We start from the raw sequence: 57,110 nt of genomic DNA, 5'->3' as shown, positions 1-57,110 counted from the left end.
GCCGGCACAGCCCCTGCGGCAATCGCGTGATGAAGCTCGCCCAGCGCGGCACACTGCGCGCGGCGATCCGCGACATATAGATCAGCGGCTGCGACCAGCGCCGGTTCTATCTCGTTCTTGTGGGGCGAGTCCGACCCCATGGCGGTGATGTGCTGACCGGGCTCAAGCCATGCGGCTTGCAGTATGGGTTGCTCCGCCGGTGTTGTGGTCACCAGTATGTCGGCACCCCGCGCAGCATCGCGCGGGGTGTCTTTAGCCTCTACGGGAATGCCAAGCTCTTTGCTGAGCTCATCGGCCGTGCTGCGTGCCTGCTCGGGCCTTCTGGCCCAGAGGGCTGCTTGCTCAATTGGGCGCACCAGCATCAAGGCTTTCAACTGAAGGCGCGCCTGGACCCCCGCACCGAAGACCGCCGCTTTTTTTGCGTCGTCACGCGCGAGATACTTCGCGGCAACCGCACCTGCAGCGGCGGTTCTAACGTCAGTCAGATAACCATTGTCCAGCAATAGGGCCTCAACGACCCCTGTCTTGGCGCTGAACAGGATCATCAGACCGCCCAGGCTTGGGAGGCCGAGAGCCGGGTTATCGAAAAAACCCGTGCTCATTTTGATGGCAAAGGAGTCGAGACCGGGGACATAAGCGGTTTTGACATCGACCTCGCCATGATGCTCGGGGATGTCCAGCCGCAGGATCGGAGGCATCGATACGGCTTTGGTCGCCAGAGCCTGAAAAGCCTGCTCGACACACGCGACGGCTTCCCGGTCCACAGCCACCGCTTGGCGGAGTTGCGCTTCGTTTAGGAGGCGGATGCTGGTCATGCCTGGTTTCCTTCCGCTGAACTGCCGGGTCGATGATCGGTGATGATTCTATGGTGCAGATCGAGGTCGATATTTGCGCCGCTGAGCAGCAGCACCGTGGGTTCTGTCACGTTGATCTTCCCCGCTAACAGCGCAGCCATCGTCACAGCGCCTGCGCCCTCTACGATCTGGCGTTCTTGCCAATAAGCGTGCGCAATTCCCGTCGCGATCTCGGCCTCGTTGACCAGAACGATCTCGTCAACGAGTTCGCGCACGATTCCAAAAGTATACCGGTTGTCCGAACCAATGCCGCCGCCCAGCGAGTCGGCAAGCGTCTCCAGCTCTTCCACCCGTGTCGGCTTCCCCATTCGTTGGCTCTCGTACATCGCCGCACCGCGCTCCATGGATACGCCGATGATCCGCGCGGCTGAGTTGATCGCCCGCAAAGCCACCGCAATGCCGGAAATCAAGCCACCGCCGGAGAGCTGAATGACGAATGTCCCGGCTTGCGGAAGCTGCTCCATGATCTCCAGGCCAAGCGTCCCTTGTCCGGCGATGATGTCGGGGTGGTCGAAGGGCGGCAACATCGTCATACCTTGCTCGGCCACAAGGCGGTTGACTTCCGCCTGGGCCTCGTCCTGCGAGCGACCGACGATTCGAACATCGGCGCCTTCCTCGCGAATCGCCGCCACCTTGTTGGCGGGCACGAGCGATGACATGCAGATGCTGCAGGCTACCCCCGCCGCGCTGGCCGCATGCGCGAGGCCACGGCCGTGGTTCCCGGTGGAGACGCCAACCACGCCGCGCGCCTTGGCTTCTTCCGGCAGGCAGGCAACCGCGTTGCTGGCTCCGCGCAGCTTGAAACTGCCGGTTCGCTGCTGCTGCTCCAGCTTTAGCCATATCGGTTGGCCGCTCGCCTGGCTTAGGTAACTCGATTGAACGAGGGGCGTCCTGAGCACCTTTGCGCCGATGCGCTTACGGGCTGCCAGGATATCGGCCAGAACTATGGGCGAACGCCAGGTAGATTCTTGCGGTTTGTTCGGCATGTTGCAATCACTCGAACTGCTCACGCGAGAGCAGGACCCTTACGGCTGAATTTCTGCTAATGAAAGACCGTGGCGGCTTTGCACCTGGGCTGTCAATCACTAACCCTCCGGCGTGACAAGGAGCCTCTTTCCAGGCGAGCAAGGTCGAGTATAAGCTGCCCGGCGAACGGAACTTAGAGGGAGCGATCGAGATGCAACTGGCGCCAGTGGCTGGTCACATCGGGGCGGAAGTGCTGGGCATCGATCTTACCCAGGATATTTCGGAGGCGACGGCGACTTTTCTGCGTCAGGCGCTGGATGACCATCTGGTTTTGTTTCTTCGCGATCAGTCCCTGGATTTGCCGACATTGAAGCGCGCAACGACGGTGTTTGGACCCCTACTCCGCGTTCCCTATGTCAAGCCGTCACCGGAAGATGCGGATGTGATAGCGGTTCTCAAGGAAGCCGACGAGGTGCGTATTGGGGTATTCGGCGGTGATTGGCACTCGGATTTCAGCTTCCTTGAAGCCCCGCCCGGTGGGTCGCTGCTCTACGGCGAGGACATCCCGACCTACGGCGGTGATACGCTCTGGTCGAACCAAATTCTAGCATATGAAACTTTACCCGATGATCTGCGGAGCATCGTCGATGGGCGCGGGGCTATCCATACCGGCGGACCCTATGGCACGCAGAACGCACCGGATGCCACCGTGGCAACGAGTCGCTCCATCGGTATTTCGCGGGGTAACAGCGACGCGGACAGGGAGGTGCTGCATCCAGCGGTGCGGCAGCACCCGACCAGCGGGCGAAGAGCTCTCTTCGTCAACCCGATCTACACACGGCGTTTAGAGGGCATGAGCGAGTCGGAAAGTCGCCCGATTCTCGAACGTCTCTACGCCCATGCCACGAGGCCGGAACTGACTTGCCGTTTTCGCTGGACCCCGGGTTCCTTGGCGATATGGGATAATCGTTCGACCATGCACTATGCCATCAACGATTACGACGGACAGCGGCGCTTGCTTTATCGCACCACGTTTGCCGGTGAGCGGCCGGTCTAGGTCACGTCGATTGTCTGAAAGAGAGGCCATGAACATTCTTCTTCTGTCGGTCGATCAGTGGCGCGCCGATTGCTTTGGATTTCTTGGGCATCCGGCGGTCAGAACACCAAATCTGGACCGCCTGGCTGCGGAAAGCGTGGTGTTCCGCAGGCACTTCACCGTTGCGGCACCCTGTGGTCCTGCGCGCACCAGTCTCTTGAGTGGACTCTATCCCTTCAACCATCGCTCGATCACGAACGGCACACCGTTTGACGCGCGCTTCCCGACCCTGCCGGGCGGCCTGAAGTTGGCAGGGTATGATCCGTTGCTCTTCGGCTATACGGATACTTCCGTTGATCCGCGCACTTTAGAGCCCGATGATCCCAGGCTGCTGACCTATGAAGGTGTCATGGAAGGCTTTCGGCAGATCGTGGATGTCAACGGCGACAATCTCGGCGCCTGGCTCGACGTTCTGGAGGCCAAGGGCTATGACCGGCCTGAAAGAGACGGCGACATTTACCTGCATGCCGAACGACCGGCGGAAGCGAAGGGATTTTGGGACGGGCCTGCCCGCTATAAGGCGGAAGATAGCGATATGGCCTTTCTAACCGACTGTGTGTTGGACCGGCTGGCGCAGGAGACGGGAGACCCCTGGCTCTACCACCTGGTCTATCTGCGACCGCACCCGCCTCTGATTGCGCCGGAGCCTTACAATAGGATCATCCCGCGCGACCGCGTTGAAGCACCTTTACCGGTGGGCGACGGCGAAGCGCACCCCTTCTTGAAGGTATGGGCCGAGCAACACCAAAAGGGCGGATACTTCGATCCGGAGATCGATTTCTCGGCCTTGTCGACAAACGACGTGACCGCGATGCGCGCGGTTTACTACGGCTTGATGGCTGAGATGGACTTTCAGATCGGGCGGCTGCTCAAAGCACTGGAGGACACGGGCCAGCTCGACAATACGCTGCTGGTGTTTACCTGCGACCATGGTGAGATGGCAGGCGACCACGGTCTCTGGGGCAAGGGCGGTTGGTATGATGGCGCTTACCGGATACCGCTCATGATTCGCGACCCGAAACGGCGCAAGACGGCGGGGCGGCAAGTCCAGGCTTTGACGGAGAGCGTTGATGTCGCCGCCACGGTCATGGACTGGCTGGGCAAAAAGGCGCCGCAAAGTTGGGACGGAGTCTCCCTTCTGCCGTGGCTCGACGGAGACACGCCGCCTGTCTGGCGCGACCATGTTTTCTGGGAGTTCGATTTTCGTGACATCGAGAGCGGGACCTACGAAGCGGCGCTCGGCCTGACTCCCGACCAATGTACGTTGAACGTCTGGCGCAGCGACAACGTCAAGTACGTACACTTCACAGGCCTGCCGCCGTTGTTGTTTGATCTGGCGAACGATCCGGGCGAGCGGCATAACCTGGCGGGAGATCCCGCTTGGTTGGGCAAGCGTCTTGAGATGGCGGAGGGCTTGCTGGCCCACCGCATGCGCCATGCCGAACGTACGCTGACCAATCACAAACTGACGGCCAAGGGTGTTTTGACCTATGAGGGGCCGCGACGCTTGGGATAACATCCGAGGATATCGCTAGAGGAGAGGTTCCATGCAGGCGACGGCGCCCAACTATTTGAACCCCGGCATCCCGCCCGACCTTCCGCGTCGGGTCATGGAAGTCGTGGAGGCCACGCCGGACTCGCTGAAGGGCTACGGCAAGCTCGTCGCGCGCCCCGAAGAGTGCGATATCGAGATCGTTCGTTGGCCGGCGCAAGGTTGGCGTCCTGTCGATAGCGATAGTGGAGACGAGGGCGGCACCACCGAAGGAGTCTTCGAGGGATCTTGGGTCGGGGATATTCTCTATGGCCGCAACGCGGCGGTCGGTGGGCATTACATTTTGGGCTACGGCGAAGACCCGTCGATAGCCAGTGAATCCGCCAGAAACGATCCTAACCGTATTCTGCTGTGGCACGCTAATTACCACCCTGATGGTGGGCAGCTTTTCTTCCCGCTGGATAAACGCCCCTTTGTCGTTCCCTTGGCTTTGCCGGGGGATGATCTGCGGCCGGAAGACTTCGTTTGTTTTCGCTTCGACGGCAGCCAGGGCCTTTATATCCATCCGGCCATCTGGCACGAGGGCGTTTTCCCGCTGTCGGGCCGCCAACGTTTCTTTGATAAGCAAGGAGCCGTGCACGCGCGGGTCTCAGTAGACTTCGCGCGTGAGTTCGGCGTGCTTCTTGAAGTGCCTCTGACCTAGAGTCTGGCGGTGCGTTACGTGGGCCAGGGCATGGAGAAGGTCTTGATGTTCGTATAGGACTTCATGGCCTCCTGAACGCCTTCCTTATATCCGAGCCCCGAGTCCTTGATCCCGCCGAAAGGCGACATCTCGATACGATAACCGGGAACCTCCCAGATGTTCACGGTCCCGACGTTCAGGCCATTGATGTAGGCCGTCATCCGATCCAGACGATTGGTGCAAACACCGGAGGAAAGACCAAAGGCCGTCGAGTTCGAAATCCGCCGGACCTCCTCGTCATCGGAGGGAACACGGATAATGGGGATAATGGGGCCGAAGGTCTCTTCCAGCACCAGCTCGCTCTCATGCGGCACGTGATCAACCACAATCGGCGGCAGCACTGCGCCCTGCCGACCCGGATCGTAGAGCACCTCCGCGCCCTGCTCGGCGGCGGCATAGACGCGGGCTTCGAAGGTTCGGGCAGCTTTCTCGTGGACGACGGTTCCCAGGTCGGTGTCCGGATTCATGGGATCGCCGAAGCGTATCTTCTTGGCCTTTTCCAGCACCATCGGGACAAAAGCCTCGGCAACCGCTTCTTGAACCAGAATGCGCTTGACGGCCGTGCAGCGCTGGCCCGAGTTCTTCGTCGCACCGGCGACCGCCAGTTCGGCAGCTTTGTCCAATTCCGCCTCACTGAGATCGTCGCAAATGATCAACGGATCATTGCCGCCCAGTTCCAGGACCGTGCGCCTGTAACCGGCTTTCTCGGCGATCATCTTGCCCACTGGTACGCCGCCGGTGAAGGTAATGAGTTCGGCATTGGGATTGGTGATCATCTCGTCGCCGATATCCGCCGGCCAGCCGGTGACGACCGAATACATTTCCGGCGGCAGTCCGGCCTCATACAACAGATCGGCCAACAGGAGCGCCGTCATTGGCGTCAACTCCGTCGGCTTGCAGACCATGCAGTTGTTCGTCGCAACGGCGGGCGCCACCTTGTGGGCGACCATATTCAGCGGATGGTTAAAGGGTGTGATCGCCGAGATCGCCTTCAAAGGTTCGCGGGTGGTGAAAATCTTGCGAGCCTTGCCCTGAGGCGTGACATCGCAGGAGAAGACTTGGCCATCGTCCAGGATGGCAAGCTGTCCGGCAAGGGTCAGGACATCGTAGCAGCGTCCGACCTCGTAGAAGGAATCCTTCTTGGAAATGCCAAGCTCGAGAGTGATGACGTCTGAAATCTCGTTCTTGCGCGCTTCCAGCAACTCGGCAGTGCGGAATAGAATTTTCTGACGGTCGTAGCGGCTGAGTTTGGGCTTATAGTCAGCGGCGATCTGAAACGCCTCGCGGGCGTGCAGTGCGTTGCCTGCCGGAACCGTGCCGATTACTTGGTCAGTGTAGGGGTAACGGACCTCGATGACATCGTCGGCATCCACCTTGCGACCGGCGATGCGCATCGGCTCGTGGCGCGGGCTGGAAAGAGCGTTGGCGAGAGACATGATTGGATTCTCCTTACTCGGCGGCGCTGGCGCGACGCGCCTCGGCGTGATTGAGCGCGATGTCGAAAGCGTCGAAGTTGCGCAGGCTGCGGCCTTCCAGTCCTCGAACTTTGCGATTCACGATCAAGGGGACGCGCTGTTCGGAGACGCCGCCGTGCGAGCGCAACGGCACGGTCAAACCGGATAGATCATGGTTCTCGGGGCTGGTGCCGATGACACGGTGCTTGGTAGAAACGACGACAAGCTCGCCAATGCGGTCGGTCGGCAGTTCAAAGGCCTCGGCGGCTTCTTCCCGGGTCAACACCCGCTCCACGCCTTCAAGGCCTTCGATAAACTCCGCGACTGCGGCGAAGTCCGCGTCCTTGGGCAGATAAACCGTGGCGTAGGAGCCAAGAGCACCGTGATGGACCACGTAAGGGTCGGTAATCGGCAGGATGGTGCGGGCTTTGGCTTTTCCAAGAAAGCCGTCGAGTTCGCTCTGCAAATATAGAACGTCGGGCGTACCGTCTTCTCGATGCTTGGCGTTCATGCCGTGGTCGGCCGTGAGGACAAGAATGGCCCCGGCGGCATCCAATGAAGAAAGGTAGCCGTCCATCATCCGGTAAAAGGCATTGGCGCCTTCGCTGCCGGGGGCGTGCTTATGCTGGATGTAGTCGGTGGTCGAGAGATACATCAGGTCGGGGCGCATGCGTTCCATCAGCTTGACCCCGGCGGCAAAGACGAACTCGGACAACTCGGCGGAGTAAACATCGGGAACCGGCATCCCGACCATCTCGACCGCATCATCGATTCCGTTCTCGGGCAAGGTTGCCTGATCCGCCTTTTCCGAGGAGAAGCAAACAACCTGCTCGGATGCCATGTTCAGGCCGTGGCCTAGAAGGCGACGCAGCTTGTCCTTGGCGGTGACGATGGCGATCTTGGCGCCGGCATCGCGAAATGCCGGAAACAGCGTGGGCGCACGCAGAAGGGCTGGATCGTTCATCATCACCTCAGCATCCCTGGCGGGGTCGTAGAAAAAGTTGCCGCAGATGCCGTGTACCCTGGGGGGTTGCCCGGTGACGATCGACAGGTTGTTTGGGTTGGTGAAGCTAGGCACGACACAGTCGGCCCGCAGATCGGACCCGTGGTTCAGCATTCCGGCGAGCCAGGGCATGTCGCCGGACGCGACTGCTCGTTCCATGTAATCCGGCTCGGAGCCGTCAATGCAAACGATCACGACCGGTGCTTCCGGAAAACGGTAGCTGCGCTGGTTAACGGTAATACTCTTGGTCATCGTGCTACTTCCTTGTGCTGGTTTCAGGCCGCCGCGGCGCAGTTCGTCACGCCCATTTCCGTCAGCGTTCTCTCGATAATCGCCAAGGCGCCTCGCATTTCCTCCGCGCCCAGGCGGCCGATGCAACCGATCCGGAAGGAGGGGGCGACGGTCAACTTTCCTGGGTAGATCACAAAACCCTGCTCGGCCAGGCGATCATAGAACCGCTGAAAGTCGAAGCGAGGATCCTCGGGCATTTTAAACGTGATGATGATCGGCGCTTGCAGCGCATCGGGCAGCAGCGTCTCGAAACCTAGCTTGCGCATGCCCTCGACCAGGATCGTCCGATTGTTGCTGTACCGTCCGCCGCGTCCGGCTTGCCCCCCTTCGGCAAGAAACTCCTCGATGGCCCGGTCGAAGGCCAGGATGACGTGGGTTGGCGGCGTGAAGCGCCACTGCCCGTTCTTCTCCATCGCCTGCCATTGATCGTGCAGGTCCAAGGTCAAGGCATGGGCGTTGCCAGCGGCCGCTTCCAGAATGGTCTGCTTTACCAGGCAAAAACCCATACCCGGTACGCCCTCCAGGCATTTGTTGGAAGACGCGACAACGGCATCGAACGGCACCTTTGCGGCGTCGAGCGGCAGGGCGCCAAAGGCGCTCATGGAATCGATCAGCAAGCTACGCCCGAGGCGCGCCGTAACCTCTGCGACCTCTGCAATCGGATTGAGAATGCCCGAAGTTGTTTCGCAATGAACGACAGCCACATGACTAATGCCTGGGTCGGACTCTAGCCGCTCGGCAAGGGCGGTCGGGTCGACGGGCTCATTCTCGGCCCATTCCATGACCTCGAAATTCCGGCCGATTAGGCCGCAAATGCGCGCCATGCGCTGGCCGTAGGCGCCGTTGATCAGGATAAGCAGCTTGCCGGCCCTGGGAACCAACGTGCCGATCATGGCTTCCACCACGAACGTACCGCTTCCCTGTAACGGCACGCAAACGAACCCCTCGCCGCCGATGATCTCCAGCAATCGCTGGCGCATTCTGGCGTTGACCGCAATGAAGCGGGAATCGCGTGAGCCGAAATCATGAAGCATTGCTTGCTTGACACTGCTTGACGTCGTCAGGGGACCGGGTGTCAGCAGCCAGGGGTCGCCGTCGGGGGAGGCAGCGATGGCGGGATTCGTTTGCGCAGTCATGGGGCCCTACTCCTTGGAGACCATCAATAGAGAAACAACGTGATGCAATCTGTAGCTTGCACTGATATATATCAAATCGATATTTTCGATTTATTACATTGGTGTGACCTATGAATTCACCAATCAACAAGCTACAGCTTCGGTCGTTCCATGCGGTCGCGGAGGAAGGCTCCTTCACCAAAGCCGCAGACCGCCTTGGTGTGAGCCAGCCAACGTTGTCAGAGCAGGTGCGCGCGCTTGAGCAGCGATACGGCGTCCGGTTGTTCGAGCGGGTCGGACGTGGCGTCGATCTAACCGATCTAGGGCGGCGTTTGCGGGATGTAACCCGCCGCATCACGGCAGACGAAGTGGCCGCGGAAGCACTTTTGGCTTCGGCACGGGGTCTACGCAGCGGTCGCTTGCGGGTTATGGCGGATGCGCCGCACCTGTTGCTGCCTATCCTTGGCCTGTTTCACCGCCGCCATCCGGAGATTCAGTTATCGATTGGTTTCGGCAACACCAGCGCTGTCCGCCTAGCCCTCAAGGATCGACGCTGCGACGTCGCTGTATTGCCGGATCTGGAGAATGACCCGGGGGTCGTAAGTCATTTACTACGCCGGGATCGGCTGATTGCCATGGTTGCCCGCGATCAGGTTTGGCGGGAAAGACGCAGTGTGGGTCTCGAGGATTTGCTTCAGCAGACACTTCTTCTGCGCGAGCCGGGTTCGGGTACCCGCGCACGGCTGGAGCGCGCTTTGGCGGAAGCGTGCCTAACACCGACCAACACCTTGGAGGTGGGCAGCCGGGAGGCAATTGCCGAAGCGGCCGCTGCCGGATTAGGGATCGGCGTGGTCTCCGAAAGTGAATTTGGGCACGACAGGCGGTTGCGGAAGCTGGAAATTCGAGGGGCCAACCTGACAACCAGCGAGTATCTGGTCTGTCTGGCCATCAAGAGTGAGGAACCAACCGTCAGGGCGCTTCTGGAGGCGGCGCAGGAACTAGCTGAATGACGCTGTCCGGCCGCGCGCGACCCTAATTAACCCCAGCGCCTAACTCTTCCGGTGTCCAGATGGATAAAATCAGATTTCGGATAGTACCCGACACCGCCCAACTGTAGGTCCCAAGCCTTATCGCGCAGGGCTGCAAGCTGTCGACCGGGCAGGCGGACATCGATGGCCATCCCTTCCATATGCAAGGACCGCTTGGCGACACCTGTACTGACGCGCCGGAGTGCATCGTTGGTCTGCGGGGACCGATAGGCCGATATAATCTCGAAAGGTGAGTTGGTATCCATCCGGCGATGTAAGGCATAGAGGAACTGGTAAAGCCCCTCGTCGATCTTATGCTGTGCGCCGTTGCGCCAGTCGCGCATCAGACGTTCGAGTTTTCCGAGGCCTTGAGGTTGAAACTTGCCATCGGCCCAAAAGGTCGTTGTCAGTGTTTCACCCGTGTGCAAATGGTGGAAGGACAGTTTTCGAACCGAAGGGCCGGAGGCGGCAAGAGCGGGAGAGAGTGGCAGTAGGCTTGTTGCGGCTAGGCTGGCGCCTGCAACAAGCAAACGTCGCCGTGTGAGGTTGTTTGGGGCGTCGTCGGTCACGCTGATCCTCTCCGTTAAATCTATAACTCTGTACTTATCGCTGCGGCCCCCGCGTTGCTGGCGCTGGCCAGTCTTCGCTAAATTCGCCCCAGTCTGGAGTTGAACCCCCTGGTATTGACCCGATGGCAGCCCTGCTGCCGAGTCGAATCATAATGTCTTAAGATAGAAAGATACCTTAAGAAGCGAAAAACGCAACAAACATTCTATTCCAAGGCCCGAGCGAACCGAAGAGCGAGGGTCAATCGGTCGGCAAGGATTCGGCGGTGCTGCGCGGCCCCAATAGGGCGCTGATCAACAAGGCGTCGCGGCCATAGACGTCGCCCCGGAACTGGAGCACCCCTGCGTCGTTGACCCAAGCGGTTTGGTAGTCGATTTGGACCGGTAGCGGCTTGGCGAGGCTGACGACCCGCCGCTCGCCTTTCTCGATTGCCGCGACAACCAGTTCACGATTCCAGGTGGCTTCGTCCTGCAAGACCGCAACTGCAAGATCAATTGGCTTATCGACCCGCACGCAACCATGGCTGAAGCTTCGTTCCGCGCGCGAAAAGAGAGCCTTGGCCGGGGTGTCGTGAAGGTAGATGTTGAACTCGTTGGGTAGCATGAACTTAATGCGGCCGAGGGCGTTGTCGATACCAGGCTTCTGGCGGATCTTGTAGGGAAAGCGTCCGGCTGTAACGGCGCCCCAGTCAACGGTGTGCGGATCGACCAACGTGGCGGAATCGCTCCAGCTCGAGAACAGCTCATAGCCGTTCTCTTCGAGGTAGGCCGGGTTCTTTCGAATCTTGGGCAAAAGTTCTTTGCCGGCAATCGAGGGTGGAACGTTCCAGAAGGGATTGATTTCCAAATAGGTCATGTCACGCCGGAACACCGGTGTTCGATTGTAGGGCGTTCCAATTACGACCTTGGAAGTAAATGCCTCGCGCCCCTCGTCATAGAGGCGGAGGGTAAAGTCGGCAAGATTGACGGCGAGGTGGCGACCGACGGGCTTGCCCGCGACCCAGCGTTCTCGTTCGAGGTTCGCCAAGATCTGTTGGACACGGGCTTCAACGGATGTGTTGAGGTGGGCCAAAGTGTTCTTGCCGACCCGCCCGTCGACACCCAGGCCGTGGTTTGCTTGGAAGCGCTCGACCGCGCGTTGCAGCGTCGCGTCGTAAAGCCGGGGGTCATCGGGAATGCCTTCATCGGCGATGCGCAACTCGCCCGTGGTGCGCAACCGCGTTCGCAGAGCGATCACGCGATCATCCCGTACGCCGGGGTCGAGCGTCGAGCCGTCGCCGATTTTATTCCATCCGCCCATCGCGGCAAGCAATCGGTACCGCGCCAATACCGACTTCAAGGCCCGGTAGCTGTCGTCCTGGGGGGCAAGGCCTGCCAGAATCTCCGAAACGTCGCCACCTCCCGCAACCGCTTGCAGTAAAGCGTAACGGTCGAGGTCACGCGGATAAACGAACAATTCCGGGTCCACCTGACGCGGGACCAGGCGTCCCCCATTCAAATCGGCGCCATAGCGAACCAGGGACTGGGTCAGACGTATTTCCAGGGGCGCCAGCAGGTCGACCTTGGCTGAAGCCAGAAGCGCCTGGATTGCGGGTGAATGGTAATCCGTCGGATCGAGTCCTTCCTCGTCCGCGTTCTTAAGGACCTCGCCCAGCCGGAAGGCGGAGGGTAAGGCACGATCTTCCCCGACCCACAGCGCCTGCCAATCCCGTTCCGTGTAAAAACGGTGAAGCAGGGCCAACTCCGCGATGTCGTCCTCACCGGTGGTCGTGGCGGCGACTTTATCCAGGGCTTCGCGCAACGCTGCTTCGAGCGCGGCGCTCGCAAAAGCCTTCGAAGCCCAAACCTGAGGAGTCAGAAAGAGCAATAGAAATACGGTTGCAAGCCAGATTTGCGAAAGCTTCATGCAAATAGGATAGCATGTCGTTTTGCCCATTCCAGGGCTTTCGGTCGTGGTAGGGATGGGCTAGCCTCGGGCCTAGGCCCATCAAGAGGCAAGGGTGTTGGAAAGTGGTCCGGATCGCCGGGAAAAGTGTCCGGGGCCCATCCAGTTTGCGGTTATGAAGCGGAGGGAAAGTCATGGCCAAACGGGCCGAGCAGCTCAAGGAAGAGCTGGTTGAGAAGGTTGTAGCATTGGTTCGTGAGCGCGTGGCGGCGGATCGCGCGACGGAGACGGAGCGGTTTGTGCGGGCGTTCTACAGCACCGTGCCGGCGATCGACTTGGCCGATGAAACCGCCGACAACCTATACGGTGCGGCCCTGTCCATCTGGAACTTTGCCCGCAAACGCGCTGTTGTCGGACAGCCACAAGTTCGCGTCTATAACCCGCAACAAGAGGAACACGGTTGGAAAAGCTCCCACACGGTTGTCGAGATCATAAACGACGACATGCCGTTCCTGGTGGACTCGGTTACGGCGGAGCTGGCTAGGCATGAGGCAGATGTCGCTCTAGTCATCCACCCGATCCTGCAGGTCTCGCGGGATGCCAAGGGTTGTCTGACAGCCTTCCAGTTGCCGGGAAAATCAGCCGGTAAAGGCGCGAACGAATCCATCATGCATGTTCAGGTTGCTGAGCAGCCTGCCGAAAATCATAAAGTGATCGAGGAGCGGCTGCTTTCTGTGCTGGCCGACGTACGGGCGTCGGTTGTGGACTGGAAGGAGATGCGCCAACGCTTGCGTGACCGCGTGGCGGAACTGAAGAAAATGCCGCCGGACTTGCCCAAGAAAGAGCTGGATGAGGCCTTGGCCTTTCTATCCTGGCTAGACGACGATCATTTCACCTATCTGGGTTATCGCGAATACAGCTTCGAGGGGCAGGGCAAGAAAGCCGTAGCCCGCATCGACGAGAAGAGCTGTCTGGGCGTGTTGCGGGACACCGAGTATTCGGTTTTCGATGGTCTGCGCAATCTAGGGGACCTGCCGCCCGACGTTCAGGATTTCGTACGCCGCCCAACCTTGCTGCGGATTACCAAGGCCAATCGCCGCGCGACCGTGCACCGGGCGGTTCACATGGATACCGTGGTCATCAAGTCTTTTGACGCCAAGGGCAAGGTCAAGGGCGAAAAGCTTTTCCTCGGCCTTTTTACCTCGGCGGCCTATTCACGCAATCCGCGCGAGATCCCTGTGCTGCGCCAGAAGGTGGAAAACGTTATCGCTAAAGCTGGGTTTGCGTCCGGTAGCCACGACGCCAAGGCCTTGCAGCACATACTGGATAGCTATCCGCGCGACGAGTTGTTTCAGATCAGCGAAACCCGCTTGCTGGAGATAGCGCTCGGCATTCTTCACCTGCAGGAGCGCCGTCGCACGGCTTTGTTTGTTCGGCATGACCCTTTCGAACGCTTCGTCTCCTGTTTGGTTTTTACGCCGCGCGATCGTTTCGATACGAACTTGCGGGTTAAGTTCCAGGAAATCCTGGCCGATGCCTACAACGGCGTTGTGAATGCGACCTATACCCAGCTATCGGACGAGGCTCTGGCGCGCGTCCATATCGTTGTCAGGACTCAACAGGGCAAGGTGCCGGCCGTCGATCACGATCTTCTGGAGCAGCATCTCGCGGAAGCAAGTCGCGCCTGGACGGACTTGCTCGAAGAAGCCCTGGTCGAGGAAATGGGCGAAGAGCGCGGTCTTACGACGGCTCGGCGTTACCAACGCGCTTTTCCAGCTAATTACTCTGAGACCAACCTGGCGCGCACGGCGGTGTTCGACATTGCCCGCGTTGGCGACACTTTGAAAACCGGCAAGTTGTCGATGAACCTTTATCGACCATTGGAAAAGGCCGAGGATCACATTCATTTCAAGATTTACCATGGCGCAGAACCGGTTCCGCTTTCGGATGTTTTGCCGATGCTGGAGAACATGGGTCTGAAGGTCATCTCGGAGGTCCCCTTCGAAGTGCGTCCTCAACAGGCGGACAAGTCGGTATGGATTCACGATTTTCATGCGCGCACCCGCGACGGTCACGCGATTGACCTCACAAGAGTAAAGGCCGCCTTTCACGAGACCTTCGCCCGTGTTTGGGCAGGGGAGATGGAAGACGATGGCTTCAATCAGCTCGTGATTCGAGCCGGCTTGGGCGCACGGCAAGTCATCATTCTGCGCGCTTACTGCAAATTCCTACGTCAAGCGGCGATCCCTTTCAGTCAGGATTACATGGAAGAGACACTTTCAGCCAACCCCGAGCTTTCGCGACTGCTGGTTGAGCTGTTCGAGGTGCGTTTCGATCCGGCGCTAGGCGACGAACGGGCGAAGCTGCAGAAGGAGCTGGTAACCCGCATTGAAGAGGGTTTGGAAGGGGTTTCGAACCTGGACCAGGATCGCATCATCCGACGTTTCTTGAATGCAATCCTTTCGACACTGCGGACGAACTTCCACCAGCAAACCAGCGACAACGGCGAAAAGCCCTGCCTGTCCCTAAAGTTTGCCTCCCGCGATCTGGAGGAACTGCCTCAACCCAGACCGTTCCGCGAGATTTTCGTCTACGGGCCGCGGGTCGAGGGCGTGCATCTGCGTTTCGGCAAGGTTGCCCGCGGCGGGTTGCGTTGGTCGGACCGTCGGGAGGATTTCCGCACCGAGGTTCTGGGATTGGTCAAGGCCCAGCAGGTCAAGAACGCGGTGATCGTGCCGGTTGGTTCAAAGGGCGGTTTCGTGCTCAAGAAGTCGCCGCCACCCGAAGCCGGCCGCGAAGCCCTCTTGGAGGAGGGGATAGCCTGCTACCGATTGTTCATAAGAAGCTTGCTGGACGTCACGGACAATCTCGTGAAGGGCGAAATCGTACCGCCGCCCTATGTCGTTCGGCACGATGAGGACGACCCCTACCTGGTTGTGGCCGCCGATAAGGGTACGGCGACCTTCTCCGACATCGCCAATGGTGTTTCGGCTGAGTACGGCTTCTGGTTGGACGACGCTTTTGCGTCCGGTGGATCGGCCGGTTATGATCACAAGAAGATGGCGATCACAGCGCGCGGCGCTTGGGAATCGGTGAAGCGCCACTTCCGGGAACTCGGCAAGAATATTCAGAAGGAACCCTTCACGGTTGTCGGCTGCGGCGACATGTCGGGTGACGTGTTCGGAAACGGCATGTTGCTGTCGCCCTGCATTCGCCTGCAGGCTGCCTTCAACCATCTCCATATTTTCGTGGACCCCAACCCTGACCCGACAAGCAGCCACAAGGAACGCCAACGATTGTTCGATCTGCCGCGGTCCGCCTGGAGTGATTACGACGCCAAGCTGATTTCCAAAGGCGGCGGCGTTTTCGAACGCAAGGCCAAGTCGATCAAGCTCACGCCCGAGATCAAAAAACTCTTCGGCATCAAGGTGGATCAGGTCACCCCGAACGAGCTTATCCAGGCGATCCTACGCTCCGAGGCGGAACTGCTATGGTTTGGCGGCATCGGCACTTACGTCAAATCATCGGAGGAGTCGCATCTTGAGGTCGGAGACCGCGCCAACGACGCGCTCCGGGTCGATGCGCGTGAGCTTCGATGCAAGGTTGTCGGGGAGGGTGCCAATTTGGGCATGACACAACGGGCCCGTACGGAATGCGGCCTGCTGGGCGTGCGCCTGAATACCGATGCCATCGATAACTCGGCGGGCGTCGATTGCTCCGACCACGAGGTCAACATCAAGATCTTGTTGGGAGATGCCGAACAGGCCGGCGACCTGACGCGCAAGCAGCGCGATAAGCTGCTGGTCCAGATGACCGACGAGGTGGCGGATCTGGTGCTGCGGGACAACTACCTACAGACCCAGGCCATTTCGGTCACCCACGGTATGAGCGCTCACTTGCTGGATCGGATCGCTCGGTATATGCGGTCCCTTGAAAAACAAGGGTTGTTGAGTCGCGCGATCGAGTATCTGCCGGACGACGAGGTGATCGACGAGCGCATGAAAAAGCGCCAGGGCCTCTCGCGCGCCGAACTAGCGGTGCTCCTTTCCTACTCCAAGATCGCGCTGTACGACGAACTGTTGGGATCCGATCTGCCGGACGATCCGGATCTGATGGAAGATTTGGTCAACTACTTCCCGACCCCGCTGCGCAAGAAGTACGGGCCGCAGATTGAGAACCACCGCTTGCGGCGGGAAATCGCGGCAACCGTAGTTACAAACTCGATCATCAATCGGGCGGGTATTTCCTTCGTGCATGAGGTTGCCGAGAAAACCGGTTTGCCCTCGGACGACATCGCGCGTGCTTACACGGTCGCGCGTGAGATTTTTGAGTTGCGCGATCGCTGGTCGGACATCGAGGGCCTGGATAACAAAGTGCCAACGAAAGCGCAGTACACCATGATTGCCGAGTGCGGCCGTTTGGTGGAACGCGGCACCGTTTGGTTGTTGCGTCACGTTGCCCAGCCAATGCACATATCCCAGACGGTTAAACGCTACCGGGACGGCACGCGGGCTTTGGCGGCCTGTTTGAAAACCGTTCTGCCACAGGAGGATGTGAAAGTCCTGACAACCGCTGCGGGCCGCTTGACCGCCGAAGGTGTCCCTGAGGAGCTGGCTGAGCGAATTGCGGCCTTCCCCTGGCTGGTGCCCGCTGGCGATATCGTCGACACCGCGCATGCCGCCGGGCTGTCGGTGGAAGACGCCGCACGCACCTACTTCGCCGTCGGGCAGCGATTCGGCTTCGATTGGCTGCGGCGGGCGGCGGCGAAGCTACCGAGCGACAACGCCTGGGACAAATTGGCGGTCACGGCCATCGTGGACGACCTCTATGAACTGCAGAGCGAGATGGAGAACCGCATCCTGGATGGTATTAAAGCTAAACAGAATCCCATGCAGATGCTGGACGCCTGGACGGAGGAACGGCGTATGCTGGTCAGCCGCGCCGAGCAGATGATCGGAGAGCTGCGGGCCGCGGGCCAGCCGGACCTGGCCATGCTGGCTGTCGCCAACAGAAGGTTGAAGTCCCTGGTAGCCCGGTGAGGCGATGAGCGACGACGTTCTGAACAGGTTGGAAAAGGTATACGGCGCCAAGGACCGCGCGGCTCTGGAGCAAGAGTACGCAGGTTGGGCGAAACGCTACGACGGCGATGTGATGGCGCTCGGCTACACCCCTCATGCCCTGGTGGCGGGTATGGCCGCGCGGTATTTGCCTGCCGGGGAAGGCCCGCTGCTCGACTGTGGCGCCGGAACCGGGTTGGTCGCGGTCTTGCTGCATGCGTTTGGGCTGCGTGACCTGGTGGCGTTGGACATGAGTGACGCCATGCTAGCCGTTGCCAAGTCGCGCGGCGTTTATCGGGACTGTGTTCAGGGTGTGCTTGGCGAGCGTCTGCCGTTCGACGACGCCAGCTTCGCCGCTGTGGTTGGAGCCGGGACCTTCACAGCGGGGCATGCGCCGGGCGAATCCTTTCATGAAATGACGCGCGTTCTGCGCCCGGGCGGCGTGATGGTCGTCGGTTTGCGCGGTGATGGCGATCATGCCAAGCGGTACCTCGATTGCTTGACGGTGCTTACCGAGGCCGGAAAGCTTACCCACCTAGCGGACAGCACGCCTTGCCCGGCTTTCTTGCTATCGGCGGAAGAGGCCCATGTTCTCACGGTTGTGAAAGTTTTTCGTCGAACCGGCGCCTAGAGCGCAAGCTTCGGAGTGCGGGAAGCCGACGCGCTTGTCAGGATGAAGATCGATGTTCTTAATCCTGCTTGCCGGAGGTCACGATGACCCGAATACGCTTTACGGCTCTTGCGACAGATGTCGTTGAGACCTATCAGGCCGGTGGCCTGGACGCCAACGACCAAAAACCCGAGGTTCACATCTCGGATGGTGACGGCGTTCCTTGCCGTCACTGCCTGAGCACGGTGGCAGCCGGGCAGCGGTATTTGATCCTGGCGCACCGGCCATTTCCCGATAAGCAACCCTACGCCGAGCTTGGCCCGATTTTCTTGCACGGCGAGTCCTGCCCTCGGCACGAGGAGACGGCCGGGGTGCCGCCCATGCTACGGAGCTATCATCAAGTTTTGGTGCGCGGCTACGGTGCCGACAATCGTATCCGCTATGGCACGGGCCGAATAGTGCCCGGCGGCCAGCTGGCCGAGACGGCCGAAGCAATGCTGGCAGAAGAAGGAGTTGCCTATCTCCACGTCCGCTCGGCCAGCAACAACTGCTTCCTTTGCCGGATAGACCGGGGCTGAAGGCCCAAAGCGCCTGGCACGGGACACCTCGGCTCGGTGATCGGCGTCTTTGGCGCGGCGGTGCGTTGACTTGATGCTGCACTGCGGTCTAAATAAACTCATTGAGATGTGGTGCCTTGGACCAAGGCGCCTTTCGCTGGCGCACCACAATGCCGGCGTTCGCCGGTGGTGTGCAATTAGTCGGGAAATCCTATTGCCTGCGGCCTTCGTGGTCGCTTCTGGCATGCTGTACAAGAGGGAAGAAAGACTGGGCAATGACGAGCAACAGTAAGCGACCACTTTCCCCGCACCTACAGGTTTACCGCCCGCAATTGACCACCATGCTGTCGATTGCCCATCGCCTGACCGGCGTGGCTTTGGCCGTGGGTACCTTGCTGCTGGTTTACTGGTTGGTCTCTGCCGCGGGTGGCCCGGAAAGCTATCACGCAGCTCAGGATTTCATTGGCTCGTTCTTCGGACAGCTGCTGCTGTTCGGCTGGAGCGCGGCGCTTTTCTATCATCTATGCAATGGCATTCGCCATCTGGTCTGGGATGCGGGCTACGGCTATGAGCTCGACGTGGCTTATCTGAGCGGCAAGATCGTGCTCGGTGCGACGGCTGTTCTAACGCTGCTGGCCTGGGTTCTCGGCTATTCGATCGGAGGTTGATACTATGAGCTTGCGCACGCCGCTCGCCCGGGTTCGCGGTCTGGGATCCGCTAAGGACGGCACCGGCCATTGGTGGAGCCAGCGCCTGACGGCGATCGCCTTGGTCCCCTTGTGTCTCTGGTTTGTCGTGTCGGTCATCTCGATGGTTGGCGCGGACTACGGAACCTTCCTGCATTGGCTTTCGTCCCCTTTGTCCGGGGGTCTGATGATCCTGTTGATCATTGCGACCTTTTATCACGCCGCCCTGGGTTTGCAGGTCGTGATTGAGGATTACGTCCACCAGGAAGGCATCAAGATCGCCAGCATCATCGCCGTGAAGTTCGCCTGTATCGTACTGGGTCTGGCGGCCACGCTCTCTGTTCTCAAGATTATGGTTTAAGGGGCCAACAATGGCTGAAGCGAAGGGCAACAAGACCTCAACGGCATCCACCGGCGGAAAGGCCTACGAGATCGTCGATCATACCTACGACGTCGTGGTCGTCGGCGCTGGTGGCGCGGGGCTGCGCGCAACGCTGGGGTTGGCGGAAGCAGGTCTGAAAACGGCCTGTATCACGAAGGTTTTCCCGACCAGAAGCCACACTGTGGCGGCACAGGGCGGCATCTCCGCGGCGCTGGGAAACATGGGCGAGGATGACTGGCGCTGGCACATGTACGATACCGTCAAGGGATCGGATTGGCTGGGCGATCAGGACTGCATCGAATACATGACCCGGGAAGCCATTCCGGCCATCATCGAACTGGAGCACTACGGCGTTCCCTTCAGTCGGACCGACGCGGGCAAAATTTATCAGCGCCCCTTCGGTGGCATGACCACAGAATACGGCAAGGGTACGGCGCAGCGCACCTGCGCCGCCGCCGACCGGACCGGGCATGCCATCTTGCATACGCTTTATCAGCAGTCTTTGCGGCGGAACGCCGAGTTCTTCATCGAGTACTTCGCCCTTGATCTCATGATGGAGGACGGCGAGTGCAGGGGCGTGGTTGCCTGGAATCTGGATGACGGCAAGATTCACCGCTTCCGCTCCAAGATGACCATAATGGCAACAGGCGGTTATGGCCGCGTCTACTTCTCCTGCACCGGCGCGCATACCCAGACCGGCGACGGCAATGCCATGGCCGCTCGCGCGGGCCTGCCCTTGCAGGATATGGAGTTCGTGCAGTTCCACCCGACCGGCATCTATGGCGCGGGCTGTTTGATTACCGAAGGCTCGCGCGGCGAAGGCGGTTATCTCACCAACTCGGAAGGTGAGCGTTTCATGGAGCGCTATGCCCCCTCCGCCAAGGACTTGGCGAGCCGCGATGTCGTCAGCCGCTCCATGACCATGGAAATCCGCGAAGGTCGTGGTGTCGGCGCGAACAAGGATCATATCCATTTGCATCTTGAGCATCTCGATCCCGAGACGCTGCACCAGCGTCTACCGGGTATTTCCGAGACGGCGAAGATTTTCGCCGGCGTCGATGTGACCCGTGAGCCAATCCCGGTACTGCCGACCTGTCACTACAACATGGGCGGTATCCCGACCAACCTGCACGGTGAAGTGCTGGCGGGCGATCCCAAGGACGAGAACCGGACCGTCCCGGGCCTGATGGCCGTGGGCGAGGCCGGTTGCGTCTCGGTGCATGGCGCCAACCGCCTCGGGTCGAACTCGCTGCTTGACCTGGTTGTCTTCGGGCGTGCAGCCGCGCTGCGCTGCGCGGACATACTGAAGCCCGGGGAAAGCCAAAAGCCCCTACTCGCAAATGCGGACGAGCGGGCGCTGGAGCGTCTGGACCGCCTGCGCCACGCCAAAGGCGGCCAGGCAACGTCCGTGTTGCGCGCCAAGATGCAGCGCGCCATGCAGGATCACGCGGCGGTCTTCCGAACCGGCGAAGTGCTGGAGGAAGGCGTCAAGAAGCTTGAGGCCGTCTGGCAGGAGAGTGGTGATTTGGCGGTCAGCGACCGCTCGCTCATTTGGAACTCCGATCTGGTGGAGACCTTGGAGTACGACAATCTGATGTACCAGGCGATGACCACCATGACCACGGCGGCGCGCCGGGAGGAAAGCCGCGGCGCGCATGCCCGCGAGGATTTCCCGGATCGGGACGATGAAAAGTGGATGAAGCACTCGCTGGTGTGGTGCGACGACGAGGGTAAGGTCACCTTCGGCGACCGCCGCGTCAACCTGCAGCCCATGACCAACGAAGTGCAGTCCTTCCCGCCTAAAGCGCGGGTTTACTGAGCGCTGGACCGGTAAAGACGAGACAAGAGAGGCAAGGAAGATATGGCCGAATTTGCGCTGCCAAAGAACGCTCGCGTTCAAGAAGGCAAGACCTGGGGTAATGCTGCTGGCGCCAAAAAGCCCAAGACCTTCAAGGTCTACCGTTGGGACCCCGATGGCGGGCAGAACCCGCGCGTCGACAGCTACACGGTGGATATGGCCGACTGCGGGCCGATGGTTCTGGATGCGCTGATCAAGATTAAAAACGAGATCGATCCGACGCTGACCTTTCGCCGGTCCTGCCGCGAGGGCGTTTGCGGTTCCTGCGCTATGAACATCGATGGCACCAACACGTTGGCCTGCACCAAGTTCGTCGAGGAAGTGAAGGAAGACGTGAAGGTCTATCCCTTGCCGCACATGCCGGTGGTCAAGGACCTGGTGCCCGATCTCAATCAGGTATACGCCCAGTACACCTCGATCGAACCCTGGTTGAAAAGCACGACGCCAGCACCGGAGCGCGAGCGTCTCCAAACCCCGGACGAGCGAGCCAAGCTGGATGGCCTGTGGGAATGCATCCTGTGTTTCTGCTGCTCCACCTCCTGCCCCAGTTACTGGTGGAACGGCGATCGCTATCTGGGTCCGGCTGTGTTGCTGCAGGCCTATCGCTGGATCGCCGACAGCCGTGACGAGTTCACCGGGGAGCGTCTGGATCAGCTTGAGGACCCCTTCCGCCTCTATCGCTGCCACACGATCATGAACTGCACCAAGACCTGCCCCAAGAGCCTCAACCCCGCCAAAGCCATCGGCGAGATCAAGAAGCTGATGGTGGAACGCCGGGTCTGAAGGTTCGAGGCATGTTTTGCTGTTGCGTAACGGTGATCTTTAGCCCTAAATGATTGGCACAGGTCGGATCGCTGAACGATCCGGCTGTGTCATAAGAAGTCGGTGCCTTCCTGGAAGCAGCAACCGACCGGTGACAGTGGGGGCCAGGACGTTCCGGAAAAATGGACGTTCGTTTGGGCTTTGCGCTGATGGGTTTCGGGCGTTTCTTGCCTGTTTCCTTGGCCGGCGAGCTATCGGTATCCGTCCCGGTGTAATCCGGACAGAAGACCGCTTCCTTGAAACACCGACCTAATAGGTCGCAGTTCATCACTGAACTGCTTCGTCCCGGGCCGGTCGACTCTCCCTCTCCCTCTCCCACAGACCGGCCCGGGGCACTTCCACCGGGCCAGCCGCCTTCCTTCCTTGGTATCTTGCAACCACGCCATGTTGGACTCAGGGGTGGTTTGGGCTTGAGATCGTGGCCCGTGGCTGGGAAGCTTCGGGCAGGAGTTTCGATAAGTTAAAAGCGAGAGGGATGGTCGCGATGGCTGATAAACCTTGTCTTCTGGTGACCGGCGGAGGTCGCGGTATCGGCGCTTCCGTGGCGCGGCTTGCCGCTACGCGCGGTTACGCCGTGGCCATCAACTACAGTCGCTCGGCCGCCGAGGCCGAGGCACTGGCCAAGGAGATACAAGCGGCCGGTGGCAGAGCCGTGGCCCTGCCCGGCGATGTCGCGGACGCAACCCAGGTGGAAGCGCTTTTTGACGGGGCGGAATCTGCATTGGGCCCGGTTCGCTATCTGGTGAACAATGCGGGCCTGACGGGCCGCGCCAGCCGTCTTGACGAGGCCGAAACCGCTACAATGGAACGCGTCGTCGCGGTCAATGTCATGGGTGTGATCAACTGCGCGCGCAGCTTCGTGCGCCGCGCCTCTACCCGCCATGGCGGTGCGGGTGGCGCTATCGTCAATATCTCCTCCAGTGCCGCGACCCTGGGCTCTCCGAACGAGTACACCTGGTACGCCGCGACCAAGGGTGCGGTCGACTCCTTTACCCAGGGTCTTGCCAAGGAATTGGGCGATGACGGCATCCGCGTGAACGCGGTCGCGCCGGGCCTGACAGATACCGAGATTCACGAGCGCGAATCCGGCGTCATAGGCCGCGTGGCGAAGATCGCGCCCATGATTCCCCTGGCCCGTCCTGGCAGCCCCGACGAAATCGCCGAGCCGGTCTTGTGGCTGCTCTCGGACGCAGCTTCTTACGTTACAGGCGCTATCTTGAGGGTGGCGGGGGGACGTTAAGCGGCGCGGTTCGCCAGGATAGGTTTGCCAACGCTCCGCGCAGTGCTTGGGCTAGGTCGAGCCGTTCTTCGGCGGTCAGGAACGCCCCGATTGTAAGGCTGCGGCCGTGAGATCGCAGCAGGAGAGGGCTGTCCGGTTCGGGCGGGTCGTCGATCTCGACTTTTAGCCAAGCGGGTTGAAACCACCATTCCCACGCCTGTCCGCTGGGCCCCACGCGCTGCACGTGAAGCTGTTGCGGCGTCAAGGACAACCGCTCGAACATCCGGGCACTGCGGTAGTTGGCGCGAAAGGCCAGATAAACCAACAACACGTCGAGGCCCAGGAATCCGACTACCGGCCAGGCGCCCACGAGGAAAAAGAAAAGCCCCGCCGCCCCGCTGAGGCAGCAGATCGCTGTCATCAGCAACAGGAAACCGAGCGGGCTGAGGCTGCGGTGCGGCTCCAGCAAAGCGTCGAAGACGACTGCTTCATTTCCTTCGGGCAAAGGGTTGCTCTGTGTCATAAGAAGAGAATAAAGCCGAGAGGCGAACGGTGCCAAGAGAGAGGCTGCAGAGGGCCCAAGACTCACAAGGGAAATACGATTCATGAAGAAAGCCGATGTTGTCACCTTTTTTGACCGTTTGGCGGCCTCGATGCCGGAACCGAAGAGCGAGCTGGACTATACCTCACCCTTCACCTTGCTGGTCGCGGTCGTACTTTCGGCCCAGGCGACCGACGCGGGCGTCAACCGGGCAACGCAGAAGCTCTTTCCCGTCGCCGACACGCCGGAAAAAATCCTGGCGCTGGGCGAGGAGGGCTTGAAGGACTATGTCAAAACCATCGGACTCTTTAATTCCAAGGCCAAGAACATCATTGCCTTGTGCCGTATCCTTATAGAGGAACACGGCGGCGCGGTCCCTGCGGACAGGGAAACCCTGGAAAGCTTGCCGGGGGTTGGCCGCAAGACCGCCAATGTCGTGCTCAATGTGGCTTTCGGCCAGCCGACCATGGCCGTGGATACGCACATTTTCCGTATCTCGAACCGCACTGGGCTGGCACCTGGAAAGACGCCGCTGGCGGTTGAGTTGAAGTTGCTGAAAGCCGTGCCGGAGGATCGCATGCTGCATGCGCATCACTGGTTGATCCTGCACGGCCGCTATGTTTGCAAGGCGCGCAAGCCCGAATGCCCGCGCTGCGTCGTCAAGGATCTTTGCAGCTTCAAACAGAAGACCAGCGAACAGGACTTTGTCAGCAAGCCGCCCAAGGCGAGTCGGCGTAAGTCCTGATCGGCCGGCGTCAGTCGGCGTTGGCGGTCAGGTGCCGGGAGGGGTCTGAAAGTTCCGCCAAGCAGGCGCCGGTTTCCAGAGGGCTGGCGTCATCGTTGCTGCGCGCCTCGAGATGCACGAGCCGCTGGGTTCTATCCGGCGCATTGGCATAGAGGAATAGATCAAGCACGCATCCGCGAGCGTGATACTGCCATATCATGGCATCGGCCTCGCGTCGGATCACGGTCGGCCGTCCCAGAAGCGCATCAAGGCCGTTAGCATCGAGCCCGGCTAGATCCGACGGTGTTGCTGCGGGCTTACTTGGCGCCGGAGCCGGGGACTGCGCTGGCAAGGAGGCGCTGGGCGCAAGCGCAGTCTGTTGGCAAGCACTCACGGTCAAGGCAAGCAAAAGAAGCGATGCGAGGCGGGCGGTCGGCAGGTGCATGGGGGTCAGGAGTCCAGTTCGTTCTTGTCGCTCTTGCCGGTCAGGCGGCCGCCGCGTTCGATCTCAAGTTCAGTATACTTCGTGTCGCCCTCGACAAGGCCACCTCGCTTGACGCTTAGGCAGCCGCGAACTGTAAGCTCGCCGATAAAGGAACCGCTGATTTCGGCATTCTCAACCGTGGCCGTACCCTTGACCAAGCCGCCTGCCGCAATCTTCAACCACTTGCAGTCCGTCAGCTTGACCTCGACCTCGCCTTCGACAAACAGGCTCTCGCAGTTGCGAATCTCGCCGGTTAGGCTGATGCCCTTGCCAACGGATAGGCGCTGACCCTCGCCTTCGCTGGAATCCCTGGTGCCGGGAATGCTGGGCGCTGGAGCGACCGGCGCAACTGGTGGCGGCGATGGTTCCGCGGCGCGCGGCGCGCTCGTTGCATAGCGCTCCGTGGGGTCGTAACGCTCAGTGGGGCCGGCGAATTCCTGGCGACTTGGCGGCGTGAGTGGCAACTCGCCGGTTGTACGGCGCAGCGGTCTCGTCTCCTCACGTTCCGTCCCGGCCGGGCGTGGACCCCGTGGGTTTGTATCCCTTGTCCGCGGATCGCTGGGGCTGTTTCCGCCGTCTTTGTTTTTCTTCCCGAACATCCCCTGAAACTCCCTTATGAACCACCGGCCTGCCAGCTTGCGAACGGTCGCCGCCCTCAGGCCTTTGATGGGTTCTGAAAGAGGTGAACCATGAAGGCCGTGGCCACGACGGGCGCTATCAGATTAACCAGCGGAATGGTTAGGAGGAAGGTTATTAACGCACCTGCTACCAGATAACGCCCCTTCCTGGCTTTCCAAGCCGGTTTCAATTCGCTACGCGCCAAGCGTCGGACCGCAACCAGCTCGAAGTACTCCCGTCCCAGCAGATAGCCGTTGAGCAGGTAGAACAGCAGTAGGTTGAGGCCAGGTATGAATAGGAAAATCAGATAAAATGGCAATGCCAGCAAGTTGAGCGCAACCGTCGCACCGACCAGGCGGAGGGCGTCCAGCAGCATTTCAGCCAAACGCTGCGGACGCGCTGGCGGCAAGCCGGGATAATGCCTGTCCTCGACGGCGTCGGCTACCTGATCCAGGTAAAGCGGAATCAGAATGCCGACCACCCCCGGAAAGACCAGGAGCGAGACAATCAGCAGTGCGCCGACAGAGGCGGCGGCAGCCAGCCACTCGACCGAGCGCAGGAGGAATCCCTCCCAGCCCAGCGACTGAAGCCAGGCGGCCAGCGAATCGCCACCCCATGACAGCAGGAAGCCGAAGCCGATCCACAGCAGAATGAAGACGCCGAGCGCCAAGAGAATGCTCCACCAGACCACTTTGCGGACGCGCGGGTCGGAGAGCTGGGCGAAGGATTTGGCAAGGCTTGAGAACATGAGCAGGGGTTTAGCGCGACCCGAGGCCTCGGGGCAAGGCTCTCGCGCATCCCTTCATGATGGCGTTGGACCGAATGCCGTACCGTTGAAGGCCGGATTCCGCCTTCGCCATTGCTCCTCGGGCGGTCAGGCGGTAAAGCTGCGCGCGCAAAGCAGAATTGCGCGAAAGGAAACGACCTCATGACCCAACAGCCTTATGACGTGGTTGGTATCGGCAATGCTATTGTCGATGTCCTGTCACCTGCAGATGACGCCTTCTTGCAGCAAGAGGCATTGGAAAAGGGGGTCATGACCCTGATCGACGCACAGCGTGCCGAGAGCCTGTACAATGCGATGGGACCGGGCCGCGAGGTCTCCGGAGGGTCCGTCGCCAACACGATGGTCGGTTTGGCCCAGTTGGGGAGCCGCGCCGCCTTCATTGGAAAGGTGCGAAACGATCAACTCGGCGGCATCTTTCGCCATGACATTCGCGCGTCCGGCGTTGCATTCGAAACCCCGGCTGCGATGACCGGCGAGCCGACGGCGCGTTGCTTGATTCTGGTAACGCCGGATGCCCAACGGACCATGAACACCTTTCTGGGGGCATCCGTGCAGATAGCGCCGGAGGATGTTGATACCACCACGATTGCGGCGTCGAAGATCACCTATCTAGAGGGGTATCTTTGGGACGCGCCACCAGCGAAGGCAGCGTTCCTGCGCGCCGCCGAAACGGCTCATGATGCCGGCGGCGAGGTTGCGCTCAGCCTTTCGGACCCTTTCTGCGTGGACCGTCATCGCGAGTCCTTTCTGGACCTCGTGGCGGGGCATGTTGATCTATTGTTCGCCAATGAGCAGGAGATTCTCTCGCTCTATCAGGTGACCACCTTCGACGAGGCGCTGGAAAAGGTGCGCGGGCACTGCAAGGTTGCCGCGCTGACCCGCAGCGAGAAGGGCTCAATCATACTTTCTGGCGATGATATGCAGGTAATTGATGCAGAACCGGTACAAAAGGTGGTAGACACCACCGGCGCCGGAGACCTTTACGCTGCAGGTTTCCTCCATGGCTATGCGCAGGGGCTCGATTTGGCGACCTGCGGCCGTCTGGGCGCGATAGCAGCGGCGGAGATAATTTCCCACTACGGCGCGCGGCCGGAGACCAGCTTGAAAGAGCTGGCGAAGACGCGCCTCGGCATTAACTGAGCCACGGACTCTAAAAACCATGAGCGGACGCATCCGCAATCTGGCGATCATCGCCCACGTTGACCATGGAAAGACCACGTTGGTCGATTCCATGCTCCGCCAGTCGGGCACCTTTCGTGAGAATCAGCATATGGCTGAACGCGCGATGGACAGCAACGATCTGGAGCGCGAGCGCGGCATCACCATCCTCGCAAAATGTACCTCGGTTGAGTGGAAGGGCGAGCGTATAAACATCGTCGATACGCCCGGTCACGCCGATTTCGGCGGTGAGGTCGAGCGTATTCTTTCGATGGTCGATGGTGTTTTGCTGCTGGTCGATGCCGCTGAGGGTCCGATGCCGCAAACCAAGTTCGTGACCATGAAGGCCCTGCGCCGCGGATTGCAGCCCATCGTGGTCGTCAACAAGATTGACAAATCCGATGCGCGTCCCTTCTGGGTGCAGGATGCGGTCTTCGATCTCTTTAGCGCGCTAGATGCCGATGAGGAGCAGCTGGACTTCCCCACGCTCTTTGCCTCTGGTCGTGATGGCTGGGCGGTCGATGATCTGGAAAATGATCCGCGCGAGAATCTGGCGCCGCTTTTCGACGCCATTGCCCGGCGCGTGCCTTTGGCCGAGGGCGACCAAAAGAAGCCTTTCAAGCTTCTGGCGACGACCTTGGAGTATGACCCCTACCTGGGGCGCATCCTGACCGGACGCATCGCCGAGGGCGTGGCGCGGGTAAACATGCCGCTGCATGCCATGACCCGCGACGGCAAGGTGATCGAGCAATCCCGCCTGACCAAGCTGCTGGCGTTCCGTGGCCTCAGGCGTGAGGCGGTCGAGGAAGCGCGCGCAGGTGATATCGTGGCCATCGCCGGATTGGAGAAACCGACCGTAGCCGATACCCTTGCCGATCCAAGCGTGTCAGAGGCCATTCCCTCGCAGCCCATTGACCCGCCAACGCTGGCAATGACCTTCTCGATCAACGATTCCCCCTATGCGGGACGCGAGGGGGACAAGGTGACGTCGCGTATGATTCGCGCCCGCTTGCTGCGGGAAGCGGAGGGCAACGTCGCGATCCGTGTCACCGAAACCGGTGAAAAGGATTCCTTCGAGGTCGCCGGACGTGGCGAGTTGCAACTGGGGGTTCTGATCGAAACCATGCGCCGGGAGGGCTACGAGCTCTCCATCAGCCGTCCGCGCGTGCTGTTCCGGAACGATCCGCAGACCGGTGACAGACAGGAGCCCTACGAAGAGGTTCAGGTAGACGTGGACGAAGAGTACAGCGGCGTCGTCGTGGACAAGATCAGCCAGCGCAAGGGTGAGTTGCTGGAAATGAAGCCCTCGGGCGGCGGTAAGCTGCGCCTGGCCTTCCAAGTCCCCGCGCGTGGCCTGATCGGATATCACGGCGAGTTCCTGACCGATACCAGGGGTACCGGCATCATGGCCCGCGTCTTTTCGCACTACGGGCCGTACAAGGGCCAGATCGCGGGGCGCCGGGTCGGCGTTTTGATCTCCAACGGCCAGGGATCGTCCGTAGCCTATGCGCTTTGGAATCTGGAAGAACGGGGCCAGTTGTTCGTCGGTGCCGGTGAGCCGGTTTACGGCGGCATGATCATCGGCGAACACAACCGAGGGAACGATCTTGAGGTCAACCCCCTGAAGGCGAAGAAGTTGACCAACGTGCGTGCCTCCGGCAAGGATGACAACGTGCTGCTGACGCCGCCACGGCGCATGAGCCTGGAACAAGCGCTCAGTTACGTGGAGGAAGACGAACTGGTCGAGGTGACACCAAAATCGATCCGGCTGCGCAAACGCTACCTTGACCCGCATGAGCGTAAGAAGGAAAGCCGCCTGAAAGATGCCGTCTGACGCCAGCAACAGCAATGGACGGTCCGATCGTCGCTCTTGGAGCGAAGCTGTCACCGTCTATCGCCACCCTCGGGTGCTGGCGATGCTGTTTCTGGGGTTCTCCGCCGGTCTTCCCTTTCTGCTGGTCTTCTCGACGCTCTCTGCCTGGCTGACGGAAGCGGGCATTGACCGCGCCGACATCGGTTACCTTTCCTGGCTGGGCATCACTTATTCGATCAAGGTCTTCTGGGCGCCGGTCGTCGATAATCTCAAGCTGCCGGGATTAACCCGTCTGCTCGGCAGGCGGCGTTCCTGGATGCTGGTGGCGCAGGCCGGTATCGCCGCAGGCCTGTTTGGCCTGGCCACGAGTGATCCGGCAATGTCGTTGGCTCCCGTGATTGCCTTCGGGTTCCTGGTGGCCTTTTCCTCGGCAACGCAGGACGTCGCCATCGACGCCTATCGCATCGAGGCGGTCAAGAAGGACCTTCAGGGCGCGATGGCCGCGACCTATCAGCTGGGCTATCGGTTCGGGCTGCTGGCCGCCGGGGCGGGCGCCCTGTACATGGCGGATTTTTTCACCTGGTTTGCCGCCTACACGACCATGGCGCTGCTGGTAGGGGTTGGCATCGTCACTGTTCTGATAATTCATGAGCCGGAAATCAACAAGGATCGTTTGGAAGTCCTGAAGCTACCCGAAGTGGAGGCTTTCCTCGGTGGCCGGCCAGCGCAAGGCGGTCTTGCCGTGGCGGCCTGGCTCTATGGCGCGGCGGTCTGTCCCTTCGTGGATTTCTTCCGCCGCAACGGGCGCATGGCCTTGGTGATTTTGATGTTGGTCGCATTCTACCGCATCTCCGACATCACCATGGGCGTCATGGCCAATCCTTTTTACATCGATCTTGGGTTCACGAAATCCCAGATTGCCAGTGTCAGCAAGCTCTATGGCCTTGTCATGAGTCTGGCCGGCGCTTTTGTTGGCGGTGTTCTCGTCGTGCGCTTCGGACTCCTGCGCCCTTTGTTCCTGGGGGCCTTGCTGGTGGCGGTCACGAATCTGCTGTTCGCCACACTCGCCAGTCTCGGCCCCGACCTCGGTTTCCTGGTGGTGACCATCAGCGCCGACAATTTGGCCGGCGGACTGGCCGGCTCGGTATTCATCGCCTACCTCTCCAGCCTCACGAGCTCCAGTTACACAGCGACGCAGTACGCGCTCTTTTCATCGCTGATGACTCTGCCGGGCAAGTTCATCGGCGGCTTCTCAGGCGAGGTCGTGGAAGCGATGGGTTACCACTCATTCTTTCTTTATGCTGCGGTGCTGGGTATTCCGGCGATGCTTTTGGTCATTTGGGTTGGGCGCCTTGAGGTGCTGAGGTCGGCGCGCTTGGAAAGCACAGCCGAATCAGCGTGAGACCGGAGATAAAGGCGCCCAGCAGATAGCTCTGCCAGACGCCGAACCCGGCAGACCAGACGACGAGCAGGCAAAATCCAAGACCGGTTGCAAGCTGTACACCTTGCGGGTTCATCCAGGACAGCAGTTTGACCCAAGCCAGCGAGAATCCTGTGTAAATCACCAGCATCCCCAGAATGCCGACCTCCATTAGAATCTGCAGGGTGAAGTTGTGTGGATGAAGTATATGGGCCGGCGGGTTGCCCCCGGTACCGGCTTCCAGGATAAAGCGCGACATCCGGAAGCCGTGCCCGAACCAGGGTTCTTCCTGGAACACCCGGAATGCCTGCAACCAGATCATTTGGCGGTCGCCCGCGTTCACTCTGGCAAGTAGCTCGGAAAGCGCCCCAGCGTTTCGATCTCCTTCGACGACGGGGCCGCCCTGTGATTGGAAGTAAATCGCCGCAAGAATAATGATGCTACTGGCCGCCAGCGCAGCCATGGGCACGATCCATTCAGGGCGTCGGAAATGCGCCGCAACAGGCAAAACGAGGGCAGTGAGCGCAAAAGCCAGAGGTCCGACTACGTGCTCGCCACTCAAGAAAATCAGCGCGATCAACCATAGAACCAACCATGACTTCCGTAGGTCGGCTCCTAAGCAAGCCGCCAGAATCCACAAGAGCGGAAAGGCCGTGGCTAGCAGCTTGTAGACGTCCGATAGCAGGGGCACGGCGTTGGGTTGGAAGAGGCTGTCGAAGGCCGCCCCCGCCAGGGTGACGACGGCAACGATCAGAACCAAGGGTCGTAGCCAAGCCGCTCCGGCAAGGCGCGTTGTCCAGGTGGCCAGGATGTGACGCGAGAAATGCGGCGAAACCGCGAGGCTTCCGACCAAAAGGAGAATCAGTAGTTTGCCGGCCGCCAGCAGGCTGAAGCCGGGGTCGTTTGACCAGAAACTCGAAAGGAAAATGTAAGCGAGGGGAAGACCCAAAGCGATCCAAAGCTGCTTCACGCCGGAGCCGGCAATGCTGGAGCGGGAGGGCTCTTGCGCATTGAGAAAGAGCAGAACCAGCGCCAACGAAAGGAATGCCAAGGTAAACACCTTGGACGCAAAGAGAGACGTGAGCAGCGCGGCGGTAACCATCAGGCAAAGGAACGGCGCACTGTCGGCCGTTCCGGGCAGGCGCATTGCGCCGGGAGTGTTGCTTATTGTCTCGCTACTTGTCATGCCAGACATACTGTCCTCAACCCTTGGGTAGCTTTAGCGTTATGATGCCTGTTTGTTTTGGCTCTTGGGAAGAGTCAGCGGATCACTACGGCTTTGTGATCCTCTCGAGGTTTTGCCTGGCAGACTGGGCGGCCGCGCTTTGTGGGGCGACCTGAATCAATCTTTCCCAGTCCGCCTTGGCACCGGCTTCATCCCCGGTCAAACGCCGCAGAATACCTCGCTCCAGCAAGCCTTCGGGCAGGTCCGGCGCCAGCACCAGGGCCCGGTTGGCATCGTCCAAGGCAAGCTCTGGGGTTTCCAAGAACCGATAGGTGGTGGCGCGGTAGACAAGAATGTCGGGTCGGTTGGGTGCCAGATCGCTGGCTTTGTTGAGATCGTCCAAAGCCGCCCAGAAGTCCTTTGTCAGGGCATGGCTGAAGCTGCGATCGATCAACAACTCCACATTGTCGGGATCAAGCGTTAGCCCTTTGGACTGGACCGCCAGAGCCGCTTTGCTGTCGCCGGCCATGGTCCAGGCCTGTCCCGCTTGTCCGTAAGCACCAATCCGGAGTTCAGGGCGCATGCCGGTCATGGCATCGGCCATGGCGGTCAAGCGGCTGGCCCCCTCCTCGAGCCTGCCCATGTTCAGTAAGGCGACGCTCGCGCAGTGCTCGGCCGGCAAGCCGCCGCCCTCCTTGCCCCATGCATTGGCTTCGTTCAACGCCAACTCCGGCGTACCGAACGCCATCTTCATGCAGATGTCGTAGCGCTCGGCGCCGCCGGTGGGTACGCCGTCGCCCTGCCCGGTCGTTTGCGCCCAAAGAGGAATAACGACGGCGAGCATTCCAGCGACGGCCACGGCAAGGAAGGCTGAGGACCTGCGGAAGCGGCGAAAGGGGGAGGTGTGTATCATGGCCGCCATTACGCCGTCACAGCCCGGGCCAGTGCAAGGGGCTTTTCCTGCTTGCTTGACGGCAGCCCAGCAGCCACCCTTAGCGGATGGAGAACGCTGTTTCACGCAACGGCAACGAACGCCGCCTGTTTGTTTTCGGACTGGGCTATGTCGCCCAACGTCTGGCCACGCGTTTGCTTCCCGAGGGCTGGAAGGTGGCGGGGACGACTCGAAGTGCCGAGAAGGCGGCCGCCATGAAGGCACAGGGCATACAGGCTTTTCTGTTTGATCGCGGCCATCATCTGGCCGACCCGAAATTGGCCCTTCGTGGAACGACGCATCTCCTGATTACGCTTCCCCCAGATGCCGAGGGCGATCCGGCTCTCGATCATGAAGATGAGCATATAGCCGATCTTCAGAATTTGGCATGGGTGGGGCTCCTCTCCACGACAGGAGTCTACGGCGATCATCAGGGCGGGTGGGTTGATGAAACCACGCCGCTCAATCCCAGCGGTCCGCGTGGTCTTCGCCGGGTCAAGCAGGAACAGGGTTGGCAAAAGCTTGCCGCGCGCGCCGCATTGCCGCTGCATATCTTTCGGCTGGCGGGCATCTATGGACCAGGGCGCAATGCGCTCGAGGAAGTGGCAAGAGGCACGGCCCGTCGTATCGACAAACCGGGTCAGGTGTTCAGCCGCATACACCTGGATGATATCGTCGGCGCATTGCGGGCTTCCATCGCCAAGCCGGAACCAGGCGCGATTTACAATCTTGCCGACGACCTGCCGGCTTCGGCCGAAGAAGTAACGGATTATGCCTGCGGCCTCTTAGGGCGGCCTTCGCTGCCGTTGATTCCCTTCGAGGAAGCGGCCAAGACCATGACCCCTATGGCGCTGTCCTTCTACGCGGACAGCCGCCGGGTCTCGAACGCAAAGCTCAAGAACGAACTGCGTTACCGCCTACGGTATCCTAACTATCAGGTTGGCCTAAAAGCGCTCAAGTAAACGCTCCAATGTCATCGCCAGGCGATCCAGGTCGGCTGGTTCCGACAGGCGGTGATCGCCGCCCTTGACGAGTGTCACCTCGACATCGCTGCTTTCCAGCGCGGCGCAGAGTTTCAGGGCGTGCTCCCAGGGCACGTCCCGGTCTTCCAGCCCTTGCAGAATGCGCACCGGGCAAGAGAGGGGGATCGGGTCGCGAAGTAATAGGTTCTGGCGGCCATCCTCGATCAGTTTCCGGGTAATGACGTAGGGTTCGTCGCTATAGTCGGACGGCTCCCGGTAGGCACCCGTCTCCATAATCTGGGTGCGCACTTCCGCCGTGAATCCGGCCCACATCAGGTCTTCGGTGAAGTCGGGCGCGGGGGCGATGCCGACGAGCGCCGCGACACGCTCAGGCATGGCCAGCGCAGCCAGCAACATGATCCATCCCCCCATCGACGAACCCACCAGAATTTGCGGGCCCTGGGTCAACGCGGCGATGGCAGCCTTGGCGTCCTCGGCCCAAAGCCCAATCGAGCCGTCCTCGAACCTGCCGCTGGAAGCACCGTGTCCTTGATAATCGAAGCGCAGAAAGGCCTGCCCCCGATCGCGTGCAAAGGCTTCCAGGGCGAGGGCCTTGGTGCCGGTCATATCCGATGCGAACCCACCCAGGAAAACGATTCCAGGGCCCTTCCCCTGCAAGCGATGATAGGCGATCCTGGCATCGTTGGGACGCGCCAGATAGCTGACTTGATTGCTTGCCGGGTTGCTCGATTGCGTCATGCTGTCACCTTCTTCGATCTAGGTCCTTTCGCGGAAGACAAAAACAAGGCATAAGCTCGGCCCTATCATGTCTGAATCGAAGAATAACATCTCCGCGCCTGCTCCTGTCGAGGGGCGCCCGCCCGTCGTGCTGCAGGTCCTGCCGGCATTGGTCGCCGGCGGCGTTGAGCGCGGCGCCGTCGATATCGCGGGCGCACTGGTGCAGGCGGGCTGCGTTTCGCTCGTTGCCTCGGAGGGCGGACCGATGGCCTACGAGCTGCAGCGGGTTCAGGCTGAACACGTTACCCTTCCGCTGGGAACCAAGAATCCTGTTGGCATGTGGCGCAACGTGAAACGGCTGCGCCAGCTCATTCGCGCGCGCAACGTCGATATCATTCATGCCCGCAGCCGCGCGCCGGCCTGGTCGGCTTACTATGCGGCCCGCGCGGAAGGCATTCACTTCATGACGACCTTCCATGGTGCCTATGGCCATGGTTCGGAGATCAAGCGCACCTACAACTCCATCATGGCCCGGGGCGAACGGGTTATCGCGCCGTCGCGTTATATTGCCGACCATCTGGCCTCTGTTTACGGGGTCGGGGCCGATCGCTTGCGCTGCATACCGCGCGGCGTGGACACACGGATATTCGCACCGGAAGCTGTCTCCGCTGAACGGGTGATTCAACTGGCCGAACAATGGCGTTTGCCAGAGACGCTGCCGTTGGTGCTGTTGGCCGGGCGCTTTACCCGGGGTAAGGGGCAGACCGACCTGATCCATGCGTTGGCCCGTATGAAGGATATGGAGTTTGCCTGTGTGATCGCCGGTGCCGACCAGGGCGGCAGCCGTTTTCGTACGGAACTTGAGAAACTGATTGCGTCGGTTGGTTTGGGCGACCGCGTGTGGCTCGTCGATCACTGCAATGACATGGCGGCGGCCTACATGCTGGCCAATGTCGTGGTTTCGGCTTCCAGCCATCCCGAGTCCTTCGGCCGGACGATCGGCGAGGCGCAGGCCATGGGCCGGCCGGTGGTGGCAACCGACCACGGCGGGGCTCCCGAGCAGATTTTGGCGGGCGTGACCGGCAAGCTGGTCAAGCCGGGCGACCAGGAGGCTCTGGCTGAAGGTATCCGCTGGGCGCTTGGTCTCAGTCACCATATGCGTGAGCAGATCGCGGCGGCGGCCATTACAAACATTCGCGGCCATTTCACCAAAGAGCAGATGTGCAACGCGACTCTGGCGGTATACGGGGAACTGCTCGGGTGATTTCGCTTGGCCGGTACCTTGACAGGTCCTCTATTGTTCATAAAGTCTGCCCCAGTCCGGGGTGCAACACAGATAGCCCTTTGGGGCGGTCTCGGGGCTGGCATCATTGATGATCTTCTTGCGGTGATCGTTCCAACCCCACAACGCAATTACTGGAGTTAACAGCGCCATGTCATCGGCAGAGGTCAAGATCACACTTCCGGACGGTTCCGCCCGCAGCTACCAGCGTCCTGCGACCGGTCGGACAGTGGCGGAATCCATTGGCCCTCGCCTTGCCAAGGATGCTCTTGTCGTCAAGGTGAATGGCGCATTGTGGGATCTTGACCGCGAGCTGGAGAGCGACGCGGCGTTGGAAATCGTGACGCGCAGCCACCCGGATGCACTTGAGGTGTTGCGACACGACTGCGCACATGTTCTGGCTCAGGCTGCGCAAGAGCTCTATCCGGAAACGCAGATTACCTTCGGACCCGCCACGGATGACGGCTTCTACTACGATTTTGCCCGGAAGGAGCCCTTCACCCCAGAGGATCTGGAGCGGATCGAGGAACGCATGCACGAGATCGTCGAGCGGGACATCCCGATCAAGCGCGAAGTCTGGGACCGCGCGGCGGCGATCGCACACTTCAACGAGATTGGCGAAAAGTACAAGGCCGAACATATCGCGACCCTGGCCGAGGATGCGGTGATCACCATCTATCGCCAGGGTGACTGGCTTGATCTTTGCCTGGGGCCGCATTTGGCCTCGACAAAGCAGCTTGGCCACGCGTTCAAGCTTTTGCGGTTGTCCGGCGCTTACTGGCGCGGCGACGCCAAGAACGAGCAGTTGCAGCGTGTTTACGGCACCTGCTGGGAAAGCGAGAAGCAGCTCAAGGCCTACTTGCTTCGGCTGGAGGAGGCCGCCAAGCGCGACCATCGCCGCGTGGGTCGTGAGATGGACCTTTTCCATCAGCAGGAAGAAGCCGTTGGCAGTGTGTTCTGGCATCCCAAGGGGTGGACTCTCTACCGTACCGTCGAACGCTACATGAGCAGCCGTTTGGAAGCCGCGGGTTATCAGGAAGTCAAAACGCCGCAGCTCATTGACCGCGCGCTTTGGGAGGCTTCGGGCCACTGGGAGAAGTTCCGCGAGCACATGTTCATTGCCGAGTCAGAGGACCGGACGCTAGCGGTCAAGCCGATGAACTGTCCCGGCCACGTGCAGATTTTCCGCCAGGGCGTAAAATCCTACCGCGACCTGCCGCTGCGCATGGCCGAATTTGGCGCTTGCCACCGCAACGAGCCGTCGGGCGCGCTTCATGGATTGATGCGGGTTCGCGCCTTCACTCAGGACGATGCCCATATATTCTGCACCGAAGAGCAGATCGTCAGCGAGACCAAGATTTTCTGTGATCTGTTGCAGACGGTTTACCGCGATCTGGGGTTTGCGGAGGTGAAGGTGAAGTTCTCCGACCGGCCCGAGGTGCGCGCCGGATCGGATGCGACCTGGGATAAAGCCGAGCAGGCACTGATAGAAGCAACCGAAGCGGCGGGGCTCGCCTACACCTTGAACCCCGGCGAGGGCGCGTTCTATGGGCCGAAGCTGGAGTTCGTCCTGACGGACGCTATCGGCCGTGACTGGCAGTGCGGTACGTTGCAGGTGGACTTCGTGTTGCCCGAGCGCCTGGATGCCAGCTATATCGGACAGGACGGCGAGCGGCACCGCCCCGTTATGTTGCACCGTGCGATTCTCGGGTCCTTCGAGCGGTTCCTGGCAATTTTGATTGAGCAGTACGCTGGCAGGTTCCCGCTTTGGCTGGCGCCGGTGCAAGTGGTTGTCGCAACCATCGTGAATGATGCCGATGCTTACGCGGAAAAGGCCAGTGCAGCGCTGAAAGCTGCCGGTTTGCGTGTTGAAACCGATCTGCGGAACGAGAAGATTAACTACAAGGTTCGTGAACTCAGCCATCGCAAAATTCCGGTGATTGCGGTCGTCGGCCAGCGCGAGGCGGAAGAGGGCACGGTAGCTTTGCGGCGGCTGGGCGGCAAAGAACAAGAGATTCTTGCGCTTGAGGACGCTATAGTTAGACTAAAGGAAGAAGCGGCTCCTCCTGCATGATGCGGAGGACGTGCTGCTTGTGCGTTGCAGACAGGTGTTCTGCAGGCAATTTGCTTTAACGAAGACAGGAGATTATCCATAGCCAGACCACCAATGAACGCCGCGCCCACCCGTGAGGGTCCGCGCGTGAACGACATGATCAACGTTCGCAAGGTGCGTATCATTGACGCCGAAGGTGAAAACCGCGGCGTCGTTACCATTGAAGAAGCTTTAGACCTGGCCGCAGAGTCGGGGCTCGATCTCGTGGAAATTTCCCCGAACGTCGATCCACCGGTCTGCAAGGTCATGGACTATGGCAAGTTCAAGTACGAAGCGCAGAAGAAAAAGAACGAAGCCAAGAAGAAGCAGAAAATCATCGAGATCAAAGAGATCAAGATGCGCCCGAACATCGATCAACATGATTACGATGTGAAAATGCGGGCGATCAACCGGTTCCTGGAAGACGGCGACAAGGTGAAGGTTACTTTGCGCTTCCGCGGTCGCGAAATGGCGCACCAGGATCTCGGCCTGCAGCTTCTCGACAAGGTGCGCAACGATCTTGAAGAAGTGGCCAAAGTCGAGCAGTTACCCAAGCTCGAAGGACGCCAGATGATCATGGTGGTGGCGCCGCGCTAGTGGATTAGCTTGGATCGCCGCGAGATAATGGAAGGGACGGCCGCCGGGCCGTCCTTTTTGCTCGGGCCTGGGGCTAATGCTATCACCCGTCGATCACTGGGTGGGCCGCTCTTGCCAAGGTGGTGGCTAGACGTTATAACCCGGCTCTCCAAAGCAACGGCGGGCTTGAAAAAGGGCATGCCCGGTCGTTTTGCTGTTGGTTCATCAAACGCTCTAAATCTAAAGAGGATGACAAAATGCCCAAGATGAAGACAAACAGCAGCGCCAAAAAGCGCTTCCGTTTGACCGCGACCGGTAAGGTTCGCATGAACGTCGCCTTCAAGCGGCACAATCTTCGCAAGCGTTCGCAGAAAATGAAGCGCCATGCGCGCGGGACGACCATCATGGCCGAGACCGACGCAAAATTCGTGCGCAAGCATTTCCTGCCGAACGGCTAAGCAAGCCAAATAGCTAAGCAAGAAGGAGTGTCGTAATGGCTCGTGTCAAGAGAGGCGTTACCGCCCGCGCCAGTCACAGTAAGGTCCTGAAGGCAGCCAAGGGCTACCGGGGCCGCAATTCAACCGTTTATCGCGTCGCGAAGGAAAAGGTCGAGAAAGGCCTGCAGTATGCCTATCGCGATCGCCGCGTTCGCAAGCGCAATTTCCGCGCCTTGTGGATTCAGCGCATCAATGCCGGTGTGCGTGAGCATGGCATCACCTACTCGCAGTTCATTGACGGCATGAACAAGGCCGGCATTGAACTTGATCGTAAGGTTCTGTCGGACCTCGCGATCCGCGAGCCGGAGGCCTTCAAGGCCCTGGTCGATCAGGCCCAGGCCGCCCGCGCCGCCGCTCAGAAGTAATCGCTGACTGCGGGCTCTGCCGGAACCTTCCCGCCCGGGGTGCGTTCCGGCTGGCCTGCGGTGGCGTTTCACGGAAAGCGAGCGATCATGACCGTTTCAACGATCAGCCGAAAGCTGCTGTTCGCCGGGATTTTGTTTCTGGCGGCCTGTGGCGGTTATTCGAGCGATATCGATGCGGTCAAGCGTGCCCAGAGCCTGACCGGACAAACCAACGAGGAGCTGGTCAAGGAGATCGCAGGCGCGCGCGGGACCTTTGATTGGTCCGCCCGCGATTATGTCGCAGGCAAGGACGAGATCATTCTGGTCGAAGCGCGGATTGAGAAGACCGATAACAAGGGCAGCGATCATGTGATCCAGCTGCAATGGATACACAATCGCCAGACGGGCAAGATTGCGTCCGAGGATGTCATTGTCGATGGTCGGGCCCGCGGTATTCTGCAGGGTGCGCTTGATCTCATGCTTTTGGAGCTGGAGTGACGGTTTGAAGGCTTGCTGATCGGAACGGCGAAGTGGTTGACGAAGGAACTGGGATGAGTGAGCTGGAAAAGCTGAGGGCCGAACTAGGTAAGCGTATCGAAGGCGCTGGCGATCTTCAGTCGCTCGAGCAATTGCGGATTGAGGCCTTGGGTAAGAAGGGCCTGATAACCCAGCAGATGAAAAGCCTGGGCCAACTGGACGCGGAAGAACGTCGTCTGCGCGGCCAACAGCTCAACGCCCTGAAAGACGAGATCGCAGAGGCCCTGGAGGGTCGAAAGGGTGCGCTGGAAGGGGCGGAGCTGGATGCCCGCCTGCAGGCAGAGCGCATCGATGTAACCCTCCCGGCGCGACCGGCCGAACTGGGACGCCTTCACCCGATCAGCCGCACTGTCGATGAACTGGTCGCGATCTTCGGCGAGATGGGGTTCTCGGTGGCGAACGGTCCCCACATCGAGGATGATTTCCACAATTTCACCGCCTTGAACATTCCCGAAGAACATCCGGCCCGGCAGGAGCACGATACCTTTTATCTGCCCGAGCGTGAGGACGGTTCGCGGCTGGTGCTGCGGACCCACACCTCTCCGGTGCAGATTCGCACCATGCAGAAAACCACGCCGCCGCTGCGCATCATCGCACCCGGGCGCACCTTCCGATCGGATTCCGACGCCACCCACAGTCCGATGTTTCATCAGATCGAAGGCTTGGTGATCGACGAGAAGACCCACATGGGTCATCTGAAAGGAACGCTGATCGATTTCTGCAGGACGTTTTTCGACGTGGACGATTTGCCGGTACGTTTCCGGCCCAGCTACTTCCCCTTCACCGAACCCAGCGCCGAGGTCGATATCGGCTGCTCCCGCGAAGGTGGTCAGTTAAAGATCGGCGCGGGTAAGGATTGGCTGGAGATCCTGGGAAGCGGGATGGTGCACCCGAAGGTTCTGGAACACTGCGGCATCGACCCACGCAAGTATCAGGGCTTTGCCTTCGGCATGGGAATCGAGCGGATCGCCATGTTGAAGTATGGCATCCCGGATCTCAGAACCTTCTACGACAGCGATCTGCGTTGGCTGCGGCACTACGGCTTTCTACCGCTTGAGACGCCGTCCATGGTAAGGGGGCTCTGAGCGCCATGAAGTTCACGCTTTCCTGGTTGAAGGATCACCTGGATACCGACGCCACGCTTGAGGATATCGTCAAAACTCTCTCGATGGTCGGCCTGGAGGTCGAGGGGGTCGAGGATCGCAGCGCCGAACTGGCGCCCTTTACGGTCGCGCGGGTGAAGGAAGCTAAACCTCACCCGGATGCCGACCGATTGCGCGTTTGCATCGTGGAAACCATTCAGGGTGAGGTCCAGGTTGTCTGTGGCGCACCCAACGCGCGTACCGGCATGATCGGCGTTTTCGCACCCGCCGGCACGCATGTGCCAGGTACGGGTGTCGATCTCAAGAAGGGCGTGATTCGGGGCGTCGAGTCCAATGGCATGCTCGTTTCCGAACGGGAAATGGGTTTGTCGGACGAGCACAGCGGCATTATCGAGTTGCCCGAGAATGCACCCTTCGGTGCGCCCTTCGCCAAGGTCATGGGTCTCGACGATCCGGTGATCGACATAGCGATCACGCCGAACCGTGGTGATTGTCTGGGGGTGCGCGGTGTGGCGCGCGATCTGGCCGCCGCTGGCCTGGGGACCCTCAAGCCCCTGCAAGCGGCTTCCATCGGCGGCAGCTTCGAAAGCCCCATCAAATGGCGTCGCGATCTTCCAGCGGAGGCCGAGGACGCTTGTCCATACGTCGCAGGGCGCAGCTTCCGTGGCGTCAAGAACGGTTCTAGCCCCGCTTGGATGCAGCGTCGCCTCAAGGCGATTGGATTGCGTCCGATTTCCGCGCTGGTGGATATCACCAACTATGTGACCTTTGACCTTGGCCGCCCCTTGCACGTTTTTGACGCTGGCAAACTCAAGGGTGACCTCACCATGCGCTTGGCGCGCGGCGATGAGGAAATCCTGGCATTGGACGAGCGCAGCTATTGCCCTGATAGCGAGACGGTGGTCATTGCCGACGAGACCGGCGGCACGCTGGAGGGAATCGGCGGTATCATGGGCGGCGAGGCTTCCGGCTGTACGCTGGAAACGAGCGAGGTCTTTCTGGAGGTCGCGCTTTTCGATCCGGTAAGGGTCGCAACCTCCGGGCGGAGGCTGGGAATCCTGTCGGATGCGCGCTATCGCTTCGAGCGCGGTCTGGACCCACAGTCAGCCGACTGGGGTGTCCAGGTGGCGACCAAGTGGATCCTGGAGCTCTGCGGCGGCGAGGCAAGCCATCCGGTGAGTGCCGGGGCAATCCCCGATATTTCCCGGAACATAAGCTTGCGGCCGGAGCGTATTTCGACCCTCGGCGGCTTGGATTTGGCGAAAGCCGAGCAGGCACGCATTTTGGGCGATCTTGGTTTCGAGGTATCCGACGCCGGCGCCACGCTGATGGCGGCCGTGCCCTCGTGGCGGCCGGATATCGAAGGCGAAGCCTGCCTGGTCGAGGAGGTTTTGCGCATCCATGGATTTGACGCCATCCCAGTGGTGTCCCTGGCGCGCGATACGGATTTGCCCGAACCGGCATTGGATCTGCTTGACCGTCGCACGAGCCTGGCCCGGACGGCGCTTGCCTGGCGCGGGCTCAATGAAACGGTGACCTTCTCTTTCATGCCGTCGAAGCTCGCCAAGCTCTTCCGACCGGTGCCGAACAGCTTGATGCTGGTTAATCCGATTTCCAGCGACCTCGACGCTATGCGGCCGACTCTGATCGGCAACCTTGTCGAGGCTGCCGCCCGTAACAGTGACCGCGGCTTGACCGATGTCGCGCTGTTTGAGATCGGCGGGGCCTATCAGGGCGACAGTCCGGAGGATCAGCAAGAAGTCGCTGCCGGTCTGCGGTCCGGCCAGGCTGTCGGTCGCCATTGGAACATGACGTCACGGACTTTGGACGCCTTCGATGCCAAGGGCGATGCCCTTGCAGCGCTGGAAGCCTGCGGCGCGCCAACGGAAAATCTCCAAGTCACGGCCGATGCACCGGGTTGGTACCATCCGGGACGCTCCGGCAGCTTGCGGCTTGGACCGAAGGTTTTAGCGGTCTTTGGCGAGGTGCACCCAAGGATATTGAAGGCTGTCGGGTTGCGTGGTCCAGCCGTGGCGTTTGAGGTTTACCTGCAGGAAATACCGGTGCCAAAGAAGAGCACCAATCTGCGCCCGGCACTTGAGGCATCTGCGTTCCAACCGGTCCGCCGCGACTTCGCCTTCGTGGTCGATGCGGACATTACCGCCGAGAAGCTGTTGCGCGCGGCAAAGGGTGCGGATCGTGCGCTGATCACCGAGGTCAAGCTGTTTGACCACTACGTCGGCAAGGGCGTGCCGGACGGCAGCAAGTCGCTGGCCATCGAGGTGACGCTGCAACCGCGCGACAAGACCTTGACGGATGCGGAAATCGAGGCGGTGTCCGCCAAGATCATCGCACAGGTCGGCAAGGCCACCGGCGGTACGCTGCGGGGATAGGAGCTAAAGTGCGGCCCTTTGCAGGTGCTATACCTGGGTCACCGCGCATTTTCGGGCATAGGCTCTCCGGACGTTGCTTTGCGTTGCGTTCGGCCTTATGTTCCGGGGCGAATTTTCCTCGCATCTTTAAGAGGCTATACGGGCAGCGGGCATGACCGACCTGACGCACATACGCAACTTCGCGATCATCGCGCACATTGATCACGGTAAGTCGACGCTCGCCGACCGTCTGATCCAACGTTGCGAGGCGGTATCGCTGCGCGAGATGAAAGAGCAGTTGCTGGACTCGATGGATATCGAGCGCGAGCGCGGCATCACCATCAAGGCGCAGACGGTTCGTCTCAACTACAAGGCGCGCGACGGCCAGACCTATGTCTTGAACCTGATCGACACGCCGGGTCACGTGGACTTCTCCTATGAAGTCAGCCGCTCGCTGAAAGCCTGTGAGGGATCGATCCTGCTGGTTGACGCCAGCCAGGGCGTCGAGGCGCAAACCCTGGCCAATGTTTATCTGGCGATCGAGCACGACCACGAGATTGTACCGGTTCTCAATAAGATTGACCTGCCGGCCGCCGAGCCTGAGCGCATCAAGGAGCAGATAGAGGAGGTCATTGGGCTGGATACCAGCGAGACCGTGGCCATCTCCGCCAAGACCGGCATGGGGATCGACGATGTTCTGGAATCTCTGGTCAAGCGCCTGCCCTCTCCAAAAGGCGAACGCAATGCGCCGCTAAAGGCGCTGGTCATCGATTCCTGGTATGACAGTTATCTGGGCGTGGTCTCGATCCTGCGGATCATCGACGGGGTTCTAAAGCCCGGCATGAAGGCCAGGTTCATGGGCTCGCGCGCGCTCCACGACGTGCAGGAAGTCGGCGTCTTCGGACCGGCGCGCCGCAAATGTGCTGACCTGGGGCCGGGCGAGATCGGCTATCTCGTCGCCGGGATCAAGGACATCAACGATGCCAAGGTCGGCGACACCGTCACAGACGAACGCAATCCCACGGACAAGCCGCTTTCGGGTTTCAAGCCCAGCGTGCCGGTGGTGTTTTGCGGCCTCTTTCCGGTTGACGCGGGTGAATACGAGAACCTGCGCGATGCGTTGGGTAAATTGGCCTTGAACGACTCATCCTTTGCCTTCGAGCCGGAAAGCTCAACGGCTCTGGGGTTTGGTTTCCGCTGCGGCTTCCTGGGCCTTTTGCACCTGGAGATCGTACAGGAGAGGCTGGAGCGTGAGTTCAATCTGGATCTGATCACAACGGCTCCCAGCGTCGTCTATCGCCTTTCGATGACCGACGGTCGGACGATCGAGCTTCACAATCCGGTGGATATGCCGGAGGTGACCCGGATCAACTCGATCGAGGAGCCTTGGATCCGCGCCACGATCTTGGTTCCCGACAATTACCTTGGTGCCGTCTTGAAGCTATGCGAGGAGCGGCGAGGCGAGCAGGTCGAACTCACCTATGCCGGCAGCCGGGCCATGGTGGTCTACAAGCTACCGCTGAACGAGGTGGTTTACGATTTCTACGACCGGCTTAAATCGGTGTCACGCGGCTACGCATCCTTCGATTACCACATGGAGGAGTACCGCGAGGGCGATCTCGTGAAAGTCACCGTCCTGGTCAATCAAGAGCCGGTGGAGGCGTTATCGATCATCGTCCACCGCGGTCAAGCCGAATCCCGGGGTCGGGCGCTCTGCGTTCGCCTCAAGGATTTGATCCCGCGCCAGCTCTTCAAGATTGCCGTGCAGGCAGCGATCGGCGGCAAGGTCGTCGCCCGCGAAACCATCTCCGCCATGCGCAAGGATGTAACCGCCAAGTGTTACGGCGGCGATATCAGCCGTAAGCGGAAACTGTTGGAAAAGCAGAAAGCGGGCAAGAAGCGTATGCGGCAGTTCGGTAACGTAGAGATTCCGCAATCCGCCTTCCTGGCGGCTTTGAAGATGGATGGCGATTGACCGCCGCTTTTGGGAGGCAGGGTCAACGCCGCCGGTGGCGGCGTCCTTTCCAGGTGACGAGCAGCAGCAGACCTCCTAACCCCAGCAGGGGCAGGAATGCCGGCAACTGAAGGATCGGGAAGATTATCCCCTCCCAAAGTGCCGGGTCTATGTAGCGTTCGACACCAGCCTGCAGACCGTTTAGCGAGCCGGGGTCTATCTGGAACCATAGGTCGCCGCCTGCGCGCAGCTTAACTTCTCCGCCGGTGAGAACCGGCCACAAATCCCGGCCCAACAGAGCCGCGGCCAACAGCACGAACACCCATCCGATGAGCCGTAATACCTTTCGCATTGCCTCTTCCCTTTCTCAGCCTCCTCAAGGTGCAGTTCCCTAATTTGGCGCCTAGCGGCTCATCGTTGCAGTCATAGGGCCGCTTTCGGGCGCTGCGGAGGCGTTTATGGAGCTTCACATATATACGCCTTTCGGCCCGGCCTGACATCCCTCACGCAAAGAGCGGTCCAAGACGCGCTTCTTCGATTGCATTGGCCTCACGCCTCGGTTAGGTTCTGCGCCGTTCCTGGATCGTTGCGATCAGCGGAGAGGTGGCCGAGAGGCTGAAGGCGCACGCTTGGAAAGCGTGTAGGCGGGAAACCGTCTCGTGGGTTCGAATCCCACCCTCTCCGCCACGCAGTCAGCTCAATCAGTGAGTGTATGACGGTGAGCTGTGTAGTGTCCGCAATCTCAATGGCTTGTGGGGATAGTAAGCAGTGAGTTTTGTCGCTGTCTGAGGGCACACCATGCTCTTTCAGGCGGTAAAGAGCCGTCTTTCTCTACGATGTCTTTTGGCGGTGCGCTTTGGCTTTGGGGGGACCCCTGTTCCAGGCGGCGTTCAGGCCGGATTTTCTAAGGGATCAAAGGCCTTACGCTGGGTTGACCAGTCCAGCGGAATGCCCTGCTGGAGCTCCTGCTGCAGGAGGGTCGGTGAGGCGTCGCCGCGGAGAACCGCCTCGACGATGTCGGGGGCGAGGAAAGCCAGGTTCAGGATGCGCCGCAGATAGCGTGGATAGAGGCCTTCGTGACGGGCGATCTGTTCCAGTTCGGTGACCTTTCCCGAGGTGATCATCTCGCGCCAGCAATGCGCGCGGGCGACGGCCTTGAGGAGCGCTGGATCGATTGGCCGGGCTGCGGGTGCTCCCGGCGGTGCGATCACCAAAACCTCCTGGGAGCGAGCGTCCAGCTTGATCGGCTGGGAGATGGTGAGCGTGCGAGGCTTTGCCTGATCGAACAGGGCTGACGGCAGAGTGTCGTAGCTCTTGACCGCGGCGACGAGGGCCGCCTGATCCAAGGTCACCTCTAGGCGGCTGTGCTCTAGCCTCACCGTCGCAACCAAGCCCGGCCAGTCGGTGCCTGAGAGCGTTTCAGCCAAGCCTTCAAAGCCTGACCTCTGCTCTTCGCAGGCATAGCTGTCGAGCCCGAGGCCCAGCCTGTCGTTGATCGCCAGGGGGTCGGATAGGAACGCGAGCAGCGCGGATTTGACCGCCCCTTCGACCTCGGCTGCCGGGAGGCGGAGAGGCTGCGGCCCACGGTTCAAGGGGGAACCCTTGCTGGCAACGTAGTAGCGGTAGCGCCTGCCGCCCTTGCTGGCGTGCGAGGCGGTGAGGGGGAGCCCCTTCGCATCAGAGAGCATACCCTTCAGGAGCGAGGGCTCCTGGGCGCGGGTCCCGGTCTTGTGCCCCCGGTTGCTCTCGGCGAGCTTTGCTTGCACGGCGTCATAGAGGGCCTGGTCGATGATGGCCTCGTGCTGACCGGGGTGGGTTGTACCTTTGTGGGTGATCGCGCCCAGATAGATGCGGCTCTTGAGGATGTGGTAGAGCGCCCCGCGCTCGAAGGCCTTGCCGCCGGAGACCTTGCCGCCTTGCGAGATGCGGCGCTTGCTGACGATACCGGAGCGGGTGAGATCCTGCTTCAAGCTGCGCACGCTGCCCAGTTCCAGATAGCGCCGGTAGATAAGCCGCACCGTCTCGGCCTCGGCCGCGTTGATCACGAGCTTACGTTCCAGGTGATCGTATCCCAGCGGCACGCTGCCACCCATCCACATGCCCCGCTTCTTGGAGGCGGCGATCTTGTCGCGGATGCGCTCGGCCGTCACCTCACGCTCGAACTGGGCAAAGGAGAGCAGCACATTGAGGGTCAGTCTGCCCATGGAGGTGGTGGTGTTGAACTGCTGGGTGACCGAGACGAAGGAGACGCCCTTGCGGTCGAAGACCTCCACAAGCCGGGCGAAGTCCGAGAGGTTGCGGGTCAGGCGGTCTACCTTGTAGACGACGATGATATCGACCCGTCCGGCCTCGACCGCCTCCATTAGCGCCCGCAAAGCCGGCCGCCGTGTCGAGCCACCGGAATAGCCGCCATCGTCGAAACGCTCAGCGACCGCGACCCAGCCCTCCTGCTTCTGGCTGGCGATATAGGCCAGACAAGCCTCGAACTGGGCATCGAGCGAGTTGAAGTCCTGCTCCAGACCTTCCTCCGAGGATTTCCTTGTATAGATGGCGCAGCGCTGGCCTTCGCCACCCTGTTCAGGGTCACGGGGCATCTGTCACCTCGGGGACTCTCGTCCCGCTGACTTTCCGGGGCCGCGCAGCATCAGGTGCTGCAAGCGCGCCTGCGTTGGAAGGGGTAGATACCGTGCCTGGCGGTGCGGCTAGGTCCCGTGCCTTGCGCCGGGAGCGCTGGCCAAAGAAGGCCTGGCCGTTCCAGCGCGTGCCGGTGATCAGGCGGGCGATCTCCGAGAGGCTGCCATGGAGGTCGCCCCGGTAGGCATAGCCCTTGGCCAGGACCGTCACCTCATGGACCTCCCCACCCCAGCGGCGGATGAGCCGCGTGCCCGGTTTGTAGGCTGGAACAGACGCTGGCCGGTAGGCCTTGTTGCGCCCCACCGCCTCGGCGATGCTCCGCAGTTCCTTGCGGGCCTGGGCCGAAAGTCCGCCTAAGCGCTTCTCCTGGAGGCGGTAGGCCACGAAGGCCAGCAGCAGCTCGCGGCGAAAGCGCGGCGGCGCCGGATGGCCAAAGAGCTTGACCCAGAGCGCTTTCAGTTCCTCGCGGGATAGGGTCACGGCCGCTTCGAGGCTGGGCAGGGGCATGACGGGCCTCCTTGCTGATTTCAGGAGCTCCATGCACGCTCTCAATGACGCAGAAGTCCAGTCGGGAGGAACAAGCGCTTGAAAAGCATCCATGCCAATTGAATTGGCGATCATTCCAACGGACCATACATCTTGAGTCCGTTACAACCAGTTGCGATTTTCTAACCCACCCGACCCATATTTTGTGTTGACACGAAAAAGAATGTCGATTAGAGATTTCGTTTAAGTGTGGTGCGTTGCGTCACAACAGAAAGGAGCAGGCGGTCCAGCGGGCCGCCTTTTTCATGTCCACATCCCAGATCGGCCCCTGTTAGAACGCTGATCCCTTACGGGGTTTGGCGCGACTTCCTGCGTCTGCGTGTTACTGCTGACATCAAGCCTCCTTTAATAGCGAACGCTTGTTGCTGATAAAGCCGTAGGGGTACTGAACCCTGCGCGCTTTCGTGCAAGACGTCTGCCCGATTGCTGGGTCATTTCCAGGAGATTTCCCATGAGCAAAAGACTGTCAGGCCACAACGGTGGCCCGCCGCTGCGCGACCTCTCCATCGAAGGAGTCGCCATCAAGGATCTTGCAAAGTTCAAGACCCGGACCCGGCGCCACAGTGCCAAACAACGCCTACAGATGAAGCGCATCCTCCTGACCTATGGACAGGTCCTGCCGATCCCGATTGACCGACAGAACAGAATCATCGACGGCGAGTTGCTCGTCGACGTCGCCCAGGAACTGGGCCTGGCCACCGTGCAAGCGGTCCGAATTGACAACCTCACGGAACTTACGGCCCGAGCCTTACGCCTGGCTCTGAACAAGATTGCTGAAGGGGCGAGCTGGGACGATCAGGCGCTGAGCCTAGAGTTTACGGAGCTGCTGGCGATCGATAGCGACTTTGATCTGACGCTCAATGGCTTCGATACAGGTGAGATCGATCTGCATCTGCAGTCTGCTAACGGGGGCACGGGCCTGGCCGAGGAAGCTCTCCCTGTAAAAGCGCTCGATGGACCGCCTGTGACGCAGCCGGGAGACGTCTGGATGCTGGGTGAGCATCGCCTTTGCTGCGGTAGTGCGCTCGATCAGGTCACCTACGAAGCCTTATTGCAAGGAAACACTGCTGACCTCTTGCTCACGGATCCACCCTACAACGTGCCGATCAAGGGGCACGTCAGCGGCAAGGGTAAGAAAACCCACCGCGAGTTCGCGATGGCCTCAGGCGAAATGGACAGGGGCACCTTCATTGATTTCCTAGGGGCCTCTATTGGCACTGCTATAGGGCATTGCCGCAAAGGGGCTCTTTTCTATGGCTTCATGGACTGGCGCCATCTTGGACAGTTGGAAGCAGCCTGCCAAAAAATTGGCCTCGAAGGACTTAACCTCTGCGTCTGGGTTAAAACCAACCCGGGGATGGGCTCCTTCTATCGCTCGCAGCATGAATTGATCTATCTGGCAAAGAAGCCAGGCGCCGCTCATTGTAACAATATCCAGCTGGGCCGCTACGGCCGCAATCGTTCCAACGTCTGGACCTATCCGGGGGCCAATAGCTTCGGTAATGAGCGAGACGCCATGCTCGCGGCCCACCCGACGGTTAAGCCTGCCGGCTTGCTAGCCGACATCATCCAGGATGCATCCCACCGCGGCGATCTGGTTCTCGACCCCTTCGCCGGCAGTGGCAGCACCCTGATGGCGGCCGAGATGATGGGCCGGAGAGCCGCGCTTATCGAGATCGATCCCTGCTACTGCGATCTCATCCTCCAACGATACCAGCTCTATCGCGGCCGGGCAGCGCAGCTGATCCGAACCGGTGAAACCTTCGCCGCGCGTAAGGTAGCCCTGCTGGCGAGTCATGAAGGAGAAAGCAATGCCTAGAAAACGAAAGAGCGGCGACTACGAGGTTGGCTATGGCAAGCCGCCGAAGCACAGCCGTTTCAAGTCCGGCCAGAGCGGCAACCCCAAGGGTCGCCCAAAAGATACCAAAAACATGAAGACAGTGTTGATCAATGCGCTGAACGAGCCTGTCACCCTCACCGAGAATGGGAGACAGCGGCGCATCACCAAGGCTGAAGCGTCTGTCGCCCGGCTCTTGCATATGGCTATGGGCGGCAACGTCACCGCCCTGCGCCTTTTCCTCAGTCTCTTGCCGCTAGTTGAGGACCAGAGTGAGGAGGGGCCAGGCCAATCCCTCGCATTACCAGATGAGCGGGAGCTGGTCCGAAGGATCGTCTCCCGCTTTGCCAAATGAAAGGAGTACGTGATGAAAAAGTTCAAAAGCCCAGGTGGCGATAAAAGCCTAGCTATAATCAGACAAGATTTTCTCTCGTTCTATGAGCTCTGTGTCGAGATCGTGACACCGGGCGTAGACCTCTTGCTCAACTGGCATCACGGCCTCATTGGGGATCGCTTGGTGCGCTGCAAAGACGGTGAAATAAAACGCCTGATCATCAACATGCCTCCCCGCTATGGTAAGAGTACGCTCGTGACGGTCGCGCTAGTGACCTGGCAACTGGGGCATGATCCAACACGGCGGATCATGTGCGCAAGCTATGGGCAAGAACTCGCCGAAGCCAATGGGCGTATGATTCTTCAAGTTATGAAGGATCCCCGGTATAAGCGAATTTTCCCAAAGACGCGCCTGGTCCGAAGAAACATCGCAGCGCATGACATCCACACCACCGTGGGCGGTGGCTGCTACTCTATCTCCACCGGCGGTTCGGTAACTGGATTTGGCGCGGATCTTTTGATACTGGATGATCTTATGAAACCCAAAGACGCGCTTTCCGGGTCAGCGCGCAAGACTGGCAACGAGTACTTCCAAAACACACTCCTCAGTCGACTTAATGAAAAAGACAAGAGTGCGATCATCATCGTCATGCAGCGACTCCATGAGGACGATCTGGTGGGTTTCGTCCAACAGTTGGACGACTGGCATATCATAAAGCTCCCGGCGATTGCTGAAGAAGACGAATGCTGGGAGTTTGATACCTTTCTGGGGCCACAGACGGTTTGCCGGAAAATGGGTGAAGCCCTCCATCCCGAGCGTGAATCTCTCGATGTTCTCAAAGACACACGAACGCAGCTAGGTGAGTACCATTTTGCAGCTCAATACCAGCAATCGCCGGTCCCTCGGGAAGGAGGCTTGGTCAAAAGAGCCTGGCTGCAGCATTACGCGCCCAAAGACCTTCCCAAGCGTTTCGATAGAATCATCCAATGTTGGGATACAGCATCGAAGGTTTCAGAACTGAACGACTATTCAGTTTGCCTCACAATCGGGGTCGCAAACAACAGCTGGTATCTCCTTGATGTCTACCGTGCGAAGCTTGAATTCCCCGATCTAAAGAAGGAAGCAAAAAGGCTATACGATCAATGGCGGCCCCAGGACGTTCTGATCGAGGATCACAACTCGGGAACGCAACTGGCCCAAGAACTATTGAGGGATGGCGTCTACGCTGTGCTGCCGATCAATCTTACCGGCGATAAGGTGATGCGCCTGGGATCCGTCACCGTGCCGATCGAAAACGGTACTTTCCGCCTCCCGACCCGGGCACCGTGGCTGGAGGCTTACATCCACGAACTGACCATCTTTCCTGGCGGCAGGCATGACGACCAAGTCGATGCTACTTCGCTGGCACTCTGGCGGCTGTCACAACACCAACCTCATGATGGCTTGATCCAGTACTACAAGCGCTGCTTGGAAAACAAAGAGTCTAAAAAGGCCGAGCCGTTATCTAGCGGGTTGACGATGCGAATAGTTAACGACAAGGAGGAAGAAAAGAAGCGGGAGGAAGAACGGAAGAAAGCCAAACTAAACCAGTGGTGGCGGCGATCATCGGACGATGAGGACGGCGATATGTAAGAACTCTACCATGGCTGCAGATTGTCAATCAGGCTCATAACCTGAAGGTCGTAGGTTCAAATCCTACCCCCGCAACCAACAATATCAAGAGCTTAGCCAAACCAGGCTAAGCCCTTTTTCTATGTCTGGAAGCAAAGTGGAAGCAGGGAGAATGAAGATTAAATTCTGGAAGAAAGACCTAGCACCCATCCTGCTCTCCGAGATGGATACTGACCATGGCGAGCTGCGGCTAACCCATAGATCTGGGAAAGTCAGACCGGTAGGAACCCAAACAAACTATCGCCGAACAGCGTACGAAAAGAATGCTAGTCGCCGTCGGTCTTCATGAAGACCTCGTCCAGACACTAAAGGGCCGCCTTGTCCGCTTCAATACGTTTTGCTTTGACAAAGCCCGTTGATTTAGCCGCTGAGAAGTGGACACCTTTCTGTTTCACAACACTTTCTGTCACATCAAGAAAGGAACTCAGCGCTGATCCATCTGTCCGGCGATCACGTCGCCAAGCGGCAACTGTCTCAATCTTCGGGACTCCGCCCTTCAGAGGGCGCACGGCTATGCCTCTGACCGAATGTATCCAATCAGTGTCTACATAAAGTGTGACACCCAGTTCAGCTGCGACGAGGCCTATAATGCCGTCACTATGTACAGCCTCCTGAATCACTTGAGGGGTAAAGCCATAGCTTTGGCAAAAGTTCTTGATGACGCGGCGAAAGAGTTTCCACGAACTCCACTTACCCATGATGAATGGTTGGTCAGCGAGATCGGACAGGCTGAGGCTGCGTTTTTCTGAGAGAGGATGGGAAGCTGGTAAGACACAAACCATTCTCTCGTCCCGCACGACGATGTGATCAAGGGCGGGATGATGATGGGTGTCCATGATAAAGACAGCGTCCAGCTTTCCGTCAAGGACGAAGTCAATCATCTCTGGGGTGGTCGGGTCTACAACGGTTACATTGATTTTCGGATGTGCATTTCGGAAGCGACGCACGATCTCGGGCAGGTGTCCATTGATTGCGAAATCATTATACCCGACGTGCAACTCGCCGGCGGTGCCTTCGTGTACCTGCCGGGCCAAATGCACAGCTTCCTCTAAGCTTTGCATCAAGCCTCTAGTCTTTTTGAGAAATACCTTTCCAGGCTCCGTCAAGTTGACGACCCGGGTTGTGCGCTCGAGCAAACGAACATGCATCATCATTTCTAGATCTTGAATGGTTCGGCTGAGCGCTGGCTGCGCGACATTGAGGCGCTGTGCAGCCTTCCGAAAACTAAGTTCTTCTGCAACTGCGTGGAAGGCACGAAGATGGCGAGTCTCTATCATTATTAATATCCTAAAGGTATCAATTTTTACCGAATTGATATTGGACGGTGATATCACGAGAATGCACATTGTCCTACAAAATTTAGGCAACCTTCTTAGGCATTGTGCTGGAAGCAGGAGGATACCATGAGAGAGCTCGACTACTATGCAAGACAGTTCACACTGGGCCGGATTTCGCGTCGCGAGTTTTTGGGGCGGGCAATTGCGCTAGGCGCCAGCGTGCCTTTGGCCAACTCCTTGCTGACGAGCGCAGGGTATGCCGCAACGGCCAAAAAAGGTGGTGCAATGACTTTTGCCATGGGGTCTGGCTCGACGACCGACGCCTTGGAGCCAGGGACTATGGCGAACGGCTATACTTGGGCGCTTAGCTACGCAGTGCGTGGCAGCTTGACTGAGATCGTTCCAGGCGGTGACTTGGCACCGGGTTTGTTTGAAAAGTGGGAGTCATCGCCCGATGCGACGCAGTGGGTCTTTAACGTCAGGAAGGGAGTCGAATTCCACAACGGTAAGACTGTCACATCGCAAGACATCGCTGCTTCCATCAATTTCCATCGCGCAAATGAATCGAAATCCGCTCTCAGAACCTCTTTTGACCAGATTGAGAGCCTCAAGGTTGATGGCGACACGGTCCTGATCACTCTTTCGGCTGGCAACGCCGACTTCCCCTTCGTTTTTGCGGGCGCCGACATGGCAGTCTGTCCCTCGGACGGCAACGGTACTATTGATTGGCGATCAGGCATTGGTGCGGGTGGATATCAACTCAAGCGTTTCGAGCCCGGCGTCAGCGCGCAGATGGAGCGTAACCCGAACTTCTGGAACCCGGATCGCGCCCACGCCGATAATGTTGAGCTCCTTGCCATCATCGACCCAACAGCGCAGGTGAACGCGCTCCTGACCGGCGAGGTCGATGCGATCGACGGGGTCGACCCAAAGGTCGTTGATCTTATGAGTAGGAAAGAGGGAATTTTTGTCGACGAGGTTGCGGGCTCAAAGCATTACACCTTCCCGATGCGCACAGACACACCGCCCTTCACCGATGTTCATGTTCGTCTAGCGATCAAACATGCCGTTGATCGTGAAGAGATGTTGTCGAAGATCCTGGGAGGGCATGGCACAATCGGAAACGATACACCGATTGGGCCAACCTTCCGCTACCGTGCGGTGGATCTGGAGCCCTTCCCTTACGACCCTGACAAAGCGCGCTGGCATCTAAAGCAGGCGGGTATGGATAGTTTGGCAGTTGAACTCTCCGCCGCCGATGCGGCCTTTGCAGGCGCGGTTGATGCATCGGTGCTCTACCAGGAGCGGGCACGCAAAGCGGGGATCGATATCAAGGTGGTGCGTGAACCCAACGATGGCTATTGGTCGAATATCTGGATGCAGAAGCCATGGTCAGCCTGTTATTGGGGAAGCTGGCCGACAGAAGACGAGATGTTCACCCTTGCCTACTCTTCAGGCGCCAGTTGGAATGACACCTATTGGGAGAACGAGAGGTTCAACGAGCTCCTGGTTCTGGCTCGCTCGGAAACCGGGATCGACAAGCGTCGGCAGATGTATGTGGAGATGCAGCACATCCTTCGTGATCAGGGGGGTGTCGTCGCACCGATGTTTGCCAACTTCCTGATGGGGCGTAGCGAACGCGTCACCCATGGCGAGTTGGGCAGTGACCGCGGCTTTGATGGCTATCGCATGATCGAGCGCTGGTGGGTCGCCTGAAACGTCGCATGAGGCTTGGCGCAGAAGGGGTGAACCGTTTGAGTATGCTCATCTCGATCACGCGATGACGAGTGTATAATCAATTAAATGGAGGTTTGACGTGGCAGAGACGATTGCCGAAAGAGCGGCGCGCGTCCATCACGATGCAATTATCTGGGATTGCCATGCGGGGGTTCAGTGCCGGGCCGATCTGGATCTCAGTTTCTTGGATCGCTGGCGCAAAGGGGGGGGGACGTACCTAGGGCTTAATATTGGGTGGGATGCCATGCCCTGGGAACACACTCTGCGTTGTGCAGCTCATTATCGCCGCTGGATCGAGATGAATCCCGACAAATTTATGATGGCCGGAAGTGTGCAGGATATCCATCATGCTAAGGCGACAGGAAAGCTCGCTGTTGCCTTTGATTTGGAGGGAGCGAATGCTCTCAACGAGAACATCGAGATGATTTCGATGTACTACCGCCTTGGCGTCCGGCACATGAATTTTGCCTACAACGTCAACAACGCCTTCGGGGGCGGCGCGCACGACGTTGACATGCATCTGACCGAGCTTGGCCGACAAGCGGTCGCGGAGATGAACCGTATTGGCATGATGGTTGACTGCAGTCATACCGGTTACATGACCTCGATGGACATCTTCGAGTTGTCAGAAGCACCTGTGATCTTCTCTCACTCGAATCCCCGAGCTGTCTATGACCATGGCAGGAATATCCGGGACGATCAGATCAAGGCCTGTGCTGCTACCGGCGGTGTGGTAGGCATTAACGGCATCAGCACCTTTCTTAACGGCAGGGATGCCAAAATGGAGACGGTGTTCGCTCACATCGACTATGTGGTCAATCTCGTGGGCATCGAGCATGTCGGGATTGGTGTAGATATCGTCCTCGACAAGGCTGAAGGCCTCGAGATGAACGACAACTACTCGAAGATGTTCCCGGGCTACTCGGCCGCCGATTGGGCCGACATGCACAACTACATGCCAGAGCAGTTTTCCGAACTGACGGAGACGCTCGTGAAGAAGGGTTATTCAGATGAGCATGTACGTTTGATTCTGGGCGAAAATTTCCTTCGGGTTGCCGCTAAGGTCTGGAAGTAAGAGCGCTGAACGAAAGGTCGTAGTGTTCGACCGACGAGACAGGGCGACGGTTTCAGACGAATTCGAACTAGTCTGAGCATACTCCATCAAAGCCCAACGTTAGGCAGCAAGAAGGCTGTGGGAGGTGTCATGTGTGGACGTATATGGACCCCGCCCGATTGCAACGGGATGGCTGGATCAGGATCAAGGGCCACAACTGCTGACGTATATCCGGCTTC

The 57,110-nt window shown here is 59.7% G+C and carries 49 protein-coding genes and 1 tRNA gene (1 of these 50 running past the window's edge); 32 read left to right on the top strand and 18 right to left on the bottom strand.

Features of this window, described 5'->3' with window-relative positions; genetic code table 11:
- On the bottom strand, window positions 1-815 hold the 5' portion of the coding sequence (locus tag ABIE63_RS03890; protein WP_354502979.1) for a cyclodeaminase. The gene continues 178 nt to the left of window position 1, outside the view; only the first 815 of its 993 coding nucleotides appear in the window; it begins with the start codon at window positions 813-815; the stop codon falls past the left edge of the window.
- Window positions 812-1,840, bottom strand: a complete 1,029-nt coding sequence (eutB, locus tag ABIE63_RS03885) for a hydroxyectoine utilization dehydratase EutB (protein ID WP_354502977.1) — start codon at window positions 1,838-1,840, stop codon at window positions 812-814. Before eutB ends, ABIE63_RS03890 begins: the two co-directional genes overlap by 4 nt.
- A gap of 191 nt (window positions 1,841-2,031) precedes the next feature.
- Here eutB and ABIE63_RS03880 point away from each other — a divergent pair, with 191 nt between their 5' ends.
- The 3 genes from ABIE63_RS03880 to ABIE63_RS03870 are packed head-to-tail and all read left to right on the top strand — an operon-like array spanning window position 2,032 to window position 5,111.
- Window positions 2,032-2,877: a TauD/TfdA family dioxygenase gene (locus ABIE63_RS03880; protein WP_354502975.1), complete on the top strand. Its 846-nt coding sequence runs from the start codon at window positions 2,032-2,034 to the stop codon at window positions 2,875-2,877.
- Between the two features lie 28 nt (window positions 2,878-2,905).
- The gene (locus tag ABIE63_RS03875) at window positions 2,906-4,432 is read left to right on the top strand and encodes an alkaline phosphatase family protein (RefSeq protein ID WP_354502973.1); all 1,527 of its coding nucleotides are present in this window, start codon (window positions 2,906-2,908) and stop codon (window positions 4,430-4,432) included.
- A 31-nt stretch (window positions 4,433-4,463) separates the two neighbouring features.
- Window positions 4,464-5,111 carry an ureidoglycolate lyase gene (locus ABIE63_RS03870; protein WP_354502971.1) on the top strand — a complete coding sequence of 216 codons (648 nt, stop codon included), beginning with the start codon at window positions 4,464-4,466 and terminating at the stop codon, window positions 5,109-5,111.
- A 14-nt stretch (window positions 5,112-5,125) separates the two neighbouring features.
- On the opposite strand, the gene phnY is transcribed toward ABIE63_RS03870, so the two are convergent.
- The 3 genes from phnY to ABIE63_RS03855 are packed head-to-tail and all read right to left on the bottom strand — an operon-like array spanning window position 5,126 to window position 9,034.
- Window positions 5,126-6,586 (bottom strand): phosphonoacetaldehyde dehydrogenase, encoded by a 1,461-nt coding sequence (phnY, locus tag ABIE63_RS03865; protein ID WP_354502969.1) that lies wholly within the window; start codon window positions 6,584-6,586, stop codon window positions 5,126-5,128.
- 13 nt (window positions 6,587-6,599) lie between these two features.
- Window positions 6,600-7,859, bottom strand: a complete 1,260-nt coding sequence (gene phnA, locus ABIE63_RS03860) for a phosphonoacetate hydrolase (RefSeq protein WP_354502967.1) — start codon at window positions 7,857-7,859, stop codon at window positions 6,600-6,602.
- Between the two features lie 23 nt (window positions 7,860-7,882).
- Window positions 7,883-9,034: a 2-aminoethylphosphonate--pyruvate transaminase gene (locus tag ABIE63_RS03855; RefSeq protein ID WP_354502965.1), complete on the bottom strand. Its 1,152-nt coding sequence runs from the start codon at window positions 9,032-9,034 to the stop codon at window positions 7,883-7,885.
- A 110-nt stretch (window positions 9,035-9,144) separates the two neighbouring features.
- Between ABIE63_RS03855 and ABIE63_RS03850 the strand changes: the two genes are divergently transcribed.
- Window positions 9,145-10,023 carry a LysR substrate-binding domain-containing protein gene (locus ABIE63_RS03850; RefSeq protein WP_354502963.1) on the top strand — a complete coding sequence of 293 codons (879 nt, stop codon included), beginning with the start codon at window positions 9,145-9,147 and terminating at the stop codon, window positions 10,021-10,023.
- Window positions 10,024-10,049: 26 nt separating this feature from the next.
- Here ABIE63_RS03850 and ABIE63_RS03845 read toward each other — a convergent pair whose 3' ends face one another.
- Window positions 10,050-10,610 carry a DUF882 domain-containing protein gene (locus ABIE63_RS03845; protein WP_221205655.1) on the bottom strand — a complete coding sequence of 187 codons (561 nt, stop codon included), beginning with the start codon at window positions 10,608-10,610 and terminating at the stop codon, window positions 10,050-10,052.
- A gap of 238 nt (window positions 10,611-10,848) precedes the next feature.
- The gene (locus ABIE63_RS03840) at window positions 10,849-12,513 is read right to left on the bottom strand and encodes a L,D-transpeptidase family protein (RefSeq protein ID WP_354502961.1); all 1,665 of its coding nucleotides are present in this window, start codon (window positions 12,511-12,513) and stop codon (window positions 10,849-10,851) included.
- A 173-nt stretch (window positions 12,514-12,686) separates the two neighbouring features.
- Between ABIE63_RS03840 and ABIE63_RS03835 the strand changes: the two genes are divergently transcribed.
- The 8 genes from ABIE63_RS03835 to ABIE63_RS03800 all read left to right on the top strand — a co-directional run bounded on the left by ABIE63_RS03835 (window position 12,687) and on the right by ABIE63_RS03800 (window position 23,704).
- Complete coding sequence (locus ABIE63_RS03835) at window positions 12,687-17,531, top strand: NAD-glutamate dehydrogenase domain-containing protein (RefSeq protein ID WP_354502959.1); 4,845 nt, start codon at window positions 12,687-12,689, stop codon at window positions 17,529-17,531.
- 4 nt (window positions 17,532-17,535) lie between these two features.
- On the top strand, window positions 17,536-18,180 hold the full coding sequence (locus tag ABIE63_RS03830) for a methyltransferase domain-containing protein (RefSeq protein ID WP_354502957.1): 645 nt from the start codon (window positions 17,536-17,538) through the stop codon (window positions 18,178-18,180).
- Between the two features lie 83 nt (window positions 18,181-18,263).
- Window positions 18,264-18,737 (top strand): DUF1203 domain-containing protein, encoded by a 474-nt coding sequence (locus ABIE63_RS03825; protein ID WP_354502955.1) that lies wholly within the window; start codon window positions 18,264-18,266, stop codon window positions 18,735-18,737.
- 254 nt (window positions 18,738-18,991) lie between these two features.
- Window positions 18,992-19,384: a succinate dehydrogenase, cytochrome b556 subunit gene (sdhC, locus tag ABIE63_RS03820; RefSeq protein WP_354502953.1), complete on the top strand. Its 393-nt coding sequence runs from the start codon at window positions 18,992-18,994 to the stop codon at window positions 19,382-19,384.
- 4 nt (window positions 19,385-19,388) lie between these two features.
- Complete coding sequence (sdhD, locus tag ABIE63_RS03815; protein ID WP_183414623.1) at window positions 19,389-19,763, top strand: succinate dehydrogenase, hydrophobic membrane anchor protein; 375 nt, start codon at window positions 19,389-19,391, stop codon at window positions 19,761-19,763.
- Window positions 19,764-19,773: 10 nt separating this feature from the next.
- Window positions 19,774-21,603, top strand: a complete 1,830-nt coding sequence (gene sdhA / locus ABIE63_RS03810) for a succinate dehydrogenase flavoprotein subunit (RefSeq protein WP_354502951.1) — start codon at window positions 19,774-19,776, stop codon at window positions 21,601-21,603.
- A gap of 42 nt (window positions 21,604-21,645) precedes the next feature.
- Window positions 21,646-22,425, top strand: a complete 780-nt coding sequence (locus ABIE63_RS03805; protein ID WP_354502949.1) for a succinate dehydrogenase iron-sulfur subunit — start codon at window positions 21,646-21,648, stop codon at window positions 22,423-22,425.
- A 523-nt stretch (window positions 22,426-22,948) separates the two neighbouring features.
- Window positions 22,949-23,704: an SDR family oxidoreductase gene (locus ABIE63_RS03800; protein WP_354502947.1), complete on the top strand. Its 756-nt coding sequence runs from the start codon at window positions 22,949-22,951 to the stop codon at window positions 23,702-23,704.
- Here the strand turns inward: ABIE63_RS03800 and ABIE63_RS03795 are convergent.
- Entirely contained in the window at window positions 23,676-24,206 is a 531-nt protein-coding gene (locus ABIE63_RS03795; protein WP_354502945.1) for a DUF2244 domain-containing protein, read from the bottom strand. The genes ABIE63_RS03800 and ABIE63_RS03795 overlap by 29 nt on opposite strands.
- 82 nt (window positions 24,207-24,288) lie before the next feature.
- Between ABIE63_RS03795 and nth the strand changes: the two genes are divergently transcribed.
- Window positions 24,289-24,969 (top strand): endonuclease III, encoded by a 681-nt coding sequence (gene nth, locus ABIE63_RS03790; RefSeq protein ID WP_354502941.1) that lies wholly within the window; start codon window positions 24,289-24,291, stop codon window positions 24,967-24,969.
- Window positions 24,970-24,979: 10 nt separating this feature from the next.
- Here nth and ABIE63_RS03785 read toward each other — a convergent pair whose 3' ends face one another.
- Genes ABIE63_RS03785 through ABIE63_RS03775 form a run of 3 tightly spaced genes read right to left on the bottom strand, consistent with a single transcriptional unit; the run spans window position 24,980 to window position 26,798 of the window.
- Window positions 24,980-25,393, bottom strand: coding sequence for a hypothetical protein (locus tag ABIE63_RS03785; RefSeq protein ID WP_354502939.1), 414 nt, complete (start codon window positions 25,391-25,393; stop codon window positions 24,980-24,982).
- A gap of 5 nt (window positions 25,394-25,398) precedes the next feature.
- Window positions 25,399-26,031 (bottom strand): polymer-forming cytoskeletal protein, encoded by a 633-nt coding sequence (locus ABIE63_RS03780; protein ID WP_354502937.1) that lies wholly within the window; start codon window positions 26,029-26,031, stop codon window positions 25,399-25,401.
- Window positions 26,032-26,087: 56 nt separating this feature from the next.
- Entirely contained in the window at window positions 26,088-26,798 is a 711-nt protein-coding gene (locus ABIE63_RS03775) for an EI24 domain-containing protein (protein ID WP_354502935.1), read from the bottom strand.
- Window positions 26,799-26,978: 180 nt separating this feature from the next.
- Here ABIE63_RS03775 and ABIE63_RS03770 point away from each other — a divergent pair, with 180 nt between their 5' ends.
- The 3 genes from ABIE63_RS03770 to ABIE63_RS03760 are packed head-to-tail and all read left to right on the top strand — an operon-like array spanning window position 26,979 to window position 31,210.
- On the top strand, window positions 26,979-27,977 hold the full coding sequence (locus ABIE63_RS03770; RefSeq protein ID WP_354502933.1) for an adenosine kinase: 999 nt from the start codon (window positions 26,979-26,981) through the stop codon (window positions 27,975-27,977).
- A gap of 19 nt (window positions 27,978-27,996) precedes the next feature.
- A complete protein-coding gene (gene typA, locus ABIE63_RS03765) occupies window positions 27,997-29,829 on the top strand; it encodes a translational GTPase TypA (RefSeq protein WP_354502931.1) in 1,833 nt (610 codons plus the stop codon).
- Window positions 29,819-31,210 carry an MFS transporter gene (locus ABIE63_RS03760; protein WP_354502929.1) on the top strand — a complete coding sequence of 464 codons (1,392 nt, stop codon included), beginning with the start codon at window positions 29,819-29,821 and terminating at the stop codon, window positions 31,208-31,210. The genes typA and ABIE63_RS03760 overlap by 11 nt, the downstream gene beginning before the upstream one ends.
- Here ABIE63_RS03760 and ABIE63_RS03755 read toward each other — a convergent pair.
- Window positions 31,143-32,414 (bottom strand): O-antigen ligase family protein, encoded by a 1,272-nt coding sequence (locus ABIE63_RS03755; protein WP_354502927.1) that lies wholly within the window; start codon window positions 32,412-32,414, stop codon window positions 31,143-31,145. The genes ABIE63_RS03760 and ABIE63_RS03755 overlap by 68 nt on opposite strands.
- An 85-nt stretch (window positions 32,415-32,499) precedes the next feature.
- The gene (locus ABIE63_RS03750) at window positions 32,500-33,315 is read right to left on the bottom strand and encodes a hypothetical protein (RefSeq protein ID WP_354502925.1); all 816 of its coding nucleotides are present in this window, start codon (window positions 33,313-33,315) and stop codon (window positions 32,500-32,502) included.
- 77 nt (window positions 33,316-33,392) lie between these two features.
- On the opposite strand from ABIE63_RS03750, the gene ABIE63_RS03745 reads away from it, so the two are divergent.
- Window positions 33,393-34,286, top strand: a complete 894-nt coding sequence (locus ABIE63_RS03745; protein ID WP_183414608.1) for an SDR family oxidoreductase — start codon at window positions 33,393-33,395, stop codon at window positions 34,284-34,286.
- Here ABIE63_RS03745 and ABIE63_RS03740 read toward each other — a convergent pair.
- Window positions 34,269-35,045, bottom strand: coding sequence for an alpha/beta fold hydrolase (locus tag ABIE63_RS03740; RefSeq protein WP_354502923.1), 777 nt, complete (start codon window positions 35,043-35,045; stop codon window positions 34,269-34,271). The genes ABIE63_RS03745 and ABIE63_RS03740 overlap by 18 nt on opposite strands.
- 67 nt (window positions 35,046-35,112) lie before the next feature.
- Here ABIE63_RS03740 and ABIE63_RS03735 point away from each other — a divergent pair, with 67 nt between their 5' ends.
- The 9 genes from ABIE63_RS03735 (at window position 35,113) to lepA (ending at window position 45,802) form a co-directional block, all read left to right on the top strand.
- Window positions 35,113-36,288: a glycosyltransferase family 4 protein gene (locus ABIE63_RS03735; protein WP_354502921.1), complete on the top strand. Its 1,176-nt coding sequence runs from the start codon at window positions 35,113-35,115 to the stop codon at window positions 36,286-36,288.
- Window positions 36,289-36,457: 169 nt separating this feature from the next.
- The gene (thrS, locus tag ABIE63_RS03730; protein ID WP_354502919.1) at window positions 36,458-38,380 is read left to right on the top strand and encodes a threonine--tRNA ligase; all 1,923 of its coding nucleotides are present in this window, start codon (window positions 36,458-36,460) and stop codon (window positions 38,378-38,380) included.
- 93 nt (window positions 38,381-38,473) lie between these two features.
- Window positions 38,474-38,995 carry a translation initiation factor IF-3 gene (infC, locus tag ABIE63_RS03725; RefSeq protein ID WP_183414604.1) on the top strand — a complete coding sequence of 174 codons (522 nt, stop codon included), beginning with the start codon at window positions 38,474-38,476 and terminating at the stop codon, window positions 38,993-38,995.
- Window positions 38,996-39,231: 236 nt separating this feature from the next.
- Complete coding sequence (rpmI, locus tag ABIE63_RS03720; RefSeq protein ID WP_183414603.1) at window positions 39,232-39,432, top strand: 50S ribosomal protein L35; 201 nt, start codon at window positions 39,232-39,234, stop codon at window positions 39,430-39,432.
- Window positions 39,433-39,467: 35 nt separating this feature from the next.
- Entirely contained in the window at window positions 39,468-39,836 is a 369-nt protein-coding gene (gene rplT / locus ABIE63_RS03715) for a 50S ribosomal protein L20 (protein ID WP_183414602.1), read from the top strand.
- 87 nt (window positions 39,837-39,923) lie between these two features.
- Window positions 39,924-40,313 (top strand): hypothetical protein, encoded by a 390-nt coding sequence (locus ABIE63_RS03710; RefSeq protein ID WP_183414601.1) that lies wholly within the window; start codon window positions 39,924-39,926, stop codon window positions 40,311-40,313.
- Between the two features lie 53 nt (window positions 40,314-40,366).
- A complete protein-coding gene (gene pheS / locus ABIE63_RS03705; RefSeq protein ID WP_354502916.1) occupies window positions 40,367-41,437 on the top strand; it encodes a phenylalanine--tRNA ligase subunit alpha in 1,071 nt (356 codons plus the stop codon).
- Between the two features lie 5 nt (window positions 41,438-41,442).
- Window positions 41,443-43,848 (top strand): phenylalanine--tRNA ligase subunit beta, encoded by a 2,406-nt coding sequence (gene pheT, locus ABIE63_RS03700; RefSeq protein ID WP_354502914.1) that lies wholly within the window; start codon window positions 41,443-41,445, stop codon window positions 43,846-43,848.
- A gap of 151 nt (window positions 43,849-43,999) precedes the next feature.
- Complete coding sequence (gene lepA / locus ABIE63_RS03695; RefSeq protein ID WP_354502912.1) at window positions 44,000-45,802, top strand: translation elongation factor 4; 1,803 nt, start codon at window positions 44,000-44,002, stop codon at window positions 45,800-45,802.
- Window positions 45,803-45,824: 22 nt separating this feature from the next.
- Here lepA and ABIE63_RS03690 read toward each other — a convergent pair whose 3' ends face one another.
- Entirely contained in the window at window positions 45,825-46,133 is a 309-nt protein-coding gene (locus ABIE63_RS03690) for a hypothetical protein (RefSeq protein WP_183414597.1), read from the bottom strand.
- Window positions 46,134-46,378: 245 nt separating this feature from the next.
- Between ABIE63_RS03690 and ABIE63_RS03685 the strand changes: the two genes are divergently transcribed.
- A tRNA-Ser gene (locus ABIE63_RS03685) sits at window positions 46,379-46,468 on the top strand.
- Window positions 46,469-46,671: 203 nt separating this feature from the next.
- On the opposite strand, the gene ABIE63_RS03680 is transcribed toward ABIE63_RS03685, so the two are convergent.
- Window positions 46,672-48,375, bottom strand: coding sequence for a recombinase family protein (locus tag ABIE63_RS03680; protein WP_354502910.1), 1,704 nt, complete (start codon window positions 48,373-48,375; stop codon window positions 46,672-46,674).
- Window positions 48,365-48,922, bottom strand: a complete 558-nt coding sequence (locus tag ABIE63_RS03675; RefSeq protein ID WP_354502908.1) for a DUF2924 domain-containing protein — start codon at window positions 48,920-48,922, stop codon at window positions 48,365-48,367. Before ABIE63_RS03675 ends, ABIE63_RS03680 begins: the two co-directional genes overlap by 11 nt.
- Window positions 48,923-49,412: 490 nt before the next feature.
- Here ABIE63_RS03675 and ABIE63_RS03670 point away from each other — a divergent pair, with 490 nt between their 5' ends.
- Genes ABIE63_RS03670 through terL form a run of 3 tightly spaced genes read left to right on the top strand, consistent with a single transcriptional unit; the run spans window position 49,413 to window position 52,764 of the window.
- Entirely contained in the window at window positions 49,413-50,780 is a 1,368-nt protein-coding gene (locus ABIE63_RS03670; protein ID WP_354502906.1) for a DNA modification methylase, read from the top strand.
- A complete protein-coding gene (locus tag ABIE63_RS03665; RefSeq protein WP_354502905.1) occupies window positions 50,773-51,153 on the top strand; it encodes a DUF5681 domain-containing protein in 381 nt (126 codons plus the stop codon). The genes ABIE63_RS03670 and ABIE63_RS03665 overlap by 8 nt, the downstream gene beginning before the upstream one ends.
- A gap of 12 nt (window positions 51,154-51,165) precedes the next feature.
- Entirely contained in the window at window positions 51,166-52,764 is a 1,599-nt protein-coding gene (gene terL, locus ABIE63_RS03660) for a phage terminase large subunit (protein ID WP_354502903.1), read from the top strand.
- A 344-nt stretch (window positions 52,765-53,108) separates the two neighbouring features.
- Here the strand turns inward: terL and ABIE63_RS03655 are convergent, their stop codons facing one another.
- Window positions 53,109-54,080 carry a LysR substrate-binding domain-containing protein gene (locus ABIE63_RS03655; RefSeq protein ID WP_354502901.1) on the bottom strand — a complete coding sequence of 324 codons (972 nt, stop codon included), beginning with the start codon at window positions 54,078-54,080 and terminating at the stop codon, window positions 53,109-53,111.
- 126 nt (window positions 54,081-54,206) lie between these two features.
- On the opposite strand from ABIE63_RS03655, the gene ABIE63_RS03650 reads away from it, so the two are divergent.
- Both ABIE63_RS03650 and ABIE63_RS03645 read left to right on the top strand, forming a co-directional pair.
- Window positions 54,207-55,796: an ABC transporter substrate-binding protein gene (locus tag ABIE63_RS03650; protein ID WP_354502899.1), complete on the top strand. Its 1,590-nt coding sequence runs from the start codon at window positions 54,207-54,209 to the stop codon at window positions 55,794-55,796.
- Window positions 55,797-55,896: 100 nt separating this feature from the next.
- Window positions 55,897-56,892, top strand: a complete 996-nt coding sequence (locus ABIE63_RS03645) for a membrane dipeptidase (RefSeq protein WP_354502897.1) — start codon at window positions 55,897-55,899, stop codon at window positions 56,890-56,892.
- Window positions 56,893-57,110: the final 218 nt, after the last annotated feature.

It is taken from the genome of Limibacillus sp. MBR-115 (assembly GCF_040549425.1).
Lineage (GTDB): Bacteria > Pseudomonadota > Alphaproteobacteria > Kiloniellales > CECT-8803 > Limibacillus > Limibacillus halophilus.
The sequence above is the reverse complement of the archived record's forward strand: the minus strand, read 5'-3'. Positions and strand labels throughout refer to the sequence as shown.

Bases quoted from the DNA above. Each gene is read 5' to 3' on its own strand.
- ABIE63_RS03800 (WP_354502947.1), top strand. From the start codon at position 22,949: ATGGCTGATAAACCTTGTCTTCTGGTGACCGGCGGAGGTCGCGGTATC.
- nth (WP_354502941.1), top strand. From the start codon at position 24,289: ATGAAGAAAGCCGATGTTGTCACCTTTTTTGACCGTTTGGCGGCCTCG.
- typA (WP_354502931.1), top strand. From the start codon at position 27,997: ATGAGCGGACGCATCCGCAATCTGGCGATCATCGCCCACGTTGACCAT.
- pheT (WP_354502914.1), top strand. From the start codon at position 41,443: ATGAAGTTCACGCTTTCCTGGTTGAAGGATCACCTGGATACCGACGCC.
- ABIE63_RS03875 (WP_354502973.1), top strand. From the start codon at position 2,906: ATGAACATTCTTCTTCTGTCGGTCGATCAGTGGCGCGCCGATTGCTTT.
- ABIE63_RS03650 (WP_354502899.1), top strand. From the start codon at position 54,207: ATGAGAGAGCTCGACTACTATGCAAGACAGTTCACACTGGGCCGGATT.
- ABIE63_RS03840 (WP_354502961.1), bottom strand. From the start codon at position 12,513: ATGAAGCTTTCGCAAATCTGGCTTGCAACCGTATTTCTATTGCTCTTT.
- ABIE63_RS03775 (WP_354502935.1), bottom strand. From the start codon at position 26,798: ATGTTCTCAAGCCTTGCCAAATCCTTCGCCCAGCTCTCCGACCCGCGC.
- ABIE63_RS03740 (WP_354502923.1), bottom strand. From the start codon at position 35,045: ATGACGCAATCGAGCAACCCGGCAAGCAATCAAGTCAGCTATCTGGCG.
- terL (WP_354502903.1), top strand. From the start codon at position 51,166: ATGAAAAAGTTCAAAAGCCCAGGTGGCGATAAAAGCCTAGCTATAATC.
- pheS (WP_354502916.1), top strand. From the start codon at position 40,367: ATGAGTGAGCTGGAAAAGCTGAGGGCCGAACTAGGTAAGCGTATCGAA.
- ABIE63_RS03785 (WP_354502939.1), bottom strand. From the start codon at position 25,393: ATGCACCTGCCGACCGCCCGCCTCGCATCGCTTCTTTTGCTTGCCTTG.
- ABIE63_RS03805 (WP_354502949.1), top strand. From the start codon at position 21,646: ATGGCCGAATTTGCGCTGCCAAAGAACGCTCGCGTTCAAGAAGGCAAG.
- phnA (WP_354502967.1), bottom strand. From the start codon at position 7,859: ATGACCAAGAGTATTACCGTTAACCAGCGCAGCTACCGTTTTCCGGAA.
- phnY (WP_354502969.1), bottom strand. From the start codon at position 6,586: ATGTCTCTCGCCAACGCTCTTTCCAGCCCGCGCCACGAGCCGATGCGC.
- rpmI (WP_183414603.1), top strand. From the start codon at position 39,232: ATGCCCAAGATGAAGACAAACAGCAGCGCCAAAAAGCGCTTCCGTTTG.
- rplT (WP_183414602.1), top strand. From the start codon at position 39,468: ATGGCTCGTGTCAAGAGAGGCGTTACCGCCCGCGCCAGTCACAGTAAG.
- ABIE63_RS03735 (WP_354502921.1), top strand. From the start codon at position 35,113: ATGTCTGAATCGAAGAATAACATCTCCGCGCCTGCTCCTGTCGAGGGG.
- sdhC (WP_354502953.1), top strand. From the start codon at position 18,992: ATGACGAGCAACAGTAAGCGACCACTTTCCCCGCACCTACAGGTTTAC.
- infC (WP_183414604.1), top strand. From the start codon at position 38,474: ATGAACGCCGCGCCCACCCGTGAGGGTCCGCGCGTGAACGACATGATC.
- ABIE63_RS03795 (WP_354502945.1), bottom strand. From the start codon at position 24,206: ATGACACAGAGCAACCCTTTGCCCGAAGGAAATGAAGCAGTCGTCTTC.
- eutB (WP_354502977.1), bottom strand. From the start codon at position 1,840: ATGCCGAACAAACCGCAAGAATCTACCTGGCGTTCGCCCATAGTTCTG.
- ABIE63_RS03835 (WP_354502959.1), top strand. From the start codon at position 12,687: ATGGCCAAACGGGCCGAGCAGCTCAAGGAAGAGCTGGTTGAGAAGGTT.
- ABIE63_RS03780 (WP_354502937.1), bottom strand. From the start codon at position 26,031: ATGTTCGGGAAGAAAAACAAAGACGGCGGAAACAGCCCCAGCGATCCG.
- ABIE63_RS03745 (WP_183414608.1), top strand. From the start codon at position 33,393: ATGGAGAACGCTGTTTCACGCAACGGCAACGAACGCCGCCTGTTTGTT.
- ABIE63_RS03825 (WP_354502955.1), top strand. From the start codon at position 18,264: ATGACCCGAATACGCTTTACGGCTCTTGCGACAGATGTCGTTGAGACC.
- ABIE63_RS03665 (WP_354502905.1), top strand. From the start codon at position 50,773: ATGCCTAGAAAACGAAAGAGCGGCGACTACGAGGTTGGCTATGGCAAG.
- ABIE63_RS03760 (WP_354502929.1), top strand. From the start codon at position 29,819: ATGCCGTCTGACGCCAGCAACAGCAATGGACGGTCCGATCGTCGCTCT.
- ABIE63_RS03880 (WP_354502975.1), top strand. From the start codon at position 2,032: ATGCAACTGGCGCCAGTGGCTGGTCACATCGGGGCGGAAGTGCTGGGC.
- ABIE63_RS03870 (WP_354502971.1), top strand. From the start codon at position 4,464: ATGCAGGCGACGGCGCCCAACTATTTGAACCCCGGCATCCCGCCCGAC.
- ABIE63_RS03680 (WP_354502910.1), bottom strand. From the start codon at position 48,375: ATGCCCCGTGACCCTGAACAGGGTGGCGAAGGCCAGCGCTGCGCCATC.
- ABIE63_RS03655 (WP_354502901.1), bottom strand. From the start codon at position 54,080: ATGATAGAGACTCGCCATCTTCGTGCCTTCCACGCAGTTGCAGAAGAA.
- lepA (WP_354502912.1), top strand. From the start codon at position 44,000: ATGACCGACCTGACGCACATACGCAACTTCGCGATCATCGCGCACATT.
- thrS (WP_354502919.1), top strand. From the start codon at position 36,458: ATGTCATCGGCAGAGGTCAAGATCACACTTCCGGACGGTTCCGCCCGC.
- ABIE63_RS03750 (WP_354502925.1), bottom strand. From the start codon at position 33,315: ATGGCGGCCATGATACACACCTCCCCCTTTCGCCGCTTCCGCAGGTCC.
- ABIE63_RS03670 (WP_354502906.1), top strand. From the start codon at position 49,413: ATGAGCAAAAGACTGTCAGGCCACAACGGTGGCCCGCCGCTGCGCGAC.
- ABIE63_RS03675 (WP_354502908.1), bottom strand. From the start codon at position 48,922: ATGCCCCTGCCCAGCCTCGAAGCGGCCGTGACCCTATCCCGCGAGGAA.
- sdhA (WP_354502951.1), top strand. From the start codon at position 19,774: ATGGCTGAAGCGAAGGGCAACAAGACCTCAACGGCATCCACCGGCGGA.
- ABIE63_RS03855 (WP_354502965.1), bottom strand. From the start codon at position 9,034: ATGACTGCGCAAACGAATCCCGCCATCGCTGCCTCCCCCGACGGCGAC.
- ABIE63_RS03755 (WP_354502927.1), bottom strand. From the start codon at position 32,414: ATGACAAGTAGCGAGACAATAAGCAACACTCCCGGCGCAATGCGCCTG.
- sdhD (WP_183414623.1), top strand. From the start codon at position 19,389: ATGAGCTTGCGCACGCCGCTCGCCCGGGTTCGCGGTCTGGGATCCGCT.
- ABIE63_RS03850 (WP_354502963.1), top strand. From the start codon at position 9,145: ATGAATTCACCAATCAACAAGCTACAGCTTCGGTCGTTCCATGCGGTC.
- ABIE63_RS03830 (WP_354502957.1), top strand. From the start codon at position 17,536: ATGAGCGACGACGTTCTGAACAGGTTGGAAAAGGTATACGGCGCCAAG.
- ABIE63_RS03690 (WP_183414597.1), bottom strand. From the start codon at position 46,133: ATGCGAAAGGTATTACGGCTCATCGGATGGGTGTTCGTGCTGTTGGCC.
- ABIE63_RS03710 (WP_183414601.1), top strand. From the start codon at position 39,924: ATGACCGTTTCAACGATCAGCCGAAAGCTGCTGTTCGCCGGGATTTTG.
- ABIE63_RS03770 (WP_354502933.1), top strand. From the start codon at position 26,979: ATGACCCAACAGCCTTATGACGTGGTTGGTATCGGCAATGCTATTGTC.